General features: G+C 36.2%; 58 protein-coding genes, 3 pseudogenes, 1 riboswitch and 1 other annotated feature (2 of these 63 cut by a window edge). Of the genes and pseudogenes, 20 read left to right on the top strand and 41 right to left on the bottom strand.

Annotated elements, in window-relative coordinates; all coding sequences use genetic code 11:
* From ACTYBU_RS16300 to ACTYBU_RS16270, 7 genes are all read right to left on the bottom strand, one after another.
* Positions 1-423 carry the 5' end (the start) of an FAD-dependent monooxygenase gene (locus tag ACTYBU_RS16300; RefSeq protein ID WP_445491344.1) on the bottom strand. The gene continues 885 nt to the left of window position 1, outside the view, so 423 of the gene's 1308 nt are visible here — the first part of the coding sequence; its start codon is at positions 421-423; its stop codon lies beyond the left edge, outside the window.
* 129 nt (positions 424-552) lie between these two features.
* Positions 553-2883, bottom strand: a complete 2331-nt coding sequence (locus ACTYBU_RS16295; RefSeq protein WP_445491342.1) for a xanthine dehydrogenase family protein molybdopterin-binding subunit — start codon at positions 2881-2883, stop codon at positions 553-555.
* Between the two features lie 12 nt (positions 2884-2895).
* On the bottom strand, positions 2896-5190 hold the full coding sequence (locus ACTYBU_RS16290) for a xanthine dehydrogenase family protein molybdopterin-binding subunit (RefSeq protein ID WP_445491341.1): 2295 nt from the start codon (positions 5188-5190) through the stop codon (positions 2896-2898).
* Positions 5191-5195: 5 nt separating this feature from the next.
* Positions 5196-5732, bottom strand: coding sequence for a (2Fe-2S)-binding protein (locus ACTYBU_RS16285; RefSeq protein WP_445491340.1), 537 nt, complete (start codon positions 5730-5732; stop codon positions 5196-5198).
* Positions 5733-5765: 33 nt separating this feature from the next.
* Complete coding sequence (locus ACTYBU_RS16280) at positions 5766-6638, bottom strand: FAD binding domain-containing protein (RefSeq protein WP_445491339.1); 873 nt, start codon at positions 6636-6638, stop codon at positions 5766-5768.
* A 30-nt stretch (positions 6639-6668) separates the two neighbouring features.
* Complete coding sequence (locus ACTYBU_RS16275; RefSeq protein WP_445491337.1) at positions 6669-7118, bottom strand: CoxG family protein; 450 nt, start codon at positions 7116-7118, stop codon at positions 6669-6671.
* A gap of 265 nt (positions 7119-7383) precedes the next feature.
* The gene (locus ACTYBU_RS16270) at positions 7384-8472 is read right to left on the bottom strand and encodes an XdhC family protein (protein ID WP_445491336.1); all 1089 of its coding nucleotides are present in this window, start codon (positions 8470-8472) and stop codon (positions 7384-7386) included.
* A 105-nt stretch (positions 8473-8577) separates the two neighbouring features.
* Between ACTYBU_RS16270 and ACTYBU_RS16265 the strand changes: the two genes are divergently transcribed.
* From ACTYBU_RS16265 to ACTYBU_RS16255, 3 genes are all read left to right on the top strand, one after another.
* On the top strand, positions 8578-9495 hold the full coding sequence (locus ACTYBU_RS16265; protein WP_445491437.1) for a LysR family transcriptional regulator: 918 nt from the start codon (positions 8578-8580) through the stop codon (positions 9493-9495).
* Positions 9496-9598: 103 nt separating this feature from the next.
* Positions 9599-10621: a GTP 3',8-cyclase MoaA gene (gene moaA / locus ACTYBU_RS16260; RefSeq protein WP_445491335.1), complete on the top strand. Its 1023-nt coding sequence runs from the start codon at positions 9599-9601 to the stop codon at positions 10619-10621.
* A gap of 520 nt (positions 10622-11141) precedes the next feature.
* Positions 11142-11894, top strand: coding sequence for an IclR family transcriptional regulator (locus tag ACTYBU_RS16255; RefSeq protein WP_445491334.1), 753 nt, complete (start codon positions 11142-11144; stop codon positions 11892-11894).
* A 356-nt stretch (positions 11895-12250) separates the two neighbouring features.
* Here the strand turns inward: ACTYBU_RS16255 and ACTYBU_RS16250 are convergent, their stop codons facing one another.
* From ACTYBU_RS16250 to ACTYBU_RS16230, 5 genes and pseudogenes are all read right to left on the bottom strand, one after another.
* On the bottom strand, positions 12251-13486 hold the full coding sequence (locus ACTYBU_RS16250; RefSeq protein WP_445491333.1) for an MFS transporter: 1236 nt from the start codon (positions 13484-13486) through the stop codon (positions 12251-12253).
* A 214-nt stretch (positions 13487-13700) separates the two neighbouring features.
* The gene (locus ACTYBU_RS16245) at positions 13701-14102 is read right to left on the bottom strand and encodes a PRD domain-containing protein (RefSeq protein WP_445491332.1); all 402 of its coding nucleotides are present in this window, start codon (positions 14100-14102) and stop codon (positions 13701-13703) included.
* A 25-nt stretch (positions 14103-14127) separates the two neighbouring features.
* Positions 14128-14223 (bottom strand): CAT RNA binding domain-containing protein, encoded by a 96-nt coding sequence (locus tag ACTYBU_RS16240; RefSeq protein WP_445491330.1) that lies wholly within the window; start codon positions 14221-14223, stop codon positions 14128-14130.
* Between the two features lie 376 nt (positions 14224-14599).
* Positions 14600-16026: pseudogene (locus tag ACTYBU_RS16235) on the bottom strand (glycoside hydrolase family 1 protein).
* Positions 16027-16229: 203 nt separating this feature from the next.
* Entirely contained in the window at positions 16230-16397 is a 168-nt protein-coding gene (locus ACTYBU_RS16230; protein WP_445491328.1) for a PTS glucose transporter subunit IIA, read from the bottom strand.
* A gap of 71 nt (positions 16398-16468) precedes the next feature.
* Between ACTYBU_RS16230 and ACTYBU_RS16225 the strand changes: the two genes are divergently transcribed.
* Complete coding sequence (locus tag ACTYBU_RS16225) at positions 16469-16804, top strand: cupin domain-containing protein (RefSeq protein ID WP_445491327.1); 336 nt, start codon at positions 16469-16471, stop codon at positions 16802-16804.
* 100 nt (positions 16805-16904) lie between these two features.
* Here the strand turns inward: ACTYBU_RS16225 and ACTYBU_RS16220 are convergent, their stop codons facing one another.
* Positions 16905-17594, bottom strand: coding sequence for a glycosyltransferase (locus ACTYBU_RS16220; RefSeq protein WP_445491326.1), 690 nt, complete (start codon positions 17592-17594; stop codon positions 16905-16907).
* Between the two features lie 287 nt (positions 17595-17881).
* Between ACTYBU_RS16220 and ACTYBU_RS16215 the strand changes: the two genes are divergently transcribed.
* Together ACTYBU_RS16215 and ACTYBU_RS16210 are read left to right on the top strand one after the other, a co-directional pair.
* Positions 17882-18460, top strand: a complete 579-nt coding sequence (locus tag ACTYBU_RS16215) for a TetR/AcrR family transcriptional regulator (RefSeq protein ID WP_445491325.1) — start codon at positions 17882-17884, stop codon at positions 18458-18460.
* Between the two features lie 150 nt (positions 18461-18610).
* A complete protein-coding gene (locus ACTYBU_RS16210) occupies positions 18611-19258 on the top strand; it encodes a peroxiredoxin-like family protein (protein WP_445491323.1) in 648 nt (215 codons plus the stop codon).
* Between the two features lie 108 nt (positions 19259-19366).
* Here ACTYBU_RS16210 and ACTYBU_RS16205 read toward each other — a convergent pair whose 3' ends face one another.
* Positions 19367-20368, bottom strand: coding sequence for an aldose epimerase family protein (locus ACTYBU_RS16205; RefSeq protein WP_445491322.1), 1002 nt, complete (start codon positions 20366-20368; stop codon positions 19367-19369).
* Positions 20369-20633: 265 nt separating this feature from the next.
* Here ACTYBU_RS16205 and ACTYBU_RS16200 point away from each other — a divergent pair, with 265 nt between their 5' ends.
* Positions 20634-20780: a hypothetical protein gene (locus ACTYBU_RS16200; RefSeq protein ID WP_445491321.1), complete on the top strand. Its 147-nt coding sequence runs from the start codon at positions 20634-20636 to the stop codon at positions 20778-20780.
* A gap of 223 nt (positions 20781-21003) precedes the next feature.
* On the opposite strand, the gene ACTYBU_RS16195 is transcribed toward ACTYBU_RS16200, so the two are convergent.
* Positions 21004-21804 carry an SDR family NAD(P)-dependent oxidoreductase gene (locus ACTYBU_RS16195; protein WP_445491319.1) on the bottom strand — a complete coding sequence of 267 codons (801 nt, stop codon included), beginning with the start codon at positions 21802-21804 and terminating at the stop codon, positions 21004-21006.
* Between the two features lie 312 nt (positions 21805-22116).
* On the opposite strand from ACTYBU_RS16195, the gene ACTYBU_RS16190 reads away from it, so the two are divergent.
* Positions 22117-22641, top strand: a complete 525-nt coding sequence (locus ACTYBU_RS16190) for a type 1 glutamine amidotransferase domain-containing protein (protein WP_445491317.1) — start codon at positions 22117-22119, stop codon at positions 22639-22641.
* Positions 22642-22870: 229 nt separating this feature from the next.
* Here ACTYBU_RS16190 and ACTYBU_RS16185 read toward each other — a convergent pair whose 3' ends face one another.
* Complete coding sequence (locus ACTYBU_RS16185; protein WP_445491315.1) at positions 22871-24232, bottom strand: amino acid permease; 1362 nt, start codon at positions 24230-24232, stop codon at positions 22871-22873.
* Positions 24233-24520: 288 nt separating this feature from the next.
* Here ACTYBU_RS16185 and ACTYBU_RS16180 point away from each other — a divergent pair, with 288 nt between their 5' ends.
* Positions 24521-25477 carry a ribose-phosphate diphosphokinase gene (locus ACTYBU_RS16180; RefSeq protein ID WP_445491313.1) on the top strand — a complete coding sequence of 319 codons (957 nt, stop codon included), beginning with the start codon at positions 24521-24523 and terminating at the stop codon, positions 25475-25477.
* Between the two features lie 102 nt (positions 25478-25579).
* On the opposite strand, the pseudogene ACTYBU_RS16175 reads toward ACTYBU_RS16180, so the two are convergent.
* A pseudogene (locus ACTYBU_RS16175) lies at positions 25580-26166 on the bottom strand (oligosaccharide MFS transporter).
* 194 nt (positions 26167-26360) lie between these two features.
* Entirely contained in the window at positions 26361-26528 is a 168-nt protein-coding gene (locus tag ACTYBU_RS16170) for a GH36 C-terminal domain-containing protein (RefSeq protein ID WP_445491312.1), read from the bottom strand.
* 286 nt (positions 26529-26814) lie between these two features.
* Here ACTYBU_RS16170 and ACTYBU_RS16165 point away from each other — a divergent pair, with 286 nt between their 5' ends.
* Together ACTYBU_RS16165 and ACTYBU_RS16160 are read left to right on the top strand one after the other, a co-directional pair.
* Positions 26815-27747: an aldo/keto reductase gene (locus tag ACTYBU_RS16165; RefSeq protein WP_445491310.1), complete on the top strand. Its 933-nt coding sequence runs from the start codon at positions 26815-26817 to the stop codon at positions 27745-27747.
* 185 nt (positions 27748-27932) lie between these two features.
* Positions 27933-28349 (top strand): hypothetical protein, encoded by a 417-nt coding sequence (locus ACTYBU_RS16160; protein ID WP_445491308.1) that lies wholly within the window; start codon positions 27933-27935, stop codon positions 28347-28349.
* Between the two features lie 473 nt (positions 28350-28822).
* Here the strand turns inward: ACTYBU_RS16160 and ACTYBU_RS16155 are convergent, their stop codons facing one another.
* Positions 28823-30079 (bottom strand): DUF445 domain-containing protein, encoded by a 1257-nt coding sequence (locus ACTYBU_RS16155; protein ID WP_445491306.1) that lies wholly within the window; start codon positions 30077-30079, stop codon positions 28823-28825.
* A 540-nt stretch (positions 30080-30619) separates the two neighbouring features.
* Here ACTYBU_RS16155 and ACTYBU_RS16150 point away from each other — a divergent pair.
* The 3 genes from ACTYBU_RS16150 (at position 30620) to hcp (ending at position 33131) form a co-directional block, all read left to right on the top strand.
* Positions 30620-30970 carry a PadR family transcriptional regulator gene (locus tag ACTYBU_RS16150; RefSeq protein WP_445491305.1) on the top strand — a complete coding sequence of 117 codons (351 nt, stop codon included), beginning with the start codon at positions 30620-30622 and terminating at the stop codon, positions 30968-30970.
* Positions 30943-31716, top strand: a complete 774-nt coding sequence (locus ACTYBU_RS16145) for a VanZ family protein (RefSeq protein WP_445491304.1) — start codon at positions 30943-30945, stop codon at positions 31714-31716. The genes ACTYBU_RS16150 and ACTYBU_RS16145 overlap by 28 nt, the downstream gene beginning before the upstream one ends.
* Before the next feature lie 128 nt (positions 31717-31844).
* Positions 31845-33131, top strand: coding sequence for a hydroxylamine reductase (hcp, locus tag ACTYBU_RS16140; protein ID WP_445491303.1), 1287 nt, complete (start codon positions 31845-31847; stop codon positions 33129-33131).
* Positions 33132-33156: 25 nt separating this feature from the next.
* On the opposite strand, the gene ACTYBU_RS16135 is transcribed toward hcp, so the two are convergent.
* Together ACTYBU_RS16135 and ACTYBU_RS16130 are read right to left on the bottom strand one after the other, a co-directional pair.
* A complete protein-coding gene (locus ACTYBU_RS16135) occupies positions 33157-33849 on the bottom strand; it encodes a Crp/Fnr family transcriptional regulator (protein ID WP_445491302.1) in 693 nt (230 codons plus the stop codon).
* 189 nt (positions 33850-34038) lie between these two features.
* Positions 34039-35289 (bottom strand): APC family permease, encoded by a 1251-nt coding sequence (locus tag ACTYBU_RS16130; RefSeq protein ID WP_445491301.1) that lies wholly within the window; start codon positions 35287-35289, stop codon positions 34039-34041.
* Positions 35290-35438: 149 nt separating this feature from the next.
* Between ACTYBU_RS16130 and ACTYBU_RS16125 the strand changes: the two genes are divergently transcribed.
* Entirely contained in the window at positions 35439-36323 is an 885-nt protein-coding gene (locus ACTYBU_RS16125) for a LysR family transcriptional regulator (protein WP_445491300.1), read from the top strand.
* Between the two features lie 212 nt (positions 36324-36535).
* Here the strand turns inward: ACTYBU_RS16125 and ACTYBU_RS16120 are convergent, their stop codons facing one another.
* The 3 genes and pseudogenes from ACTYBU_RS16120 to ACTYBU_RS16110 all read right to left on the bottom strand — a co-directional run bounded on the left by ACTYBU_RS16120 (position 36536) and on the right by ACTYBU_RS16110 (position 37560).
* Positions 36536-36733 carry a hypothetical protein gene (locus ACTYBU_RS16120; RefSeq protein ID WP_445491298.1) on the bottom strand — a complete coding sequence of 66 codons (198 nt, stop codon included), beginning with the start codon at positions 36731-36733 and terminating at the stop codon, positions 36536-36538.
* A gap of 3 nt (positions 36734-36736) precedes the next feature.
* Positions 36737-37098 (bottom strand): annotated as a pseudogene (locus ACTYBU_RS16115) (alpha-amylase family glycosyl hydrolase).
* A gap of 48 nt (positions 37099-37146) precedes the next feature.
* The gene (locus ACTYBU_RS16110) at positions 37147-37560 is read right to left on the bottom strand and encodes a DinB family protein (protein ID WP_445491296.1); all 414 of its coding nucleotides are present in this window, start codon (positions 37558-37560) and stop codon (positions 37147-37149) included.
* A 192-nt stretch (positions 37561-37752) separates the two neighbouring features.
* Between ACTYBU_RS16110 and ACTYBU_RS16105 the strand changes: the two genes are divergently transcribed.
* Positions 37753-38139 (top strand): SET domain-containing protein, encoded by a 387-nt coding sequence (locus tag ACTYBU_RS16105; RefSeq protein ID WP_445491294.1) that lies wholly within the window; start codon positions 37753-37755, stop codon positions 38137-38139.
* 197 nt (positions 38140-38336) lie between these two features.
* On the opposite strand, the gene ACTYBU_RS16100 is transcribed toward ACTYBU_RS16105, so the two are convergent.
* The 3 genes from ACTYBU_RS16100 to truA form a co-directional block, all read right to left on the bottom strand.
* Complete coding sequence (locus tag ACTYBU_RS16100) at positions 38337-40820, bottom strand: helicase-related protein (RefSeq protein WP_445491293.1); 2484 nt, start codon at positions 40818-40820, stop codon at positions 38337-38339.
* Positions 40821-40929: 109 nt separating this feature from the next.
* A complete protein-coding gene (locus ACTYBU_RS16095) occupies positions 40930-41631 on the bottom strand; it encodes an SAM-dependent methyltransferase (RefSeq protein ID WP_445491292.1) in 702 nt (233 codons plus the stop codon).
* 59 nt (positions 41632-41690) lie between these two features.
* Positions 41691-41940: a binding site (T-box leader), on the bottom strand.
* 488 nt (positions 41941-42428) lie between these two features.
* The gene (gene truA, locus ACTYBU_RS16090) at positions 42429-43166 is read right to left on the bottom strand and encodes a tRNA pseudouridine(38-40) synthase TruA (RefSeq protein WP_445491291.1); all 738 of its coding nucleotides are present in this window, start codon (positions 43164-43166) and stop codon (positions 42429-42431) included.
* Positions 43167-43370: 204 nt separating this feature from the next.
* Between truA and ACTYBU_RS16085 the strand changes: the two genes are divergently transcribed.
* Positions 43371-44075 carry a DUF421 domain-containing protein gene (locus ACTYBU_RS16085; protein WP_445491436.1) on the top strand — a complete coding sequence of 235 codons (705 nt, stop codon included), beginning with the start codon at positions 43371-43373 and terminating at the stop codon, positions 44073-44075.
* A gap of 125 nt (positions 44076-44200) precedes the next feature.
* Here ACTYBU_RS16085 and pduL read toward each other — a convergent pair whose 3' ends face one another.
* The 11 genes from pduL to ACTYBU_RS16030 form a co-directional block, all read right to left on the bottom strand.
* Positions 44201-44770: a phosphate propanoyltransferase gene (gene pduL, locus ACTYBU_RS16080; protein ID WP_445491289.1), complete on the bottom strand. Its 570-nt coding sequence runs from the start codon at positions 44768-44770 to the stop codon at positions 44201-44203.
* Positions 44771-44987: 217 nt separating this feature from the next.
* Positions 44988-45191: a hypothetical protein gene (locus tag ACTYBU_RS16075; RefSeq protein ID WP_445491287.1), complete on the bottom strand. Its 204-nt coding sequence runs from the start codon at positions 45189-45191 to the stop codon at positions 44988-44990.
* 110 nt (positions 45192-45301) lie between these two features.
* Positions 45302-46525, bottom strand: a complete 1224-nt coding sequence (locus ACTYBU_RS16070) for a M20 metallopeptidase family protein (protein ID WP_445491285.1) — start codon at positions 46523-46525, stop codon at positions 45302-45304.
* A 422-nt stretch (positions 46526-46947) separates the two neighbouring features.
* Positions 46948-47088, bottom strand: coding sequence for a small acid-soluble spore protein O (gene sspO, locus ACTYBU_RS16065; protein WP_445491283.1), 141 nt, complete (start codon positions 47086-47088; stop codon positions 46948-46950).
* Between the two features lie 106 nt (positions 47089-47194).
* A complete protein-coding gene (locus ACTYBU_RS16060; RefSeq protein WP_445491281.1) occupies positions 47195-48175 on the bottom strand; it encodes an aldo/keto reductase in 981 nt (326 codons plus the stop codon).
* A 290-nt stretch (positions 48176-48465) separates the two neighbouring features.
* On the bottom strand, positions 48466-48912 hold the full coding sequence (locus tag ACTYBU_RS16055; RefSeq protein WP_445491279.1) for a cupredoxin domain-containing protein: 447 nt from the start codon (positions 48910-48912) through the stop codon (positions 48466-48468).
* Between the two features lie 598 nt (positions 48913-49510).
* Entirely contained in the window at positions 49511-50923 is a 1413-nt protein-coding gene (locus tag ACTYBU_RS16050; RefSeq protein WP_445491278.1) for a methyl-accepting chemotaxis protein, read from the bottom strand.
* 63 nt (positions 50924-50986) lie between these two features.
* Positions 50987-51196: a hypothetical protein gene (locus ACTYBU_RS16045; protein ID WP_445491276.1), complete on the bottom strand. Its 210-nt coding sequence runs from the start codon at positions 51194-51196 to the stop codon at positions 50987-50989.
* 158 nt (positions 51197-51354) lie between these two features.
* Entirely contained in the window at positions 51355-51534 is a 180-nt protein-coding gene (locus tag ACTYBU_RS16040) for a hypothetical protein (protein WP_445491275.1), read from the bottom strand.
* A 597-nt stretch (positions 51535-52131) separates the two neighbouring features.
* Positions 52132-52719 (bottom strand): hypothetical protein, encoded by a 588-nt coding sequence (locus ACTYBU_RS16035; RefSeq protein WP_445491274.1) that lies wholly within the window; start codon positions 52717-52719, stop codon positions 52132-52134.
* 171 nt (positions 52720-52890) lie between these two features.
* Positions 52891-53601: a DUF421 domain-containing protein gene (locus ACTYBU_RS16030; protein ID WP_445491272.1), complete on the bottom strand. Its 711-nt coding sequence runs from the start codon at positions 53599-53601 to the stop codon at positions 52891-52893.
* Positions 53602-53846: 245 nt separating this feature from the next.
* On the opposite strand from ACTYBU_RS16030, the gene ACTYBU_RS16025 reads away from it, so the two are divergent.
* The 3 genes from ACTYBU_RS16025 to ACTYBU_RS16015 all read left to right on the top strand — a co-directional run bounded on the left by ACTYBU_RS16025 (position 53847) and on the right by ACTYBU_RS16015 (position 55709).
* Positions 53847-54356 carry a ferritin gene (locus tag ACTYBU_RS16025; RefSeq protein WP_445491270.1) on the top strand — a complete coding sequence of 170 codons (510 nt, stop codon included), beginning with the start codon at positions 53847-53849 and terminating at the stop codon, positions 54354-54356.
* 324 nt (positions 54357-54680) lie between these two features.
* Complete coding sequence (locus ACTYBU_RS16020; protein WP_445491269.1) at positions 54681-54884, top strand: hypothetical protein; 204 nt, start codon at positions 54681-54683, stop codon at positions 54882-54884.
* A gap of 321 nt (positions 54885-55205) precedes the next feature.
* Positions 55206-55313: riboswitch (SAM riboswitch) on the top strand.
* A gap of 72 nt (positions 55314-55385) precedes the next feature.
* Positions 55386-55709, top strand: coding sequence for a hypothetical protein (locus tag ACTYBU_RS16015; protein WP_445491268.1), 324 nt, complete (start codon positions 55386-55388; stop codon positions 55707-55709).
* Positions 55710-55811: 102 nt separating this feature from the next.
* Here ACTYBU_RS16015 and ACTYBU_RS16010 read toward each other — a convergent pair whose 3' ends face one another.
* The 3 genes from ACTYBU_RS16010 to ACTYBU_RS16000 form a co-directional block, all read right to left on the bottom strand.
* Positions 55812-56018 carry a hypothetical protein gene (locus ACTYBU_RS16010; RefSeq protein WP_445491266.1) on the bottom strand — a complete coding sequence of 69 codons (207 nt, stop codon included), beginning with the start codon at positions 56016-56018 and terminating at the stop codon, positions 55812-55814.
* Positions 56019-56367: 349 nt separating this feature from the next.
* The gene (locus ACTYBU_RS16005; protein ID WP_445491265.1) at positions 56368-57117 is read right to left on the bottom strand and encodes a TerC family protein; all 750 of its coding nucleotides are present in this window, start codon (positions 57115-57117) and stop codon (positions 56368-56370) included.
* 445 nt (positions 57118-57562) lie between these two features.
* Positions 57563-57671 carry the final stretch of an MBL fold metallo-hydrolase gene (locus ACTYBU_RS16000; RefSeq protein WP_445491263.1) on the bottom strand. Its footprint extends 743 nt past the window's final position, so 109 of the gene's 852 nt are visible here — the last part of the coding sequence; its start codon lies beyond the right edge, outside the window — the gene reads right to left on this strand; it ends in the stop codon at positions 57563-57565.

Genomic DNA, 57671 nt, shown 5'->3' with positions numbered 1-57671 from the left:
TTCTCTTAGCAGATTCTTCACTTTTGTATTAAATAACAAGGTAAAGTTTGGATACTTCTTGGCTTTTTCCAGCAATGCCATTAATAAGGTAGGCTGCGTTAATCTAGCACAATAGCTTTCTTCCTCAATTAATGTATTAAATGCAAGATTCATTATTTCCACATTATTATGAAAGACAGTTACTTCAGGAATTTTCACATGGGAATTGGATTCAATATAATCCAGCAGATTCAGCTGTTTCATTAATTGAACAAAACGCGGCTGGGTAATCTCTCCTCGATATTCTCTATGAAAATCTGCATTTTGTTCTAATACAACTACTTCTAATCCTTGTTTTGCCAAAAGCAGTCCGAGTAGCATTCCTGCAGGGCCGGCGCCAACAATACATATATCTGATTTAACTTCTTGAACCATTTTATCCATAAATGAAATCACCTATTTCCTTACAAATTTTCACTTCCCTTAGAAAACATCTAAGTACTGCTGACCATGTACGTCTACTATCTTCGATCCAATTGCTCTATTTATCACTTTTTCTTTTTGAACATACTTTTATTTCATAACAAGATCTTTTGATCTTTCTAAAAGTTCTTTAATTTTTGCCGGTTTTACTGGAATCATTCCCAGCTTTATATTCCACTCTCGCAAAGCATCTTCTATTGCCGACTGCAAAACAGCTGGAACAGGGATTGTTCCGCTTTCTCCTGCCCCTTTCATGCCAAGGGGATTAAGGGGGGATGGGGTCTCTACATGGCCGATTTTCATATCAGGAATCTCGCAGGAAGAAGGAACAAGATAATCCATTAATGTACTTGTTAACAACTGACCTTGCTGATCATAAACTACTTCCTCATACAGAGCTGTTCCAATTCCGTTAGAAATGCCGCCTTGGACCTGCCCTTTCACAATCAAAGGATTAAGCAGTTTACCATTATCATGAATCGATGTATATTCTAAAATGCGGATGGCACAAGAATCTGGATCTACCTCCACTACTGCAATATCCGTCATTCCAGTTACAGCTGCAGCTGTTGGAGCAAAATAATCCGTCACTTCTAAACCTGGTGAAACAGAATAGGGAAATGTAGTGCCTGGAAACAAGCCTCTTGCCTCATGTGCAATATCTGCCAACGTCATATAGTTAGAAGGATTATCCAGCGAAATGACGCAGCCATCCTTTATAATCACATTTTCTACATCCGTTTTCAGTTTCTCCGATGCAATTTTATATGCTTTATCTCTTAAACCTTGAGATGCTTTATATACTGCTGTTCCAACGATCGTAGCTATCCTGCTGGCAAATGTTCCTGTGCCGTACGAAATAAGGCTTGTATCCCCTTCAAGAACTGTAACCTTATCCAATGGCACATCCAAAACTTCTGCTGCAATTTGAGCAAGAGATGTCTCATGACCTTGTCCTTGCGTTGCAGCACTTGTCAACACGGTAATATCTCCATTAATTTCTACTCGTACAGTCGCTCCTTCGAATGAACCAAACCCTGTATTCTCAATTGCTGATGCAACCCCAATGCCAATATAGCGCCCTTCTTGGCGGTACTCCACCTGACGTTTGCGCCATTCTGTATATTCTGAAAGCTCTACCGCTTCTTTTAAAACTTTTTCATAGTCGCCGCTGTCATATATTTGCGGACTTCCATCGCGGGATCTGAGGCCAGTTCTATAAGGAAATTCTTCCTTTCCAATTAAATTGCGTCTGCGAATCTCTACCGGGTCCATCTGCAGCTTTTTAGCTGCTTGATCTAATAATCGGTTTAATATCAATGCTGCCTGCGGACGGCCAGCACCTCGAAACGGAGCTAATGGAACGGTATTTGTATATAAAACTTTTGCATCGCAATGATAATTTGGGACTTTATACGGTCCTGGTATAAGTGTTGAAGTCATTATTGGCACAATAATTCCCCACGGAACATACGCACCAGTATTTGCCAGCATTGTATCTGTAACTGCAAGAATCTTTCCATCCTTTGTAATCCCAAGTGATGCTTCATGAAGCTGTTCCCTCTCATGAATTGAACTCATCATATGTTCCATACGGTCTTCAATCCAACGTACAGGTGCATTTACCATAAGTGCAGCCCACGTTATAAGAAAATCTTCTACGTAAAAGATTGCCTTTGCGCCAAAAGCTCCCCCCACATCAGGGGCTTTTACCCTTATATTATTTTCTGGTATTTTTAATAACTTAGATAAAATGGATCTCATTTCATGCTGGCTCTGTGTTGCCGCATAAACTTCCAACTTTGGTTCAGGTCCAAACAACTCCCATTTAGCAAGCAACCCTCTCGTTTCTATAGGCAGACAACTGACGCGTCCTATGTTAAATTGTTGGTGGACGACAATAGGCGCTTCTTTCATTGCTGAGTCCGCATCCCCAACTGACTGCTGGAAATGAGCAGCTACATTTGAGTTCAAGTGCTGATGTGCTAGAGGTGCATCTTTTTTTATCGCATCATTTAAGTGAGCAACACTTGGCATCGGCTCATAATTCACTTGAATAAGATCCAGTGCATCCTCTGCTATATAACGATTCGTTGCAATAACCATAGCCACTGGCTCGCCGACATGATGCACATCGCAGCTAAATGGGCGCTGCGTTACCGGTACAAGATTGGGATGGGGAAATAAAGCAGGAAGAGAAGGGAATGATTCCCCGTCCCCTGGTCCAAAAACCGCTATAACACCTGGCAGTTTTCGTGCTTGTTCTAGATCGTAATCACGAATATGTGCATGGGCGTGTGGGCTTCTTAAAAATGCTGCAGTTAATGTGCCTGGAATATTCAAGTCTGCAATATACCGCCCGTTTCCGCGGATTATTCGTGGATCAATTTTTCTCTTAATGGCTTTTCCTACATACTTCATGCTTCCACCTCCTTATTTTATTGCCGTACCTTTTTTTATTGCCTCTCGAATGATCTCTGGTCGAATAGGTAAAGAAGTGATATTAATAGGATATTTTTCTAGAGCATTCATGATAGCATTTGCCACTGCCGGAGCCACCGCTACCGTTCCTCCTTCACCTGCTCCTTTTACACCAAGCGGATTTAATGGAGACGGGGAATTCTCTAAAATTTCTATATCAATCTCAGGCATCTCCATTGAACTAGGTATTAAATAATCCATAAAGGTTCCTGTAATAAGCTGGCCCATATCATCATAGCGAAGTTCTTCATACATCGCTCCACCGAGTCCTTGTGCCATGCCACCGACAAGCTGTCCGTGCACCAATAATGGATTAATCGCCCGTCCCACATCATAAGCAATATAATATTTCTCCATTTTCACTTTCCCTGTATCGGCATCAATTTCTACTTCTGCGGCATGAATTCCATATGGATAGGACATATGATCAATGGAAAAAGTATATTTTTCACTAAGGTCTATTTCCTGCTTTCTACACGATTCCAAAAGACTTGCCAATGGACAGATAGGCTGTTCTTTCGCAACCCAAATAATAGCCTCATTCTGTATATCCAATTCTTCCTGCGGCAGCTGAAATTGCTCCGACGCTGCACTTAATACTTTCTTTTTAAGTGCTTCAGCGGCATACCATGCAGCAGATCCTCCAACCACCGTTCCACGTGTTGCAAAGGAGCCGTTTCCTTTCTCCACTTCATCGGTATCGCCATGAAGGACCTTTACTTTTGAATAAGGGATTCCCAGCTGTTGTGCACATATTTGTGCTAAGGTTGTCTTCACACCCTGCCCTACATCTGCCAGCCCTGTTTTGCATAAAACCTCGCCATTTTCCAAAAAACTAACTTCACAAAATTCCCATGGGCCTAGTCCAGATTTTTCAACAAACATAGCAAATCCCAAACCGATTAATTTTCCTTGTGCTTCTGCTTCAGCCTTCCGCTCAGCAAACTCTTTCCAATTCATTTTTAGACGGGCATTTTCCAATAGGAGAGGATAATTTCCGCTGTCGTATTCAACCACCTGTCCAAGTGCAGAAATTCCGTTGCTATATGGCATTTGCTCTGGTTGAATCAAGTTTACTTTTCTTACTTCCGTTGCATCCATTTTAAGCTTCCTCGCTACGATATCCATTACACGTTCACGAACAAAAGTCCCTTCAAACCTGCCTGGTCCACGATATGTACCGGTTGGGGTCTTATTCGTTGCCACTACATGAGTGGTAAATTCTAATGCATCAATATCGTATGGACCTGGAAGCATCCCTTGTGTTAATACTGGTACTGTTACTCCATGGGTACGAATATAAGCTCCGGTATCGACATAAATCTCATCACGCAATGCTAAGATTCTGCCATTTCCATTAAATCCAACAGTAATATAGTGTTTTTGTTCGCGAGAATGATTCGTCGCCTTCATATGTTCAAGCCTATCTTCTACCCATTTAATTGGTTTTCCAATTTTCAAAGCGGCATAGGGAATTAAGTAGTCTTCCGGATAAAATTCTCCCCTTGGTCCAAAACCGCCGCCAACGTCCGTTTCCACAAGCCGGATATCCTCTTTCTTTTTCTTTAAAAGAGTTGCCAGTATCTGATGATTGAAGTGTACTACTTTTGTGGGTCCATAAACAGTTAGCCTTTGATTCTCATCGGCTACTGCAAGGAGGCCTCTTGTTTCCAGGGGAATCCCAGAATGCCGCTGAACAGATAATTCTTCTTGTATAATGAAAGGGCACTTTGCCAACTCGTCATCAACTGAGCCTTTTACAGAATGAATGACAAAGACATCATTACTTCCTATATCAGGATGCAGCAAATCCGTTTCTGGTTGTATGGCTTTCTGAACATCTGTAATTGGAGGCAGCGGTTCATAAGCAACATCAATTAAATCTGCAGCATCTTCTGCAATATATCTAGTGGCAGCTATAATCAACGCTACTGGTTCTCCAACATAACGGACCTTATCTGTTGCTAATGGATATTGCAACGCTTTCGATAATGCTTCATTAGGAGCAAGCCTCATAGGAATAGGCTGCAAATCTTCTGGAAGATCCCTTCCTGTCATTATCATCAAAACATCAGGAAGTTGTTTCGCTTTTTCTGTATCAATGTCAAGGATTACAGCATGCGCATGGGGACTTCTCAAAATGAATGCTTCGCATTGGTCCGGTAAATTAATGTCCCCTACATATCGGCCGTTTCCAGTAATTAACCGAGGATCTTCTATTCGCTTCACACTGGTACCAATAGACATGGTAGTCACTTCCCTTCTGCAGGCACCAAAGCACTTGCTTCTGATTTACATTTTTTCTCTTTATTTATACGCTCTGCTGCCAGTTCTACTGCATCGACGATATTTTGGTAGCCAGTGCAGCGGCATAAATTTCCTGAGATGCCTTCTCGTATTTCTTCTCTGGTCGGATCCGGATTCTCTTCAAGGAAATGGCAGGCAGACATTAGCATCCCTGGTGTACAAAAACCACATTGCAAGCCATGCTTTTCCCAAAAAGCTTCCTGCAATGGATGAAGGGTTCCACCTGGATCGGCCAATCCTTCAACTGTTTGAATGTCGGCCTTATCTGCTTGAACTCCAAATACGAGACAAGAACGGACAGGTCTTCCATTCATGATTACTGTACAAGCGCCGCAAATACCATGCTCACATCCAACATGCGTTCCTGTTAAACCTAGCTCATCTCTCAACGCATCCGATAAAAGCATTCTTGGTTCAAGGGATACATTGTACTCTTTTCCATTAACGGTTACTTCAATATTTTTTAAATTACGCTCCTTCATCTTCCCACCTCCGTAAATTTAGTAAATGACAGCCTATTGTTTCGCAGCCCTTTCTGCTGCCCGTTCTAAGACGCGAATAGCATACGTAACACATAAATCCTTGCGATATTCAGCACTTGCATGGATATCCGGTTCTGGATCAATCAATTCTTTAATAACAGAGCAGCATTCACTGATTAATTCACGACTAGGAAAATTCCCAACCAAACCGTCTGTCACTTCATCTAAAAGAACAGGAACTCCATCCACACCCCCTAAACCGAGAGTGGCTGAACTTATTCTCCCCTCTCCATCCAACGTGATAGAAGCAGCGGCAAGCACAATGGCAAAATCCCCTTTTCTTAATGTAAATTCATCAATTGCATAGCCAGTATTGGCTGGTGGAATGGGGATTTGAATGGAAACGAGAATTTCATTCATTTCTATGGTTGTTGTTAAGTAAGTTAAAAAGAATTCATCTGTTTCAATCGTACGGTATCCTTCCGAAGAGGCTAGTGTAATTGTTGCTCCCAGTGTGCTCAACATAACTGGAAGTTCAGCAGTAGGGTCTGCATGTACAACACTTCCTCCTATCGTTCCCCGCGATCTGATTTGAGAATGTCCGATTAACTTCATCCCTTCTGTAATAAGAGGGCAGACTTTTTTGATTTCTTTTGACTCCTCCACTTGATAATGATGAGTCAGTCCTCCAATTTGTATTTCAGATTCGGTTACCCGGATATAATTTAATTCCTCAATACGATTAATATCGATGATTACTTGAGGACGTGCTAGCCGCATATTCATCATCGGGATTAAACTTTGTCCGCCTGACATGATTTTTGCATCATAGCCAAACTCATCCAATAAGCATAATGCTTCACTTAAGGTTGTTGGGGTTTCATACTCAAAAACCGCTGGCTTCATTTTCTTTAACCTCTCTTCCGATGCAAATTTTTATCTTAATTCTTTCGTTTTTGTTTCTGCCGCAATTTTCTTAAAGAAATCCTTCACAATCATCTTTGCGATTCCTGATAGAATTCTCTGTCCGACTCCTGCTATTAATCCTCCAACCTTTGCTTCTCCCTCATAACGAATGGTTGTTTTGGAATCAGCGTAATCTAGTTCCACTACTGCATTCCCTTCCACAAACCCCATTTTGCTGTCTGCCTTCATGATAATTCTATATTTGTCTGGCGCTGTTTTTTCAAGAATTTGTATTTCTGCCTCATAAGCACCTCGAACTGCTGCAATTCCTAAAACCACTTCTGCCTTATATGTGTCTGGTCCAATTTCATTTAAAGCTTTACAGCCAGGTGTTGCTTTACTTAAAACCTCTGGATCATTAAGAGCATTCCAAACCGCTTCTTTACTAGCATCTACCTTGATATCACCTTGTACTTTCAATGATAAAACCACCTTTGTTTGTCAAATTTTGTTGTAATTATATTGTTGAATAATCCTCGACCCACTTCTTTGTGAGAATCTTCTGTAACTTAAAGCGATTATAGAGTATTTAATGTTTCATTGTGAAATACGTCATTTTTATGAAATTATTAAATTTTTTTATAGCCTTTTATTTTTGTGGTCGTTTACAGTTAAAAGAAATAGCGTTATTTCAAGCAAAAAAAGCCAAAACTCCCCTGACTATTTCAGAAGAATTTTGGCTTTTTTATCTTTCACAATATACTGCTCTTGGCTCTTCCTCTTTTGTTTCAACAGCATTTCTTTTTTTTATTAGTTCCGCTACAATGCTTATGCTAATCTCATCTGGACCTTCTGCCCCAATTGCTAAACCTATTGGAGAATGAATGAAAGGCAATAGGTTTTTGTCCACTACTAACTTTTCCGTTCTTCTTTTTGGTCCTAATACGCCTATATATTTCAAAGATGATTGCGCAATGTGTTGCAAAATCTCTTGATCCCTTGAGAAACTATGGGTCATGATTAGCACATAAGCTTGATTTGGAATTTGTCTTTTTTGAAAAAATGTTTCAGCATGCTCCACGTACCGAAAATCTGCATCAGGAAAATATTCTTCACAACATCTGGCGCTTCTCGGATCAATTACTGCAACAGAAAAATCGGCTTGAGAAGCAAGTTTAACCAATGGCTCTGCATCTGGGCCAGCACCAAATATATATAATAATTCTTTTGGTTTATAAAGCTCTAATAAAAATTCCTTGTTCTCCTCTTCGTTGCACACTAAACGAACATTCGTTCCGCTCTTAATAAATTGTTTAATAGTCGGCATCAGCTTTAGTCCGATGCTTTCGTCTTTTGCTCCTTCTAAAACTTCTCCATTTCCAGAATATAAATATACATCCCCCCGCTGATCACCAATCGTCAAACATTTTGCAGAAACAAGAATTTCTCCTCGGTTCAGCAATTGATCAATAACCGGCCAAATGAAAGCATCCTTCTGTAATTGATTGAAACTCCATCCAATTGGCTCGACCAATACTTCTATATCTCCATCACATCCTGCTCCTTGTCCCCAAGAAAGATCATCTGTAGATCGTAAATCATAGTTGACCGTTTTTGCATTAAGGGACTCGATTACTTGTTTTCCATGATAGATTAAATCTTCTTCTAAGCATCCTGCACTTATCGTGCCAGCATAACTGCCATCTTCTTTTATGAGCATTTTTGCTCCTTCGCGTCTATAAGCAGAGCCATCAACTCGGGTAATAGTTGCCATCGCAAATATTTTATCCTTTTTGCTTTTTAAACTTTTTATTAAACGACAAATATCATTCAACCTTTTCAGCCTCCTTTAAATATTCCACAACAATATATTCACTATGAATAAATTGTTATTTACAATTGGTGAATAAATGATATACTAAATTTTATAAAATAACAAATTTTCAGAAATCTTTTTTATTATTTTTTAAGGGGTGAGTTTACTATTAATCTTCTATATTTAGAAACTTTCTTAATTGTCTGCAATTATGGAAATTTTACGGAGGCAGCTAAATGCCTATATGTTCCCCAGCCAACGATATCAAATCGTATTCGCTACTTAGAAGAAGAAATGGGTCAGGAGCTTTTTGTAAGAGGGAAAAAAGGAAAACGAAGTGTTGAACTTACTAGAGCAGGGAAATTATTTCATCCATACGCAGAACAAGTAATTGAAACCTTAAATACAGCAAAAAGTGAACTAAACCAAAATTCCAATGAACGTTTAATGACAATTGGCAGCTCTGTTGCCTTAACACATCCATTTATCTACGAAAAAATAAATTTACTTAATGATATCCACAACAAGAATATTGACCTTTTAATTATGGATCACACGCTAATCGCTAAATCTCTTGTCGATGGAGTATTGGATTTAGCTTTCGTGGCAGAACCCATCATTCATAAACAACTAGAATCCTACCTTGTTCATCGTGAAAAAATTGGTGTAGTCGTTTCAAATAAGCATCCTTTAGCAAGGAAAAAGCGTTTGGATAAAACGAAGGACCTTGAAAAGGAATATTTAATTTTCTATAAACCTTTATCTAGAGTATCAATGGATCTTTTCAATATGAAATGCAAAAAAAGAATCATGACGAATCAAATTGAATTAGTAAATGATCTAATTCATAATCATAATGGTGTATCCTTTCTTCCATCAAATGCCTTTCACGAGGATCTTAAAAATGGAGGGTTAGTTTACATTCCCATTCATGATGAGTTATTGAACAACGAGATTCATTATTATTTAGTTTCAAGGAAAAACGAAATATTCTATGAAGATATTTTCTTAAAGGAGTCAAATTTGCCTTTACTTATATAAATGTTGACTATCCAATTAATATGACGCCTCCCTAGACATTTAGGAAGAATGTTATAGTAAAGAGCAGCATGCAAGCTGATCAGAAGTTTGGAGAGATGCACATATGTTAAATAGCAATGATATAACGATTGACCAATATAAGCGCCCGTTGAGGGATATTCGAATTTCCGTTACGGATCAATGTAATTTCCGATGCACTTATTGCATGCCTGCAGAAATTTTTGGAGCTGATTATCCATTTCTCACCAAAGATAATCTATTAACATTCGCTGAGATATCGAAACTAATTCGTGCTTTTGCTGATTTAGGTGTTGAAAAAGTTCGATTAACTGGGGGAGAACCATTATTAAGGAAAAACCTGCATGAGTTAGTACATACGATTACAACAATTGAAGGTATTCAAGATATTGCCTTAACTACAAACGGTGTACTTCTTCCTAAATATGCGAAACAATTAAAAACAGCTGGACTTCACAGAGTAAACGTGAGTCTTGATGCAATAGAAGATGAGGTTTTCAAGAAAATAAACGGCCGTTCCGTTGGTGTAAAGCCTGTATTAAAAGGGATATATGCAGCAAGAGATGCTGGGCTGAATGTAAAAATAAACATGGTTGTCAAAAAAGGAATGAATGATGACCAAATTGTATCGATGGCTGACTTTTGGAAAAAGGAAGGAATAACGCTGCGTTTTATAGAGTTTATGGATGTTGGATGCTCTAATGGCTGGAATCTAAATGAAGTAATTACAAAAAACGAACTAATTAACAAACTCAAAAAACATTATGATTTAGAACCTATTGATGCAGAGTATTTTGGAGAGGTCGCAAAAAGATACCGTTATGATGGCAGCAATACAGAAGTTGGATTTGTTTCTTCGGTGTCCGAATCCTTTTGTTCAAGCTGTACAAGAGCAAGAGTTTCAGCAGAAGGGAAATTCTATACTTGCTTGTTTGCATCAAGTGGCTATGATCTGCGAAGCTTATTGCGTAGAAATGCTTCTAATGAACAAATACGTTTAGCTATTCAGAAAATTTGGATGGGACGCAAAGATCGCTACTCTGATGAAAGAACAGAAGAAAAAGCTAAAAGCCGTAAAAAGATTGAGATGTCTTATATTGGCGGATAAACCATTGTTCGACATATGTCCGGATTTTTTAGCATAAAGGAATAATCCTAAAATGTTTCTCATCAAGTATGAAAGAAACTTCTCTTCTGTTTAATTGGGAAGAGAAGTTTTCATTTTATTGGATAAATAATAAAGTGAACCTTTCCATCAGTGGGGGTTTTCTTCATCCCCCACTGATGGTTAGTTGAACTTATCGGACCTTTACGGGCGAGTTTCAACACCTAGCTTCCTCGATTTCTCAGCATCCCCGAGGTGGGGGGCTTACTGCCCGTTAAAAGTGGGATAAAAAAATGCATCATGTAAACGAACGATCATCTTGCAGAACATTTTTTTCCTTATAAAATGAGATACGCATTCTTAAACAAATTGAACATCCCAAAGAGAATTACTTCATTTATAGCATCTGATTTCCTCTATTTAGTCTGGTAAATTACAATAACATTAAAACAACCATAATAGAAGAAACTTCACATTATATTTTCGTAAGGACTAACAACTACAGAAAGGAGCAAAATAGAATATGAAAGAGGATAAGGGAATGAACGGGCAAGGGATCCAATCACTAGAGCTGGGGATTGATATTTTAAAAAAAATAGGAGAAGCAGATAAACCCTTGTCCATAACAGATATTTCCGAACTATGCGGGATATCAAAAAGTAAATTACATAGATATTTGACTAGTTTCTGTCGAAAAGGCTTCTTACAAAGGGATTCTTCTCTTTCTTATACAATTGGAATGGATCTTATGGCCTTTGGACAAAATACTTCCCAAAAAAAGAATATAAAAGACCTTGCTAAACCGATATTGGCAAGGCTTAGAGATTCATTGAACGAAACCGTTTTTTTATCTGTTTGGCGCGGTAATGGTCCATTTCCGATTGATATAGAAGAAAGCCAGCGTGCTATAAATATTGGAATAAAAGTTGGTTATCCTGTCAGCAGTGTTCTTACTACTTCAGGAAGACTGTTTGCAGCATTTTCACCTGCATCTAGTACAAAAGAGATTATGGAGAAAGAAATAAAGGAATATAAGCTCGACTCCAATGCTTTTTTCCAAGAAATTGCTGATATCAGAAAAAAAGGATATTCAGTAACAATGGAATCCCTTATTCCAGGTATAGTAGCAGTAGGGTGCCCAGTGTTAGATAAAGAAAACCATATTGTAGCAACAATCTCTGTTGTTGGCATATTGGGAATATTAGACCTCTCCCCAACATCAGAAGTCATTCGGATATTAAAAAAAGAATGCAAAGAATTATCAAAATTCCTATGAGTACCATTATTTAGGAAAACATGATTATCTATTTTTAAGTAAGTATAGAAATGAGGTCCATACACACACTCATTTCTATAACCTTCAAACCTATCATTCCAAACATCCTTTCCCCTTTTTTATCCGATTTTCTTCTATTATATGTGTGCTTTATTCTACTTCCTATTCATTCGAATTAATCATTATCGATGGCAATTGATTTTATGTATGTTGCAGCCATTAAAAAAGGATAGCTTTAAGCGCTATCCTTCAGACTATAGACAAAAGTGGTGTCACCTCTGTCCATTTATCTATCTTTATTTTTAAGGAGAATATTTTTTCTATTTCCACATTCTATATAGTGTTAATACTGTTTGCTAAATGGCTTCTTTTACAGCTTTTCCTCCCTGTATTCCTTTCACACGCGTTTCTTTTCCTAAAACAAGGACGTTTAAAGCTGCAATTAAACTAGCTGCGAAGAACATAATAAATATCAGATTAAAGGATACTCCCTTGGCAATTAAAGAACCTACTATTAATGGTCCCAGGATAGCTCCTACTCGTCCTGCAGCATTCGCCATGCCGCTTCCTGTTGCACGAATACTTGCGTTATAATGATCCGTTGTGTAGGCATATGTTGTTCCAGTTACTCCTAAGAAGAAAAAGGATAGTGCCATTCCTCCGCCAATAAGCATTGGAAGTGAATCAGCATTGCCAAAAATTAATGCGCTTATAGATGCCATTATTAAATAGGTAATTAAAACAAATTTTCTCCCCACTTTTTCAACCAGCCATGCCGCACTAAAAAATCCAGGCAACTGTGTAAGTGTCATTAATAATATATATCCAAAACTTTTAATAAGTCCGAATCCTTTCAATACCATAACAGATGGCAGCCATAAAAACATACCATGATAGGAGAACATTACAAAAAACCAAAGGACCCAAAGCATAGTCGTTTGACGAGAAAATTCAGGCGACCATAAAGTTTTTATATTTTGTACAATGGACGTCTTTTCCTTTACAACCGATTGAAATTGTGGCGAATCTGGAAGACCTTTTCTCATATAAATAGCTAGTAATGCTGGCAATGCACCAATGATCAATGCGGATCTCCATCCCCATTCTGGCATTATAAAATAAGCAATTACAGCAGATAAAATCCATCCAACAGCCCAGAAGCTTTCAAGAAGTACTACCATGCGCCCTCTTTTATGATCAGGTACATTTTCAGCAACTAAAGTAGATGCAACCGGAAGCTCTCCTCCTAATCCAAGTCCAATAAAAAAGCGAAGAACTAGAAAAATAGTGAATGTAGTTGCAAAAGCAGATAAACCACTTGCGATAGAAAATAATAAGACCGTAAACATGAGGATTTTATTTCTCCCGATTCGATCCGCTAATGAACCTGCCACGATTGCCCCAATTAGCATTCCTATTGCATTAACACTTCCTAGTAATCCAGCTTCCTGAGGAGTGAGTCCCCATTCTAGAATTAATGCAGCTGCAATAAATGATATAAGCCCTACATCCATTGCATCAAATACCCAGCTAAAACCAGAGATAATAAAAATTCTTCGGAATGATACCTTTTGATTCGTTTTGGACTTCATTATTTAATCTCTCCTTTTCTTTTTGAGAATACTATGGAAAATATCAACCCTCCAATCGCTAAACAGAAAAATTATTCTAAATTTTCTTTTTATTTAATAAAATAATAGTTTATATTCTCAACATTGTTAAATATGGAAATCTTATTACCATATAAAAATTTTGAATAATGTTTTAGCTGCAAGGAGAATAGAAGGAATATAGCATTCTGAGGATCTATTTAATGGAAGAATTTTGACCTTTTATCGCGTGAATCCTATCGGCTTCCTTTGATCTAAGAGAAATAAGAAAAGCGCAAGCTCCCTTGCTCATCGACAGAAAAAGCTGGACTGAATCGAGACCAATAGAAAATTCCTTTGGATAAAAGCTTTTCACTTCCCATACTAATCGATTTTGAATAATAATATTTTTGTTATATCGAAACAGTGCATATGAAATATGGTCCATCAGCGTAACAAAAATTTGATCGCTTAGTTTTCCATTCAATCTCTCACTTGCATAGCTTATAATATAATTCGTTATCTCAATATATTGAATTGGTATTTCTTCAATCAGTCTTATGTAATTTTTCGTTATTGTCTCATCTTTTAAAACAAAAACCTTTTGAACTTTATCCATGTTTAAATGATCACCGGGACGATGGCTAAAATGCTATACCTTTTCCCATGACAACAACTTCTTTTCCGTCTTTATCCTCTGCTAATAGAAGGCTATTATTCATCACTTTAATAACATTCATAACTACCCTCCTCCTACTTTTATTTACAGTACAATTGTCGGAAATTTTTTTTAGTATATAACAGCATAAATATACTGACAATGAAAAAAATTCCCAAAAAAGTTTGAAAAAGAGATAATCCATCTATTAATTGTTATCCTTCTAAACCATTTATAAGGCAATGTTCCTTTATTCACCCTATACCCAAATTTCCTTATAAAGTGAACCATTCCATCAGTGGTGGTTTTCTTCATCCCCCACTGATGGTTAGTTGAACTTATCGGACCTTTACGGGCAGTTATCCCCCACCTAACTTCTTCGATTACTCAGAATCCTGAGTGGGGGGCTTACTGTCCGTTAAGAGTGGGATAAAAACATTGAGTACAGGGCGATTTTATTATTGCTTCACATTTCCTATTTGTTTTCCATTAGCTGCTATTACATCGCTATACCAATAGAAACTATCTTTTTTGATTCTTCGTAAATCTTTTACATCAAATTCTTCTCTGTCAATATATATAAACCCATACCGTTTGCCATACCCTTGGTGGGTGCTCACTACATCCAGCGCCGACCATGGGCAATAGCCTATTACCTCTCCCCCATCCATAATGGCTAATTTTAACTGTTCTAAATGCTTTTCAATATAATCAATTCTATAATCATCGTGGATTCTATCCTCTTCCTCTAATATATCAGGCGCTCCAATTCCATTTTCTGTAATAAGCATTGGCAGATGATATCTTTCATAAACTTTTCTTAATGTCATTCGAAGCCCGATTGGATCAATTACCCAACCATATTTCGTTTTATCTACATATGGATTTTCAGCTGCACGATATACCCCTTGTTCTCCTAACATAATTTGCTGATCCCCTGCTCTTGCTGAAATATCGGATGCATCATTTTTACTTGCAGCAATCGTTGCTGTTGAATAGTAATTCATCGCGATAAAATCCGGGTTAGCTTTTTCCAAATCACCCTCTAAAATAAGGGGGTGAAGCTCTCTGTCCATTAAATAGCTCTATGCCAAGCTATTATACCTTCCCCAAACCGCTAAATCTAAAAAGCTCCAACAACGAATAGATTCCCAATTATGTGCTGCAATAGCATCCAATGGATTACAGGATTACAGGTTTCTTGATACATAGAAGTTATATTAAACGCGGGACCAATCTTGCCTTCAGGACATAGCTGGTGAAATAAATCCATTGCTTTTGCCTGTGCAAGAATCATATGGTGGTTCTGCTGATATAATTCTTTTTTAGACGGCAATCCCCTATTCTTTGAAACTCCAATTGCACCAGGATGCAGAATAACAGTATTTTGTTCATTTATAGTTATCCAATACTTCACCTTTGCTCCAAAGTGTTTAAATAAAATCCTTGCATACTCCACAAATGCCTCTATCGTTTCTCGATTGCTCCAGCCGCCTTTTTCTTCTAATGCATACGGCAAATCGAAATGATACATGGTGACAATAGGCTCTATATTGTAGCTTAACAATTCATCAATTAAATCACGATAAAATGCAATTCCTTTCTCATTTAATTCCCCATTACCTTGTGGAATGACTCTTGTCCAAGCAATAGAAAAACGGTAAGCCTTCAATCCCATTTCTGAAAATAATTTCACATCTTCCTTGTATCTATTGTAATGGTCACTTGCTATATCAAAATCACTGATTTCAGCCGGATGCTGACACATATCTATAACGGATAAACCTTTTCCATCGTTATCTCCTCTGCCTTCTACTTGATAAGCTGACGTAGAAGCCCCCCACAAAAAACCATCTGGAAACTCTTTTATTTTTTTATAGTTCATTTTCATTCACCTCTGCTATTACCTAGTAAGTTTAATTTCCTATGTCTTTTTTCTTTTTAATCAGCAAATAAAGTATGCACACTTGCCCTCTTTATGATTATTACTTGTTCACCGAATGCAACCTCCTTATTTCCTCCTCCTATTACACTTTTATACTGATCTGTATTCACGATTAATACAGGTGTAACTACATCGTAGCCTAATTATTTTATGCTTTCTAAATCAAAATCTATTAATCTTTCTCCTGCATGGACTCGTTGTCCCTCTTGAACAAAGGAAGTGAAATGCTTGCCATTTAAATTTACCGTTTTAAAAATAATAGAATCAAGAGCATATGCTTTTGATCCTGTTATGGCAATATATACTCCCATTGCAAGATAAGCTAATTCTAGTTCAAATCCATTTAAGAAGCCTGCTGATAATTTTGCAGTAAAAACAGCATATGAGAGTTGTTAAGAAAGAAAACCGCACAAACACTTTTTACAACGGATTAAAAATTGAGCATTTAACATCTAGGGGAGGGCTTCAAACGATGATTGTAGAATTTCCTCCAGGTGCTTCTAAGGGCCAACCGAATGCTCATGAAGGCGAAGAATGCCACTTAGTGTTAGAAGGAAAAATTATCGCTGAACAAGGCGAAGATATAGTGGTTGCTGATGAAGGAGATTCTTTCAGCTGGAATGCCAGTGTGCCTCATTTTGTTAAAATCATCGGCGAAGAAAAGGCAGTTGTATTAATCTCTACTTACTCTGATACGGAGTTAAACGATATTTTTTAAAGGTTTTACCATCTGGACCTCGTCCATTCTTTGTTCTTTGATGAGTTCCAGGTGGTATATATAGCTTTATATTTTATTAATTGTCTTAAAAAAACATCACTTAATGCTTATGATTTTTTTCCATTTTTCCATGTCTATTATTAACAAATTTATCTGGAAATTGTTTTATTATCCCATCAGCAAGTGCATCCGCCATCATAATGATATGATCCTCGCCTTTATCAAAAGCAAGAATATCTGCATCCCAATCTTTTTGAAGTCTCCCTGTTACTTCATCTGTCACTAATTTTAAATGTGTATACATTAGATCCTTTATCACTGGCAGCTTCCAATTAGGGTTGGCATCACTTAGAAATTTGGCAATATCATCAGCATTTCGATGCCATTCTTTATTGTATTTGTTTATTTCTGCTTGATTATTTTGTTTTGCCGCATCAACCAATTTTCCCGCAAGGACAATATGCTCCTTTAACAGTACCGTTAGTTTAGTTCCCGCTTTTTCCCCATAATATGGCTTGATAGCATTTCCAAGATCTTCTTGATTTTTAAGCAGCCTAGACAACACTTTCTCTTGATCGTCTAAACCTGCCAAAGCACTGATAATGTATTTTCTTGTCCATACTGTGTGATCAATCCAAAGTCTTCGTAAATCTCCTTTTAATCCTGCTTCTGATGAGCTAATACAATGCTTTTGTTCATTTGGATTTCCTTGAGCTTCCATTCTTAAGGGGAATAAGGTGATTGCAAGAAAACAAATAAATAGTAGAACCTTTAGTGATCTTTTCGACATAAAATTCTCCTTTATTCTATTAATTTAATACATCCTACGTTATTTTGGTTTATGTAATGGGATTTTATTCTATCTGATTGCAAAAATGAAAAACAAAGAAATTTTCTCTAGTCATATCTCTACTTTTATTCGAATGAGTTGTAATTTCAACTCCCAAAATAGAAAGAAGACAAGTGTAATATTCAAATTTCCCTCTATTTATTTATCATTCAGGATTGCCAATTGTCCATACCTCCTAATTTCCACTATAATAGAGAACATAAATAGCAACGTGAGGGTGTTCTGAAATGTCAAAAAAACAAGAAATTATCTTAGCAGCACAAGAAATTATCCATTCAAAAGGCTATCAAGCCACATCCATCAGTGATATTCTTACAGCTGCCAATATTGGAAAGGGACAATTTTATCATTATTTTTCATCCAAGCATGATCTTGGTCTGGCCGTTATTGACCATCTTATACTAGAACGGGACCTACAATTAATAGAAATGATTTTAAAATCAACAGAGGCTCCTCCTAAACAAAAACTGAATAAAATGCTTGATTGGATATTAATCTGCCACACGGAAAAAGAAAACAAGCCTGGATGCCCGATCGGCAATTTAGCAATTGAAATGAGTGAACATGATGAAACCTATCGTATAAAGCTTCAAGAATACTTTGATCGTTGGGCTGAGGCCATTGCAGATAATTTAGAGGATATGAACCATAATAAGGTTGTTAATTCCCGGTTACATTCAAAAAAAAATGCGGAAGCAATGATTGCCTTGATTGAAGGGGGAATTATGCTCATGAAGAATCAATTAAATTCAGATGTATTAAAAAATATTTTAGACACCGTTCGGAGACAATACAACCTTTGTTAAAATGAGTTAAATGCATGTTTGACGATGGATGCACTTTAAGTTTACTTTATTCTTATTTTAAGAAAATTAGTAATTAAGTTCTTGTGAAAAGCAAGAACCTTTGTTAAAATTGTACCGACCGGTAGGTAAATAATAAATGGGGGTATAAACTTGTCAACTCTATTAGAAGAAATAAATGATTATAAAGCAAGCTTTAGAAAAAAGGCTTCTCCTGAAAAACAACGTTTGATGGAACAAGCTACGAAAGAATTAGCATCTTTAGATATTGCAAAAGGATTAAAAATCGATGCACTTGCACCAAACTTCACACTTAAGGACGCAACTGGCAATGAAGTAGCGTTATACGAAGAATTAACAAAAGGACCAGTCATTCTAACCTTTTATCGTGGAGCATGGTGCCCATACTGCAACCTTGAATTAAAAGCATATCAACGTGTCCTTTCAGATATAAAAGAAACAGGAGCACAATTAATAGCCATTAGTCCACAGACTCCAGACGCTTCTCTTACGATGAAAGAAAAAAACGAGTTATCATTTTTTGTCTTGAGTGATCCTAATGGAAGCACAGCTGATGATTACAAATTATTATTTAAAATGCCTGATTATCTTATTGAAATTTATCAGCAGTCTGGTCTTGATGTACCAGCTCATAATGGTAATGATGCTTGGGAGCTTCCAGTGCCAGCTACATACATAATCAATCAAAGTGGAATCATTCAATTTGCAAATGTTGATCCGGATTATCGAAATAGAGTGGAACCTGCTGAAATTGTCGCGTTGTTAAAAAAGTTAGCTTAATAAAAAACTTATTTTTTTATTATTAAGGGGCTTTTTATGAGCCCCTTTTCCTTTCACTTGATTATACTCTTTATCTTCCTGAAATAGGGGCAATCGTAATTCTTTGCTTTAAAATGTGTCAAAACGATAAATAGTGGTTGAAACATACGGCTTTTCCGGGGATACGATGCACGAAGGAAACTCATTATGATTGACCGCATCTGGAAATCCTTGTGTCTCTAGACAAATTCCATGATATCGCTGTCCGTCTGCAAGATGGCTGCCGGAATAAACGATAACAGCAGGCTCCGTTGTTTCTATCGTTAACATTCTGCCGCTTTTCTCCTCTTCAAGCTGAATCACCCCTTTTTCCAATTCAAATGGATGATCATAACCCTGCTCTGCAAGTTGAATTTGTTTATCCTTTGAATTCAGTGCTTCTTTTAAATATCTTCCTTTTTGAAGATCAAATATCGTTCCCTCCACATTTAATTTTTTTCCTGTGGGCAGAGACGCTTCATTTAATTCTAGTACATATTTGCTTGGAACGGTCAGTTTATGGTTATGAACTGTTTCATTTGCGATGCCGGATAAATTAAAGTAGCTATGATTAGTCATAGTCATTGGGGTTCTTTCATCAACTGTTGCTTTATATTCAATAATAAGCTTATTTTTCAATAATCGATAGCATACCGAAACGTTTGCATTTCCGGGATATCCCATTTCACCTGCTTTGCTGAAATAAGAAAAAATAAGACTATCCTCCATTACGTCTCCATCCCACACCACTTTACTAAAGCCTTTAGGTCCGCCATGCATCTGACTTTTCCCATCATTAGCAGGCAAATCATATTTTTTCCCATCCAATTCAAAGGAAGCGTTGCTAATTCTTCCAGCACAGCGTCCAACAATTGCGCCAAAATAAGGAGAATCTGTTTCATATTTGTTAAGATTTCCCCCATATCCAAGTACAACATTTTCATAGACACCATCACGGTTTGGCGCACTGATTTCTGTGATGACCCCTCCATAATTGATAGCCGATACTTTTATTTGCCCATTATCCAACGTAAATTGAAAAACCTCTTTTCCATCTATTACACCAATTTTCTGCTTCTGAATTGTTTTCATCCCTTGATCACATCCTGTCTAGTAAATTAGAATACTCTTTTTTATACATTTCACTAAAAATGGAACTTGCAAACTAGTTAAGACACTATTTTTATGTATATGTTTTCTTGCTTGTATTATCAGTTCTTAACTAGTTACAGTTTTCTAATAGTTTCGTTGACTCGAATTAATAGAGATTTAGCAATAAATAAATGCTTATTTCAACTTCCTAAAACTATAGATGGTTAAAAATACTAACTAATTTAAATTCATTGTACTAGGCGATATGCAGCAAGCCGTAGGAGCGTTTTGGCAAAAGCTTTGGAAAATGGATTTGAATCGAAAATATAGTAATGATTTTGAAGAATATCAAAGTTGCAGTGACGGAGAAAATGCGGAAATACATATTTATCCCACTCTTAACGGGCAGTAAGACCCCCACCTCAAGATGCTGAGGAATCGAGGAAGCTAGGTGGGGGTCTTACTGCCCGTTAAGGTCCGATAAGTTCAACTAACCATCAGTGGGGGATGAAGAAAACCCCACTGATGGAAAGGTTCACTTTATATTTCATTAAATGAGGGATAACAGATAGATATATTAGATAAGCAGACGGTTATCGACAGAATGAAAGGACTGACCATGTCAGTCCCCCTTTTCACCGCATAACCGCACCACCTGAAATTTTTACCGATTCGCCTACAATATTATTTGCAGCATCTGTTAATAAGAAAGCAATCGTATTCGCCACTTCTATTGGGGCAGTAAATCTTCCTGATGGAATACTTTTTGCACTAAGCTTTTTTTGTTCTTCAAAAGCAACATTATTCGCTTTCGCGTTTATTTCTATGTATTCATTCGCCATTTTAGTATCAACAAAACCAGGACATACAGCATTTACACGTATATTTTCTTGAATCGCTTCAAGAGCTAATGATTGTGTAAAACCAATTATAGCAAATTTGCTTGCCGAATAAGCAGCATTGGCATATGTTCCTCTTAGCCCTGAAAGGGAAGAAACATTTACAATAGCTCCAGCCTTTTGCTCCCTCATTTTTTTATACACAAGCTTCGTCAGTGCAAATGTGGAAACATAATTAATATCCATCATGCTTCTTACGTCCTGTTCCTCAAGCTGATCAACCACTGTTCCTCCCATAATTGCCGCATTGTTGACTAAACCATAAATAAAGCCAAGCTGCTTCTCACTGCTTTTAACAAGCTCCTGCCTGTCCGACTCATCACTTAAATCTGCTGCCTTTGCAAAAATTTTCTCTTCCTCGGTAATTGTTAATAATTCCTGCTTCAGCTTTTCTAAGGCATGTACTTTTCGACCTGTAACAGTAACCGATGCCCCCATCGATGCAATTACTTTCGCCGTTTCTTGTCCAATTCCCCCAGTAGCTCCAGTTATTAAGATATGTTTTTCTGCTAAAGCTTCTTTAGAAAAAATCGCCATTTAATCCAGCCCCTTACTATTTAAAAATTCCGATTGTTTAACACTTTAATTATATCGATTCCTTATTTTTTCAGCAAGAAATGTGGAAAATCGATAGTGGATGGGGTTGTTTTATTCATGTGAAATAATTTTTTATCTCATAAACTTCTTTTGATTCCGCCTTACCCACTTTTAAAGCGGACACTTTGTTTTTCTTGCCGCTCTTCCTGCTTTTTCCGCTGCTTCACTCCTTTTTCTCGCCGTCACTCTTTCAACTCTATCTTTTTTAACTCATCTTGGAACATGCTATACTAAACTCTGGAGGTGCTTTTTATGCGTTTAAAAAATAAAAAGGTTATTGCGCTTGTCAGTCCGGATTTTGAAGATTTAGAACTGTGGTATCCGGTATTGCGTCTTCAAGAAGAAGGTGCAGCGGTTCATTTAGTTGGGGAAAAGGCGAATGAAACGTATATTGGAAAATATGGAGTGCCGGCAGTGTCCGATTTTGCTTTTACTGACATATTAGCGTCAGAATATGATGCGATTCTTGTCCCTGGCGGCTGGGCGCCAGATAAATTGCGCCGCTATCCTGAAGTATTGGATATGGTTCGCTACATGCATGAACATAAGAAACCGATTGGACAAATTTGTCATGCTGGATGGGTGCTGATTTCAGCAAAAATCTTAGATGGTGTTAACGTAACAAGTACACCTGGAATTCGTGATGATATGGAAAATGCGGGGGCTATTTGGCATAATGAACCTGTAGTAGTGGACGGACACATTATTTCAAGCCGCCGTCCACCAGATCTTCCGCCATATGCAAAAGCTTTTGTTGATGTTTTAGCAGAACAATAAAGTAAACTTCTATCAGTGGGGGTTTTTCCTCATCCCCTACTGATGGTTAGTTGCACTTATCGGACCTTTACGGGCGAGTTTCAACACCTAGCTTCCTCGATTTCTAGGCATCCCCGAGGTGGGGATCTTACTGCCCGTTAAGCGTGGGATAAAAGAAAACTTAACACCATTTAAAAGGGGGGCTGAATCAATTCAGCCCCCTTCATTCTTTATTAACAACTTTCTTCTATTAAGTTGCTTGTTCTTCTTGTTTTTTATTCCGCAGCTTATAAATGACAATCAAAAGGATAAACCATACTGGAGTTACAAATAAAGCTACACGAGTATCTTCTGCAAGAGCCAGCACTACAAGCACAAAAGCAAGAAATGCTAAAATCAAGTAATTCGAAAATGGATAAAACGGCAATTTGAATTTATTCACTTTTGCAAGATCTGGTCTTGTTTTACGATATTTTAAATGGCTGATAACCGTCACTGCCCAAATAAAAATAAAGCAGACGGTAGAGATGCTCGTAATCAGTGTAAATACCCCTTCTGGCATGACATAATTCAAAATAACCGCAATCAAAATAACGACGATGGAAAAGAATAATGCATTAGAAGGCACTTTGCTTACAGTAAGCTTCGCAAATGGCGCCGGCGCATTTTTTTCTTTTGCCAGGGAAAATACCATTCTGCTTGTACTAAAAATAGCACTGTTGCAAGCAGAAGCAGCTGATGTTAAGACAACAAAATTAACGATGCCTGCAGCCGCAGCTATGCCGACCGCCAAGAAAACTTGAACAAACGGACTTTTCGCTGGATTAATCGCATTCCATGGATAAATACTCATAATAATGATAAGGGCTCCAACATAGAAAATTAAAACCCTGATTGGAATATTATTAATGGCTTTCGGGATAACTCTTTCCGGATCTTCTGTTTCCCCAGCTGTAAGCCCGACAAGCTCAATGCCGACAAACGCAAAAACGACCATTTGGAAAGAAAGAATAAACCCATGCATTCCATTTGGAAACATTCCTTCATGGCTCCACAGATTCGTAAAGCTAGATGGTCCTGCATCTGTAGAGAAGCCTTTTATAATCATAAATATTCCAATAACAATTAAGGCTAGTATGGCAATAACCTTTACTAAAGCAAACCAGAATTCCATTTCGCCGAAAAGCTTAACCGTAGCAAGGTTCATTGCCAGCAAAATGACAAGCGCAATTAAACCTGGCATCCACTGCGGGACATCAGGGAACCAAAACTGGGTATACAGCCCAACAGCTGTTAAATCAGCCATTGCGATGGAAATCCAGCAAAACCAGTACGTCCATCCTGTTAAAAATGCGGCCATATCACCTAAATAATCTCTTACAAAGTCAACAAAGGAATGATACTTTAAGTTCGATAAAAGCAGTTCACCAAGTGCACGCATAATTAAAAAGCAAATGATGCCTGTAATAATATAAGCAAATAAAATAGATGGTCCTGCTAAATGAATAGATTTGCCCGCCCCAAGAAATAACCCTGTTCCAATGGCTCCTCCAATCGCAATAAGCTGTACATGTCTGTTTTTTAATCCTCTAGACAATGTTTGTTCCTGCATGATATTTCTTCACACTCTCTTTCTAAGTTGGTTGCATTCCTATATTCTAAAAAATGGAGACTATGAATGGTAGTTTACCATATTATCAGGATAATCAATATACTGAAATAAATTTTACTAATGAGAATATTAAAAATTAGCGCTTAACACTTATTTTTATAATGGATACGCCGATATCTACAAATATTTTCTTAAGTTGTTGCAAACGCAAATATAGTAACCTAAAATACATTATAGGTATATGTAATAATCAAGGAGAAATTCGTTCACTTATAGGAGGATTCATTCGTGCCAAATACATATAAAGGATCAAAATTAAAAGTTTTCACATTAAATGCAAACCCAGAATTAGCGCAGGAAATTGTGGATGAACTAGGAATAGAACTTGGGAAATGTACAGTAAAGCAGTTTAGTGATGGAGAAATCCAAATTAATATTGAAGAAACGGTTCGAGGATGTGAGGTTTTTATTATCCAATCAACTAGTGAGCCCGTTAACCAAAGCATTATGGAGCTGTTAATTATGATTGATGCGCTAAAACGTGCATCCGTAAAATCCATTAATGTTGTCATTCCTTATTACGGCTATGCCCGCCAAGACCGTAAAGCGCAGCCAAGGGAGCCAATTACAGCGAAACTAGTAGCTAATCTCATTCAAAAATCAGGTGCACATCGTGTGATTACATTAGATCTTCATGCACCACAGACACAAGGTTTCTTTAATATACCGGTAGATCAATTAGTCGGCATGCCTATTCTATCGCAATATTTAAGTACAAAAGAGTTTGCCAACGACGTTGTTGTGGTTGCTCCTGATCATGGAAGTGTAACACGTGCTCGCGAAATGGCTGATCGTCTTAAAGCACCAATTGCTATTATCGATAAGCGCGGACCTCGTGACTTTGGTTCAAGAGAAATAAACATCGTCGGGAATATTGAAGGGAAAACAGCAATCCTTGTAGATGATATTATAGATACTGCATATAGAATTACTGACGGAGCAAAAGCCTTATTGGACAATGGCGCAGAAGAAGTGTATGCATGCTGTACACATCCAGTTCTATCCGAGCCTGCCATTGAAAAAATCCAGGAATCTCCATTAAAAGAATTAATCGTTACAAACAGCATTACCCTGCCGCCAGAAAAAAGAATTGATAAAATCACACAGCTTTCCATCGCCAAATTAATTAGTGATGCAATTATCAGAGTGTATGAGCACAAATCGGTAAGTGTATTATTTAAGTAAAAACCGATTAAATTTCCTGCTTTTTTCGAAAAAATTCGGACGCATCCATTAAAGCAGAATGAAGACCGCATGTAATATCACTTGCGGTCTTCATTCTACTCTTTAATTATGTCCATTCACTGTTTTAACGCTTACATTTTTCACTAATGATAACTTATTCCCTGATAATGTAAAGATGGAGATAACGGTGAATATAAAAGCAATCGAACCTAATAATACATATGCGCTTTGGAATCCAACCGTATCGTACATCTTTCCTGCAATCGTTGATAGAAAGATAGATCCTATTTGTTTAGAAAACTGAAACCCTATTAAATAAAGGTTGCAGATAGTCTCATATCAAAGTTTGCAGAAATATATTTAAATACAGCAACTAATAGAACCGGAACTTCTAAAGCATGCATTAGTTTAAGTAAACTAATAGCAATTGGCCCTTCAGCAAAACCGGATCCTAAAATTCGAAATGACATGATAAATCCAGCATATAATAAAGCATTCTTTGCCCCTGTCTTATTAATGATAAATGGTGCTAGTATCATGATGATGCCTTCAAGGAAAATTTGGAAAGTAACTAGATTTCCAAAAACCTCTGTCCCTTTTTCTGGAGAAGAAAAGAAATGGGTAAAATAAACAGCAAATTGTTGATCATAAACATCATAGACACAGCCTACTCCAAGTACATATACGATTTTCTGACTTTACCGGTTTTTTTTAAATAAAAGGTGAATTTAAATGTTTTTAACTATTTTTTTACCTGGATTTCCACTAAATTATTAGTAAAAATCATACTAATAAAATTTTGAAATCAACAAAAAAACGCCCCAATTAGTTTGAGGCATTCTTTATTCTTCTCTATCATTATTATCCTGTCTATGAATCTATATTAAACCCCAGCAAACTTCCAAACATAGCTTGTGAAATCTCCTAAAATATCTGCAGGAATGCTAATACCTACATAAGTAAGCTCATCTCCGCCATAAATTTGATCGGTTCCAACAAGCTGATATTTTTTTGTCACATCCAAACCTTGCAGTTTTGTTAAATTTAGCATGCAAAGTACTAATAGATTCGAGGAGATCCTCATTTCGATAAAGGTCTTCACGCGTAACAGTAAACCAGTCTAAACTACTTGGGTGATCATATCTTTCAAGGACGTCCTCCATCTCTTCAATTAAAAAAATACGAACTTGCTGAATGAGGTTAGCGAACAATGGTGTGACAATTTATAACAGGCTTAATAATAGATAGGAAAAGTTCTGCTTTCAAGCATATCTTTTCTATTTTTTCCCTTATTTTGCTAATATGTTGGGGAATCTATCAAAAGGAGATGCTGTTTTGTGAGTAAATTTACGAGATTAGGAAAATCAGATTTATATGTAAATCCAATTGGTCTTGGTACAAATGCAGTTGGAGGACATAATTTATATCCTAATTTAAATGAGGAAGAAGGCAAAAATCTTGTTCGCACAGCTTTAATCAATGGAATTAACTTTTTGGATACCGCATTTATCTACGGTCCAAAGCGTTCAGAAGAGTTGATTGGCGATGTAATCAAAGAATTAGGCAAGCGGGAAGATGTGGTAATCGCTACAAAAGGAGCACATAAATTTGTCGATGATCAAGTAGTGTTGGATAATTCTCCTTCCTTCTTAAAGCAATCCGTTGAAGATAGCTTAAAACGTCTGCAAACTGATTACATTGATTTGTACTATATTCATTTCCCTGATGAAGCAACACCAAAGGATGAAGCCGTCGGTGCATTAAAAGAATTAAAAGATCAAGGAAAAATCCGTTCCATCGGTGTATCCAATTTTTCTGTGGATCAATTAAAAGAAGCCAACAAGGATGGATATGTCGATGTTATACAAGCAGAATATAATTTACTTCAGCGTGATGCAGAAAAGGAAATGCTTCCCTTTACTGCCCTAAACCAAATTTCCTTCATTCCTTATTTTCCATTAGCTTCCGGTTTACTAGCAGGAAAATACAGCAAAGAAGACACCTTCCATGACTTACGATCAAACATGCCGCATTTCCAAAGAGAAAATTTCATTAAAAACCTAGAAAGAGTGGATCAGCTTCGTCCTATTGCAGAAACAAAAAATGCAGAGGTAGCACATATTGTTTTAGCATGGTACTTAACAAAAGATTCCATTGATGCCATCATACCAGGTGCAAAGCGGGCAGAGCAGGTTTTAAATAATCTTAAAACGCTGGACGTTTCACTTTCAGCAGAAGAAATCAGTAAAATTGATCAGATTTTCAAGTAAAAAGCTGCTTTAGAAGTAAACTGCATCCCTACTAAATAAGAGATACAGTTTACTTTTTTAATTGGCCATTTTCCAACATTCTAACTGGAATTTTTCGAAACTATTTTAAAAAATTACTGCTATCATGGTAAATAATTTACATGGCGTAATATTATTAGTAGACAATTTCAGATGTCTAATCTTTTATGAAAAGAAGTGATTTGAATAGGAAATTCAAACAAGCTTCTTTTAATAAAGAACTAGAAGAAAAAATTCTCTATATAGAATCTATACTAAAAGAACATATTCAACTCTTGCTGAAAGATTATAAATCTGCTCTTCTTAAGAATAATTTAGATTTAACTGGAGATGTCAATATAGAGGGGAAAGTTCCTTTTAAACCTAGTTACAACTCCTCCGTTGTAATAGGAATTTTGGAAAATAACGGTGAATTACTTGATTTGCTGAGCATAACAATTTGGGAATGTGACCGTAATTTTTTGGGAATATCTACTTCAAAAAAAATTCCAGGCAGCAAAATTATTGGTGAACTACTTGATGAGACAATAGAGGAAGTAAAAGAGGAAATAAAGGAATACCTAGACGACTTTTTAAACGAATAATTTCATTAATTTTCTGACAGCCTTCAGCATAGACCAATAAGAAAAGCACAAGCGCCCTTGCTCATCGACGGAAAAAGGTGAGGTCCACAGGATGTGGATCACACAAACGAAGACATAAGGATGTGGCGTTCTTAATTTGTGTACCTTTAGTGAGATAAAGGAAACACGAAGAGCGCAAGCGTCGATGTTAACTACGCAAGCGAGGTGAGGGAAGCGTTGAAGTCGATAGGGCGCTTGCGCTAGACACTTGTCAGACTTCAGAAAACTTATACTTTCTTATCTTTAAATAAAAAGCAACAAGGTATATTTTAAAGCCTTGTTGCTTTTAAAATAATTCTTTATATTTTTTTCCAAAGAATTGGATAATATTACATTTGTAATAAAACATTTTAATATAAGTGAACCTTCCATCAGTGGGAGTTTTACTGCCCGATAAGAGTGGGATAAAAAGAAAATAATTAGGATGCTTAAAGCTAAACAAGGAGCTTAAAAGTGGTTAAGATGATGCCAATTAAAAACCCGCAAATAGCGCCGTTTACTCGAATCCACTGCAAATCTTTCCCTACATTATTTTCCATTAGATTAATAAGGGTTTCATTGTCCAATTTATCCAGATTTTCTTTCACTAGAATGCCAATTTTACTATGATTTTTTTCAATAAAATAGTAGATTTGTGTTTGAATCCAATTTTCGATTCTTTCTATTTTTTCAGGATCTGCTTTTATTTTCTCGATAAATTCTCGAATAAATGCAAGGACATGTTTCTCGATAAATTCTTTTTCTTCTGTCAACTGAAGCAATTTATTCTGAAATTGTTCTAAGCTTTTGGTAATTTGATCGGTTGGACTCCAGCTGCTTACAAACTCATTTTTCCAATTACTTATGTCCGCCATTAACTCTTCTCGCTCTTTCAGGCCTTCTAATTCTTTTCGAATCCGAGCAAGAATCAACTGCCGATATGGATTATCCTGCTCTTGCAAAAGAACGATTCTTTTAAGAAAAAACGGCTGAAGCATATTTCCAAGCTTCTCCTCATTAATTAAGTTGCTAAATGAATGAAGAGCCATCTTTAAAAAGCCGTCTGCTTCCGTATTGTCGAGCATTTGTTTTGCCATTACACCGATTTTCCGTTTTGTATCTTCCTTTGCCATCCATTTTTCCGTCTCCATTAAGACGTAGTCCAGCGCTTTTCCATCTAAATCTTTGTTGACTGCTTGATTGACTAGGGATTGAAGAAAACCCCTTACATCAAAAGAAAGCATGTATTTCTTCAGCTCTTTCTCAATAATTGGAGCAACCTTTTCTGGATTTACATGGCTGATCACTTGATGAAGAATTGATCCAATCCTTTTTGAAAAAGCGTCGGAGTTCAATTCCTTCTCTGCTATCTGCATTAATTTGTCTGTAAACTTTATTTGCTTTAATTTCTCTTGAATGCTTGATTTTGTCAGCCAATTGTTTTCCAACATAGAAATAAGCCCGTTGACCATTGTTGTCCGTTTTTTTGGCAGCAACGCTGTATGAGGAATCGGAATGCCAAAAGGATGGCGAAAAAGCGCAGTAACAGCAAACCAATCGGCAAGTCCTCCTACCAATCCCGCCTCAAAGCCTCCTTGCAATAGTCGAACGATAATAGAATCTTGAAATGGAATCGTTAAGAGAAAGCCAGCTCCCATAATTCCTAATGAAATTTTTGCAAAGTATCTTGATTTATTCTTTTGTTTTGCCATCATAACTAACTTCCCTCAGATATTAATTTTGTTTCACTATCTTATAGAATAACAGAACTTTCTTTTTTATGGTAAATAGAACAATTATTTTTCTTAAAAAATTGGTCCTTTACATAGCTGCTCAGTCGATCATATCATTTTCTTTTAATTCCCTTCCCTTTAATTATTCAACCAACAGTATAGCCATTATTTCAGCTCTTTACTCAAACGGGCTAATATGCAGCCTTTTGGGGTATTTACTCTTTTGTGTTTGCTACTTAAATTTGGCTGTATTGAAACTTTTTCTGGCGGACAATAGCTTATTCTCACCGTGTACCCGCTTTTTCTCGCCAGTCCACTAAATAGTTTGGAATACAACAATTGAGTTACAAGGCTGCATCACATTTTATAGTAATGCAACTAATGTTTCTCTGGCTTTAAAATGTAACAATCAAAGTAATTACTGTCATCAATTGAACTATATGAAAGATACCCTTGCAATACGATGTACCATGTATTACAATGTCCTATATAGAAAAAGTTACCAGAAGGAGTTTTAGCATGGATAAAGAGATTATGAAAGGCAGTATTGATATTTTGCTTCTATCCCTCTTGTCAAAAAAAGATATGTATGGCTATGAAATGGTTAAAACGTTAAAAGAAAATAGCAACGACATTTACACAATGAGCGAAGGAACACTCTATCCAGCTTTAAAACGCTTAGAAAAACACGAATGGATCCAATCCTACTGGGAAAATTCCGAATTAGGTGGAAGAAGAAAGTATTATCGAATTGCGGACAGCGGCAAAAAAGAACTGAGCAGAAAACTTGGCGAATGGAGAAAAGTGAATGATTTAATAAAAGTAACTTCGGAGGGATTAGCATGGATAAAAACATGGAAGCCTATATAAACCAGATTGTAACAAAATTAGATTGTAATGACGAAGAAAAGAAAGAAATAAGAGATGAAATAGCGGATCACTTATTTATGTTAAAAAAAGAATATCTTGAACAAGGCTATACAGAAGATGAAGCGATCCAACACGCATTAAAAAGCTTTGGTGATATAAAGAAAATCCAAACTGGATATAATAGTTCCTTATCTCCTTATGCAAAATTACTAAAACTAAGCAGTTGGTTTTTATTTTCTATATTCTCTTTAATCGTACTTTGGAGATTAATCATAGAACGGGTATTATTTATCCTTGTAAATTATAAAAACGGCATTAGTTTCCATTATAATTGGTATTTCAGCTCTCCTACGCCAAACTACTTTGATTTACAAACATGGAAAGCAAATGCCAATATCATGCCCTTCCGAAATATTCTTCAATATATCGTTGATAGAGATCATTATAATCTAAATATAATAATAGATAACCTTTTGGGAAACATTCTAATTTTTGTGCCATTAGGATTCTTCCTTCCCCTTTTGTTTAAAAAATACAAAAAATTCTCGAAAGTATGTCTCAGCAGCATCCTGATAAGCTTCTTCCTTGAGTTTCTGCAAATTGCCCTGCATATTGGCCAATTTGATATTGATGATATTATTTTAAATACAATAGGGGCTGTAATAGGGTATTTTGCAATAAGCATACTTATCAAAATTGCTATTTTAGCAAAAAAGTTGGCATCAAAAAGAATATTAAACGAATAATTCTACCTCTCTCTTATTTTGTGAACAATTTATGACAGCTGCTGAATGGTGATTTATATCACATTGTTCGATAAAGATGCACTGTATGCTGATTGTATCACTGTAAGAATTAAGAGGGGGAAAGAAGAATGTTTTGTTATCAATGTGAACAGACGCCAAAGGGCGGATGTAAGATAATCGGCGTTTGTGGAAAAGATGAAACGATCGCTAGTTTGCAAGATACGATTATTTTTGCACTAAAAGGGATCGCTGCGTATCGTACCCATGCTGCTCAACTAGGGGCGACAGATGCTTTCGTGGATGCGACTACACATGAGGCATTATATATGACACTGACTAATTCCAATTTCAATGTCCAGGAACATATTAATATGGCCATGAAAGTTGGCCAATCAGCGGTTCGTGTAATGGAAATGCTTGATGAAGCCCATACCAACCGATTAGGTATTCCACAGCCTATTCGCGTTTCGCAAAATAAAATAGAAGGCAAATGCATTATCGTAACAGGTCATAATTTATTTGCATTGGAAGAATTATTAAAGCAAACAGAGGGCAAAGGAATCAATATTTATACTCATTCTGAAATGCTTCCAGCTCACGGTTATCCAGCACTAAAGAAATATGCTCATTTGAAAGGCAACATCGGAAAAGCATGGTATGACCAACGCCGTTTATTTGAAAAATTCCCTGGGGCAATTTTAGCCACAACCAATTGTGTTATGCCAATCAAAGGATCATATGCGGACAGAATGTTCTCGTATGAAGTAGCCGGGTTGGAAAATGTGCAAAAGATCGAAGATAATGATTTTTCCATACTTATCGACAGAGCATTAGAATTGCCAGAAGCAAATATTGAATCCGAGGAAACTTTATTAACCGGCTTCCATCATGAAACGGTGCTTGGCCTTGCTCCAGAAGTGATTGCTGCAGTAAAGACAGGGAAAATTAAACGCTTCTTTGTGATTGCAGGCTGCGATGCTCCTGGAAAAGGCGGAGAATATTATCGGGAGCTAGCAACTTCTCTTCCTCCAGAAACTGTAATTTTAACGACTTCATGCGGCAAGTTCCGCTTTAATGATGTAGATTATGGAATCGTTCCTGGTACCAATATTCCGAGATACATCGATTTAGGACAGTGCAACAACTCTGGCTCCACTATAAAAATTGCCAAGGCGTTGGCTGACGCATTTGAATGTTCTATTCATGAGCTGCCTATCAGTATTGTTCTTTCCTGGTTCGAACAAAAAGCGGTTGCTATTTTACTAGGATTATTTAGTTTAGGTATTCAAGATATTCGTATTGGGCCAAAACCGCCAGAATTTATCTCCGATGGAGTCATGCAAGTTCTGCAAGAAACTTTCAACTTAAAATTAATTGGTACGGCACAAGAAGATTTGCAAGAAATGCTTCAGTAAAAAATGGTGAGATGCTCACTGTTTTTTATTGAAATAATCGATCAAGCAATTTGTCCGGATGTATGATGATATCACCTTCATGAGTACGGATTAATTGCTCTTTTTTTAGCTTTGTAAATGTTCTGCTGACCGTTTCTCTTGTTGTTCCAATCATATTGGCTAGATCCTTATTCGTGAACTCTCCGGTTAAAAGAACAAACCCGTCATCTAATTTTTTCCCATGTATTTTACTTAACCGTATCAGCAGTTTGATGACTTGCTCATACGTATTATTTAATATTTGTTCTCCTAATCGTTCTTGTAGATCCACTATTTTTTCTCCAAGCACATTAAATACTTTGATACAGAGTTCAGGATGTTCCATTACTATTTTTTCAAATGCTTTGATTGGAATAACAATCAATAAGGCATCTTCCTGCACTTTTGCAAAAGCAGGGTAGCCTCCTTTTCGGAAAAAACCTACATGGGGAAACATTTCTCCTTTTGTTAAAATCCCAACAAGCTGTTCTTTGCCACTTAAATCAGCTCTATAAATCTTCACTTTTCCATCAAAAATAAAATACACATTCTCAAGCGGTTCATCCTGCTGAAATACGTGGCTGCCTTTTTTAAATGTTCGACAAATCCCTATTTCAACAACCCTTGACAATTCATGATGGGTAAGCTGTTGAAAAAGAGAAAACTCTGATAATAGATTCCTAATATCCTGGCTATTCATTTCGCACCTCTATGATACTTTTCTTTATTTCTATCTATTTTACCAAAAGAAAAAAAGAGGGCAATTATAACTTAAAAATTCAAATATTTCTCCCAACAAATAACCATTTCCGTACCTATAACGGGTATAATAAGCAAGCGGCTATATAGTGCTAATTCCTTTCCTTTTTCCATTGGACCTTTTATTGATTCACCCAGCTTTCCACAATCTCATCCATCTGTATCCACGCTTATAGAAAACAAACAAGATAGTAAGAACTATAATAATGATCAGTGCCACGATAGAGGAGCGAAGCAGCAAAAGTCCAAATAAAATGCTTAAGAAAATAGCGATTCCTTTCATTAATCCGCTTGTAAATAATTTAACTGCTGCAAGTATGCCAATGAGAGCGTTAGAGATAAAAAATGCATTTGCCAGAGCCACAAGGTTTTCCACTGTAACAAGATGAAGCAGCACGAGGATGCTAACGGTTAAATGAATCATAATGAGCAGCAGTATAGCAGCAATTGGTACACCAGTTTTTGATTTTTTTGTTAAAATATGAAGTGACGGCACCGACTGGGAAAGTGACGATATTAGCCGTGAGACACTCCCTGCAATCATCAAATACGTTGTTAAGCAAAGCCCTACAGCTACAATTGTCAATAAACTAATGGACAATCCTCCAAACAGTGGATACAAAACGCCTGTTAATTGAATCGAAAATTGGCTACTTGAAAAATCCGTCCACTGTACAGCTGCAGCAATGAGCATATTGACGATCGTAATGACAGAAGCACTTAAGAAAATAGCTTTGCGGATCGTTCTTTTTGGATTTTTCACTTCTGCTGAATAGTTCCCAATGATTTCCCATCCGACAATAATCCAAAAAAGCAGCAATAGGCTATGTTCAAACGAGGGTGCATGAAAATTCTCGAACACGAATTCACTTCGATGATGGAACAGCAGCGAAAACACACTCCCACTTGTTAAAATCACAACTGCTATAGATGAAATAATTAGTGAGAGATTCCCAAGAAAAGTTAATCGAAACAGCAGCGTCAGTCCACTTACTACTAAAAGAACAATTGCAATCCACTCTGCCTTAATGGCTGAATCAAATAACCATATACGCAAATACTCAGCAGCTGTCATCATAACGGCAATCGGTCCCATAAATGCCGCGGTCATTAAAAAAATCGACGAAAGGATTTTCATTCGCTGTCCAAAAGCTTTTTCAATCGCATTGCCGATGCCAGATTCCCCTGGAAACATCAATGTCAATTCCCCACAAAGAAAGGCGAAAAATATGCCAATTATCGACATGAGCAGCCAGGCAAAAATCGCATAATTCCCAGAAGTATGATAAATAATAGGCGGCAGTAATATAATTCCCGATCCTAAAAGAGGTCCGATGATTAATCCACTTAATGTAAGGGAGCCAATTTTTCTTTGGTTCATATGCTTTCCTCATTTCTTTAGTCGTTTGCAGTATTAGAAAAACACGCGTATTTATTTCTTACTCCCTATTGTATTCACTGTTCATCCTTCAGTAAAATAGATATATATGATAGATGATATCGGTTTTTCCGATAATCGGAGGGATTAGGATGGAAATACGTCATTTACAAACGTTCAAATCAATCGTAGAAGCAGGAGGATTTGCAAAGGCAGCACTTCATCTTGGATATGCACAATCTACAATCACAGCTCATATGCAAGCATTGGAATATGAGTTAGAAGGTCCACTATTTGATCGGCTTGGCAAAAGCATTGCCTTAACGGAGCTCGGTAAGTCCTTTCTTCCTTATGCTAATGAAATGCTGCGCTTGCATAAAGGAGCAAAGGAGCTTCATCAGTCTTCTGTTACAAAAAAAGGAAAAATCACAATTGGTGCATCAGAATCTCTAACCGTTTATCGTTTGCCTGCCATTATTCAATCTTATAAAGAAAAGTTTCCAAATGTGCATTTATCTGTTCGAGTGGGAACATGTGAGGAAATTCAGCATTTAGTCGAAATTGGCGATCTAGATATTGCCCTGCTGCTTAATTTAGATTTTAACAAGCCCCCAGTCCTCGAAATGGAAAAAATGACAGATGAGCATATGAGTATTATTTTTTCCCCAAATCATCTTCAGCCTGATTCCATTCTCTATTCGGAAGAAAACTGTCCTTATCGTTCCTTGTTGGATAGATTTATTGCAGAGGAAAAGATGTCTCCAACCAAATTTCATGAATTTTGGAGCATTGAAGCGATAAAGCAGTGTGTTCAATGTGGATTAGGCATGGCGCTTGTTCCAGAAATTACGATCCAAAATGAAGTAAAGGAAGGCAAGCTGGCAGCTAAACGCCTTGATGAAAAGCATGGCAAGGTTGCAACCTTTCTTTTTTACCATAAAAGCAGATGGGTCTCTCCTATTGTCCATTATTTTATCGAAGAGGCAAAACAGTATTTCGTAGCCGAAAAACAAAAAGCACTAACAGGTGATTTATAGATTATAATTATCAAAATATTTATTATAACTCCCTAAAACAATAAAGTGAACCTTCCATCAGTGGGGGTTTTACTGCCCGTTAAGTGTGGGATAAACTCCTTATTCAATAAGTGCTTCGTTAATACATCCGTAAGTGCATTATTTATATTTGTAAAATACGAAAGCCTCTGGAAAATTTTCCAGAGGTTTTTTTGGTGAGTATTTAATACATGTCATGATTTGCTATCTAAAATGACAGTACTATATGGCTGAAGATATACTTTATATTTCACATTATTCCAAACATTGGTTGTAAAATATATATGGTTATATGATTGATCATTATCGGAAAGAGTTAATTGTTTTTCATCACTCGTTAAATTATGGATAACCAGTATCGTTTTGTTTTCTAATATCCTTTTAAAAACCATTAATCAAGCATCACGATAATCGGTGTTTTGAATTTCCCCTTTCACAAGGATATCACTTGAACGTCTTGCATGAATCAATTTTTTATAATGGTTATAAAGAGAATTTTCATCCTTTTTTTGTGCTTCTAGCGCAGTTTTTTTTCGGTTGGTATTATATTTATTTGGTATCCATTTACTTTGTCCCCATTTATTCTCATCTATATTCCATACAAATGGTTCACGAACATTTTCGTCTGTTTTTTTCCTTCCATCCCTAATTCTTCCCCATAATAAATAAATGGATTTCCAGGCAGTGTGAGCAAGATGCTTGCTGCCATTTTTGCGTGATTTTGATTTCCATCCAATTGACTTATTACTCGATCCATATCATGGTTGGTTGTAAAAGTTGAGTCCCTGTATTTTCCGTGGGATAGCTAGTAATAACTGTCTCTCACCTTTTCTAAATCACGGGGAATTCCTGCATCTTGTTCGTTTTTTACTGTCGAGATGATGCTATTAGATAAATCAAAATTAAATCCAGAGGTTAAAGCATTATTTAAAAACGGTCCTATTACGTTAGAGTTGTCCTCTACTTCTCCCACAATATATTGACGCATCAAGACGGTCATTTGGCCGCGATGGTGATTGATATGTTTGATTAGAAGGGACAGGGTTGCTGCTTTCGGCATGTTTCTTCCAAATACATTTGTCATCTCGCTAAAGGATTGATCTGTCCATTGCTGTTTTACTGCTTCATTTGTGTCAGCAGCTACCTTGCAAAAAGCATCCGCCATTTCTTTCGCCGAGGAAGGAACAGTATCAGCATTTTTCACTGTATCCACCGTCATGCCAAATTCAGTAAGCCATTTTCAACAAAAATGACAAAATAATCTTGCTTGTATTAAGTGAAATTATACCATTTGCAGTGCTAGGAAACCAAAATACTAGTATAGAATCATGTTTTTGAAACAATCATTTCCTTTCTTTCCACAACAATGTTACAGTTAGATAGAAACTTAAAAGATAAGTAGGTGACAAATATGATAGAAGTAAAAACTTCTCCACTAAGTGATGGAGAATTTAATAGAGGCGTTTTCGCTACTCAAGATATAAAAAAAGGGGAGCTTATACATGCAGCACCTGTTATTCCCTACCCTAACGACCAACATAAATATATTGAAAAAACGTTACTAGAAGATTACGTTTTTGAATATGGGATAAATCATACTGCGATCCTTCTTGGCTACGGAATGCTATTTAACCATTCCTATAAACCGAATGCAACATATGATATCAATTTTGACAATCACACCTTTGACTTTTATGCATTTACTGATATAAAAGCGGGAGATGAGATTCTCATCAACTATAATGGCGATGTCGATGACAATGAACCGCTTTGGTTTAATAAAGACAAAGAAGAATAAAGAAAAGCTGGCTTAAAAACTCTTAAATGACTTTTTAAGCCAGCTTTTTATCCCATTCTTAACGGGCAGTAAGCCCCCACCTCAAGAAGCAGAGAAATCGAGGAATCTAGGTGTTGAAACTCGCCCGTAAAGGTCCGATAAGTTCAACTAACCATCAGTGGGGAATGAAGAAAACCCCCACTGATGGAAGGTTCACTTTATCTCTTCCCTGCATAATAACAATCATTGCACACTTGATAGTTAAACCGTGCCGGAAGAGACAATCCACAAACTCTGCAAACCTTTTGTCGACTCGGTATGCCTGCTTTTAAGTGTTCATGGATTTTGCTGCTTATCTCTTCTCTTACTCTTTCCCAATAAAGAGCTTCGGTTCTTTTCCCTAATTTATATAGAAATAATAGATGAACGCCTACTGATTTATAGGTCAATTCCATCTCTTCCAGACTTGATTCCTTTATGAAGGGCTCGGGCAGTTCTAGATTTTCTACAATTGCTTCCATATTTGCTTTCCATTGTGCCCGTAATGCAGGTTCACTTGTGGCAAAAGGAAGGCGTAAAAAACCAAATAAATCGTTTACCGATAATCGTGCCTCTACAATTGTATCTTCAATCATTTCATACAAAATTCTTTCTTCTGATAGGGTAGCTTTTTTTGTACCCTCAGGACTTTTAAAGCGATCCCATAGGTAAAAAAACAGCCTTAAGTTATTCGCATATTTTTGAAATCTTTCTAAAACAGCAGAGGTAGGAGCTATCGCAAAGCCTGTTAGTTCTTCATCCTTTCGTTCGAGCAGCTGTTCCATTTTTTTCGGATCACTTGTGAAAGCAACTCTGCCGACATCATACAAACCGCGACGCCCCGCACGACCAGCAATTTGTTTTACTTCTTGAGAAGTCAGCAATCTTCTCCTCGTCCCGTCAAATTTATCATTTTCCAAAAATACAATTCGCCTAATCGGCAAATTCAACCCCATTCCAATCGCATCTGTGGACACAATGACGGATGTCTCCCCATCTAAAAATCGCTGCATCTGCTTTTTCCTTGTTTCTGGCGGCATGCTTCCATAAATTAAGCTTACTTGGCGACCCGTTCTTTGCAACTCCGATGCCGTTTCGAGCACTCTTCTTCTCGAAAAACAAACAAGAGCATCTCCTTTTCTTGTTTGATTTATCCGAAATAACGGGGATTCCACTTCTAAAGGAGTCTCCCTTCTATATTCATGGACCTCGACATAAGACTCTCCTAGCAGCTGCAGAATCATCGATTTTGCATGGAAACTGCAGATAATATGCACTTCTTTTGCATTTGCTTTTGTAATGGCTCGAAACCAGGCGAAGCCTCTATCCTTATCTGCGATCATTTGCGATTCATCGATGACAATTACTTCATAAAAATCCTTTTCATGAAACATTTCCACCGTACATGACAGATGGTTTGCACCCATTGTCAGCTTTTCTTCTTCCCCCGTTTTTAAGGAACAGCGTACATTCTCTTCATTTAATTTTTCATAAATTTCAAGTGCCAACAATCGCAAAGGAGCTAAATACAGACCACTTTCTGCCTCCTTCATCCGTTGTATAGCTTGATACGTTTTTCCTGTATTAGTTTCGCCTACATGAAGGACATAACGGATATTCCGGCCAGATGAAGGGTTATATTCTCTTCCGAAAATATCCTCAAGCATTCGTGCTTCTTCCTCTTTGCGCCGCCTTCTTTCTTCCTTGTCTTCTATTTCTTTTTGTATTCTTGTTGTCCGATCATTTTCATACATTTCTTTATGTATTTTTTGATCAAAAGGAATATCAAGCAGCTTGATAAGATCCGCTACATTTTCTTCCAGAAGCTCCTCAAAAAATTCCAGGCTGATATCTTCAAAAAGATCCATTCCAACTTCCAGCAGATAAGAATCTGGCAGTGATTGTTGAAAAACCTCATAATAGTCATCCTTTAGATGGGAAGGCAATGTTTGTTTTAGCCAATTCGGTCCAAAATCATATAAACTTTGCAGAAGGAAATGTTCATATGCTTCCACTGCATCCTCCAAAAAATGAAATTTATTATATGGCAGCTCCGTTTCATTGTATAAATAATCATCAAATGTTAGCTCATTTGATGATAGAATCATTCCTTTTCTTTCTATTTCTATAGCCAAATGGCTTCCTACTAAATAACGAACATAAAGGTATAATTCCTCATAATGCTTCCCTAAATTTTTTTCGATATAGTATTGAAACTTTCTATCTAATTTCGTGCGAACCTCTTTTTTCTTCTCCTGTACTTCCCTTTCTAAATACGCTTCTCTAGCATTTGTATACCTTGTTTCCCATACAGACAATTGATTCGCAAAAAGACTGTTTAACCATTCATGATAATCATATGGATTCATTTCTCTTATTTCATTTCGAAACAGTTTGTTTATTAATTTTTTTCTTTCGCCTTCTATACTCAATCCCTTCTCTGTTAGATAGCTTTTCTTCTCATCAAAAGTGGCGTGGCTTGCTGCTATATTCAGCCATGTATTTAACCAAATTTGGTTAATATACTCTTCTCTTTCTCGTAAATATTGTTCATAGGAAACGATTTGCTTCTTCCCTTGTAAATACCTGTCTATATCCTGCAAAATCATTTCTTTTGTACGTTCTACTGCTTGATGATAATAAACGGCTAATATATCGCTCATGAAAAAACCCCTACTTTTTAAAGTTCAACTTATTTATATAGTGTCTTTTATTTCTTCTAATTCATGTATAAGTTATTCTAACTTGATTTATAACCTGCGAAAAATAATTCTATGCACTATCGTTCTTTCGAATCTTCATCATAGTATTCGCATTTTGTTGAAACTCATAGGGAACACGTATTTCTTCCACTTGAAGCCCTTTGATTTGCAGTTTTTTCACCATCTCGTCCAAATGCTCATACCGATTTCCAATGAGATCAACAAGCGGAAAAATCCTAATTTCTTCTTTTGCCACCCTTATTAATTCCTCCATCACCTCCATATGAAACGCTATGTCTAGACGATCTCCATATGTAAATAAAAAGTGTGCAGATAAAATGATATCAAATTGTTCATTTTCAAACGGCAAAGATGGCAGTGTTACTGGAATATACCGTTCCGAATTCTGTTTCATATCTACTGTACAATCGATGAGCGCGCGTTCCCGATGCTGGGCTAAATCCTCTACATTTTGAAAATAATCAAATACATACTGTTTTTTTGCTTTTTCAACACTTTCCATCGCATGCTTAAGATCTTTTTCTCCTTTGTTAGCAAGTTCTTCGTTCGAGTGATAATAAGCGATGTCACAAGCTGTTACGTCCAATCCCTTTTGCCGGCTAATAGCAGTAAAAGAGCATGCACCTGCTGGACAATCCAAAATCTTTTTCCCTTCCAATTCCTCTATCGACAGCGAAAACATGGCCATGTATTCTTCAAATGTCCGTCCAATAAACACGATCCGTTCCAAATCCAAGCCTGCTTTATTCATATATACGCATCTCCCTACACAATTTATTATATGAAAAATAAAAAAGGGCTCCTCATCCTAAAAAGGACGAGAAACCCGTGGTGCCACCTTTGTTCGTTTATTACAAATAAACGCACTTACTGTACAGGAACAACCTATAATTGTCCGATACATTGTCTCTTATATCGATGAGACTTTTCGCCATTACCTACTAATCGTTCAGTTTGGCTACTCCGAAGCCCATTCAACAAAATTCCCACTCTGATTCCCACCAACCATCAGCTCTCTAAAGTGTTCCTAATGTCTACTCCTCTTCATCATTGCAGATTTTATGGAAACATCAAGCAGTGATATTTCATTTTTTGATTTTTCTCATTTTAATACTGATTTGGATGCCTGTCAAATATTTCACATTCTTCCTTGTTCTACAATAAGTTATTCCAGTAATTTCTTTTCATTTCTTTATAAAGTAAACTTCCATCAGTGGAGGTTTTTCCTCATCTCCCACTGATCGAAAGCTTGAGTTCCACAGGATGTGGATCACACAAACGTTGCCACAAGAAGGGGCGATCTTAGTTTGTGTACCTCTCACTCGGATCTTTACGGGCGAGTTTCAATACCTAGCTTCCTCGATTTCTCGGCATCTTAAGGTGGGGGTCTTACTGCCCGTTAAGAGCGGGATAAAAGTTTACCTTTTTTCAAAGTGTTGCTCCACAAAAAAACTACTAAATAGGAAGAACTGCATTGTTTTTGTACAACACAGTTCTCAGAGTAAAAACAAAGTTTACAATAGATACTTTTTTAGGTGCATTCAGCTGCTAAAAATCTACCTTTTCCAAATACAATCCACATGCATCAGCCATACCGCCTGTTTGGTTTCGTTCTTTTGCTTCTAAAATCCCAGGGATTTGGTTGGCATCTATTCGTCCTAATCCGACTTCTATCAATGTGCCTACTATTTTTCTTACCATATTATAAAGAAATCCATCTCCCCGGACTCTAATTTGCAGAAAACCTGCTTCTTGTTCGATATGAAGAGCATATATCTCACGTTCCATTGACTTTTTCTTCGATTTCGCATTAGAAAAAGCAGTAAAATCATGCTTTCCAATAAAATGTTTACATGCTTGTTTCATTTTTTCGATATCCAGCTTTTTTTCTATATGCATACTATACTTGCGCATAAAAGGATTCGTATATTCCTCATTCCAAATCTTATACAAATATGTTTTATCCTTTGCATTGTATCTTGCATGAAAACGATCAGCTGCTAATACAACATCTAAAATGCTAATATCCTGAGGCAAATATCGATTCAAATAATTTTTGACATCCGTTTCTGTAAAGGTCTTGCTGATTTTAAAATTGGCAATTTGGCTGATCGCATGAACACCTGCATCCGTTCTGCTGCATCCAATAATTTCGACCTTTTCGCCTGCCATTTCCGTTAACACATTTTCTATTTTTCCTTGTATAGAGCTGTCGCCACTCCCTAGTCGCTGCCAGCCTTTATAGCGCCCGCCGTCGTACTGAATGATTAGTTTGTAATTGTTCATATATTCTCCTTGGTTAGCATTCTTTTCCTAAAAAAGAGTGTACCTTTCTTTCGTGAATTGTACAACTTTTTTGAAGAGAAACATAAAGAATATACAACCTTCTAATAGATGATTGTTTTTATTAAACATAGCAATAATTGCCGATTTCATGTAATAAATGAAGAAAATAGATGGATAATAAGAAAAAAAGGGATTGGTAGTGTCATGGATTTTTTTCATAGTCAAGAATCACTTTCTTCTATTCAATGGATTTTAAGGGGAATTGTATCATTCTTTTTTTTAGTCTTTGTTACGAAAATAATGGGTCAGCGATCCATTTCACAGTTAAGATTACTCGATTTTATTGTTTCATTAGTCATTGGAAATGTCATTGCCCATCCATTGTCTGATGAACAACTAGGATTAAAAGGATCGATGATAACCATTACAGTAATCATCATTCTTTATTTGATTGGTGTATTTTCCACTTTAAAGTGGCATTGGCTGCGCAGCTTTTTTGATAAACCGCCATTTTCCATCATTGAAAATGGACAAATTCATTATAAAAATCTTGTTAGAGCAAGGATTTCGATTGATATTTTATTATCTGAATTACGCAAAAATAAAATTAAAGATGTTCAAAATGTTGCCCTTGCGTTATGGGAGCCGGATGGAACGATTTCATTTTTCTTATCCCCTCCCTATCAAACAGCAACACCAGATGACATGCAATTAAATACAAAACCATTTACATTTCCAAGAACCATTATCCAAGATGGAAAAGTGGATAAAAAGCAGATAGAACAGATAGGCAGAAATGAAGACTGGCTAAAAAACAAGTTAAAAACTAGCAGCTATTCGAATATAAATGAAATTCTATTAGCAACTATTGATGAGGAGGATAATTTGAAAATCTTTTTGTATAAATAAGTTTGCACTAAGTTAATTATCGTAAGATTGCTTAAATTTAGAAACGAAAAAAGATAGCAATAAAAACTTCACATTTTATTGCTATCCCATATTTTCCACATAGTATTCTCAAAAGAGAAGCCCATTTATTTTACTATTTCTCCCTTATCTCCGGTTTTTAATCCAGCTGCGTTAGCCTCGTCTGTATCAATGTGCATATCTAAAGCATAACTGTCTTTCACTCGAATTAATACCTGATGGAAAATTAGTTCTCTTTCCCCACTTACTTTCACACGAACATATTGTCCATCCTCCACATTAAAAGTTTCAGCATCTTTTGTCGTCATATGGATGTGACGCTCTGCAATGATGACACCTTTTTCAATCGTCAACTCACCCTTGGGGCCAATAATGGTTATTCCGGGCGTGCCATCAATATTTCCAGAAGAACGTATTGGGGCATTGATCTTTAAGTGAAAAGCATCTGTTTTTGAAATTTCAATTTGAGTCGCTTTTCTTATCGGTCCAAGAATTCGCACGTTAGCTATCTCCGATTTTTCTGTTTTTATCGTCACCGTTTCTTCTGCCGCAAATTCACCAGGTTGCGATAACTCCTTTTTGCTAGTTAATTCATAGCCTTCACCGAACAACTTTTCTAAATCCTCTTTTGTTAAATGAATATGTCTGTTCGATACTCCAATAGGGATTTGCATCATTTTTAGAACTCCTTTTTTATGTTTTGTATGTTACTTTTCCCCCAATGGATGATGCTTAATCATTCAATTTTTTTACTCGTAAGATGATTCAGTTGAACTGCTGCTGTTTCATTAAAATTAAGTCAGATTCCAGTTTACAAAGTTTATTTGAATATGTACAAAATAATATGTGTTTATACCAAGGCAGCATCCAATCGATGTACCTTGGCAGAAATTCTTAACCTCCAAAGAACTTTCTGAATTTTTCTAATTCCTCCTTACTATACTTTTTCGTTTTGTCAAAATACGGATTATCATCCAATGAATTTTTTGGATCTAGATTTGTATTCACTGAAAAGACTGGCTGTTCATTGCCTTCTGCAATAACTCGATCATTTAAACGGTCGAAGTCTGGCATATTGGAATCTTTGTTATTTTCCATTGTTTACACCTCCTATTAAATAGGGTAAACTTTTGGTTTTATTTTATGTACACTAAAAAAGTCTCATTCATAGAATGAAGGTTTTTAATTAGTAAAGAACGATTAGGTTTTTATCTATCTTCACTTCCTGCTGTTTCATATTCAGCAGCTGTCTCCATGGCATTTTTCACTAAATAATAATCTACAATTGCCAGCATTGCCTTGCCTCCATAAATCATTGCCCGCTCGTCGAAATCAAATTTAGGGTGATGGTGGGGAAAAACAGCATTTATTGATTCATTACCAGCTCCTGTAAAAAACAGCATGCCTGGTTTCTTTTCCAGATAATTTGCAAAATCTTCACTAACTAATAGGGCAGGCGCCTCTTCTAGTTGCAATTCTGGCAAAGATGCTTTAATGGTACTGGAAAATACATCTGTTTCTTCCGGATGATTATAAACACCAGATACTCCATGGTAATAATCAAATTCGTAATCAGCTTGGGAACTTAAGCATATTCCTTTAATCGCATCATGCATAGCAGCTTCTACTAATTGCTGCACTTCTTTTTCATACGTTCTTACCGTTCCTTTTAACACTGCTGAATCTGCGATTACATTCGCAGCGCCGCCAGCATGAATGGATCCAATGGAAAGGACAGCAGTTTTTTGAGGGTGAACTCTTCGACTAACAATATATTGAAGCTGATTGATCAACTGACCGGCAACAGCAATAGAATCAATCGTATCGTGTGGAGATGAACCATGTCCACCTTTCCCTTTGATTTTAATTTGAAACCCATCCCCTGCAGCAGTGGTATATCCTTTTGTATAAGATATTGTTCCTGTAGGAATTAAACTCCATAAATGGTTGCCAAAGACAACATCTACTCCTTCCAAACAATTATCTGCAATCATTTTCTTTGCTCCACCGCCGCCTTCTTCCGCATGTTGAAAGAGCAGAACTACATTCCCAGCTAATTGTTCCCTATTTTCTTGCAATACTTTACTCACTGCTAAAAGAATGGCAGTATGTCCATCATGGCCACAGGCATGCATTACACCATCGATTTTGGATTTATATGGAACCTCTTTTTCGTCCTGAATAGGCAATGCATCAAAGTCAGCCCTTAATGCAATGGTTTTCCCAGGTTTTGCTCCTCTAATAATGCCGACTACTCCCATGCCGCCAACATTTGTCCTCCTTTCAATTCCATATCCAGATAAAATAGAAGCAATCATCTCAGAAGTCTTATATTCTTGGTTTGTTAGTTCAGGATATTGATGCATATGCCTGCGCCACTCAACCATTTTGTCAAACATTTCTTCTAACTGTTGATTCCAACTGTTTAGCATATACGCTTCCTCCTATGACAAATTTTAAGAAGTATGAATTATCTTCTTATTTCTCAGCAGCAATTTTCTGGTATTATTCAAGTCCAAACGGATCATTTCTGTATTTTCAGAATATTATATCTATAAAATAGTATACAAAAGATAGGCATTGAAAACAATTAAGCTCTTCCGAATCCCGAAATATTTTCTTTTTAATAGTTGCTGAAGAGACGAAATAAAGTAAACTTCCAACAGTGGGGGTGTTACTGCCCGTTAAGAGTCGGTTAAACTTGAAAACTTCAGGCTGATCCAAACGGTTGATATCGTTTTAAAAAAATCTTAACATTGGAAAATCTAACAAGAGTGAAGGCGATTTTTTTTAGATAGCATAAAAGGTGCGTCATCATAGACACACCTTTTTCCTAGCTTATCATCATTAAATTCTACTGTCGTTTTTTTGTTTTTTTATTATTTAACTTTTCAGCTGCAGTCAGCGGTTCATTTGCAAATTCATGATCATATTGATTGGACAAGTTCCCTTTTACCGCTTGTTTATCGCTAACGTTCTTTTTCGTTTTGCTCATTTCCAAGCACCTCCATCACGTATTTTACCTAATATGGATACTAAATATGTATGGATTTAGTATGGAGGCAAAACCTTGTGATGGGCAAAATAAAGCTGCCAGGAATTTAGCTAAACCCTAGAACAGGATGCGGCACATAAGGTTCTTCTAACAAGGTTATTTCTTCTTGAGTCAGCGTAATAGAAAGTGCTGAAACTGCATCTTCAAGATGAGACATTTTAGTAGAGCCAATGATTGGCGAGGTGACAGGCTCTTTTTGCAGCACCCAAGCAAGGGCAATCTGCGCACGAGAAACACCTCGTTTTTTCGCTATTTCAGCAACTCGTTTCACAACAAGCCGGTCAGCATCAACGGTTGATGCATACAATGTTTTCCCAAATTCATCGGTTTCCGAACGGGCAGTTGCTTCTGCCCACTCCCTCGTCAATTTTCCTCTTGCCAGTGGACTCCAAGGAATAACGCCAATACCTTCTTCTTGGCAAAGCGGCATCATCTCCCGTTCTTCTTCTCGGTACAAAAGATTTAAATGATTCTGCATAGAGACAAATCGTGTCCATCCTTTTTTCTCGGCAATATGCAGCGCCTTCAGAAACTGCCATGCGTACATAGATGAAGCACCGATATATCTCGCTTTTCCTGCCTTCACGACATCATGAAGTGCTTCCATTGTCTCTTCAATTGGTGTATGGTAATCCCAGCGATGGATTTGGTACAGGTCTACATAATCGGTTCCAAGTCGTCTAAGACTATTATCTATTTCACTCATTATTGCCTTGCGAGAAAGCCCAGCACCATTTGGACCTTGATGCATGCGGCCATGAACCTTTGTTGCTAAGACTATCTCCTCCCGATTCGCATAGTCCTTTAAAGCCCTCCCTACAATTTCTTCACTTGTACCATCTGAATAGACATTCGCTGTATCAAAAAAATTAATGCCAAATTCCAGCGCTTTTTTGATAATCGGGCGACTTTTTTCTTCATCCAAAACCCATTGGTGGCTTCCCCGCTCTGGTACACCAAAGCTCATACAGCCAAGACAAAGCCGCGATACATCCATACCAGTATTGCCAAGTTTCACATAGTCCATTTACTTTGCACCTGCTTTCTTGAGATTATATATAAAGTATATATAATTTTCCGAAAGATCACAAAATTCGGACTACTTTTTCCAAAACTCACTGCAAACAAAAATCCCCTTTTTGGAAAGGAGAACAAGGCATCAAACACATCATTGATGATCATAAATTTTTTCATTTTTATAAAATATTTAATAAAATAATCTTTATTACATATGAAATTTGTCACATTACGAATTAATGGAAGAATATCCTCCTTGAATGACAGACATCGAATAGTAAGCAACCGATATCTTATAATCTAGTCCACTATGATATAAGCGATCATTGGCCCATTATGATTAATGTCATGATGGGTGGTACAAATAAGTCTATAGACTCCTTCTTTCTTAAAGCGCAAATTTAAAACGGTTTCTTTGCCTTTTTTGACTGTACCTTTAATGTTAGTACCTTCAATATAAAATGGATGTTCTTTGCCGTTTACACCATATATGCTTAGTAAAACAGCTTCCCCCTTCGGTACATAAATCGTCCCAGGATCCCAGCGATATGCTTCTATTTCTTTTCCATCAACCATTGTAGATTTAAATTCGCCGGTGACCATATTGATGGTGATTTTTTTTGCTGTAGTTAAAGATCCTGTTGTCTCGATGGCTTCCGGCCTTCCCAGAAACCAGCCTCCTACAAAAAGGAGAATGCAAATGGCTAAAAATATAAACCATTTCTTTTCAATAAACACAATCCTCACGAAACTCCCCCCATATCTGCTTGTGTTCTTTAATATGTATGTAAAAAGAAGGGAGAAGTTGTCTATTATTTAATTTATTTATATAAATCATATAAAGCGAACTTTCATCAGTAGGGGTTTTCTTCCTTCCCCCACTGATGGAAGCCTGCGGTTCACAGGGAGTGGATTACACAAACGAAGACATAACGGACGTTACGATCTTAGAGCAGCTTTTCCCTTTTAATGACTGCTATCATTTGAATTCTTAGCTATTTCTGCTTCCTCGTTTTTTTTAGGGGAGACGTATATTGCGTTTATAGTTGCTCTGTGATAAGAAAAGCGCAAGCGCCCTTGCTCATCGACGGAAAAAGCTGGACTGAATCGAGTGATAAAGGAAACACGAAGAGCGCAAGCGTCGATGTTGACTACGCAAGCGAGGTGAGGGAAGCGTTGAAGTCGATAGGGCGCTTGCGCTAGACACCCGTCAGACTTCAGAAAACTTATACTTTCTTATCTTTTAAAAAAAATAAGCTGCGTGAGTTCAACTCATGCTGCTTAATCTCTCTAATTCGTTATTATCAACTTGAAATAGCTTCCTTACATAACTTTTGCTTATCCTTTACACTTTAAATCCAGATATCAGCGACTGTAATTCGTCTGCTAATTTTGATAAAGAAGCAGCAGAAATAGAAACTTCTTCAAAAGATGCTGTTTGTTCTTCTGTAGCAGCAGCTACACTTTCTGTATTTTCTAATGTTTCCTTGGAGCCAACGGTGATGATTTCCATTGACTGCTGTACTTCTTCTACTCCTGTAGTGATATGGTGAGTCGTAGCCGCAACCTCTTGAACCTGAGCAGCTACTAATTCAATGCTTTGTAAAATAGCTTTAATATGCTGGTTTGTTTCTCCCGTTAATTGAATGCCGGAGTCAACATTTCCTTTGACTATTTGCATATTATTTACAGTTTCGTTAGATTGACTTTGTATGGTAGTTATCAGTGTGTGAATATGCTGTGCAGATGTATTGGTTTCATCTGCTAATTTCCTCACTTCATCCGCAACCACAGCAAATCCTTTGCCATTTTCTCCAGCTCTAGCTGCTTCAATTGCAGCATTTAATGCTAACAAATTCGTTTGATTTGCTATTTCTGTAATAAAGGAAGATATTTTTTTAATTTCATCCGTACTTTGAACAAGGGACTGTAATACTTGTTCTGCGCGTCCTACTGAATCATGTATCGTTCCCATTTGTGATTGCATTTTCTCCACAGCAGCAGCACCATTTTCTGCTTTCCACTTAATATCTGTCGATGCATCTGCTACATTATTGGCATTTATCGAAACGGACTTTACATTTTGAAGAGAAATATTCACCGCATTCAAACTCTTTTGTGTCATTTCAGTTTGCAAACTATTATTTTCTGCTATCGATTGAATAGAATCAGCCACTTGCCCAGATGAAGTTTGTGCTTGCTCCATACTAGCAGATAACTCTTCTGATGATTGGGCTACTTTTATAGAAGTTTGCCCAATTTGTGTCATCATTTCTTGAAGTGTTTCTACAAAGGTATTAAAAGAATAAACTAATTCTCCAAACTCATTTTTCCCTTTTACCTTTACTCTTTTTGTTAAATCCCCTTCACCATTCGAAATAGCATTCATTTGTTTGTTCAATTGATTTAATGGTGTAAGGATAGATTTTAAAAGCAATATTCCTAATGTAATACCTATTACGACAGAAAGGATGACAGCAGTATATAAAATAGTTCGTGTCCTATCTGCATGTTGTTGATATTCCCTGTCTATTTCCTCTACACGTTTATCTATATTGGTTACTAACTGATTAACAGAAGGATCAAGCACCTCTTTACGCAATGATCGAAGCTCTTGAAAATGCAGATTCTCTGCTGCTGCTTGATCTTGATTATATAAAGTGGAAACTTGATCGCTCATTTCTATAAAGCTATTAAAGCTTGCAGCTAAATTGTTGCTATCCTTTTGATAGTTGTGATAAATAGGTAATCTTTCCATCTTTTTTATCGTATTATTGATATCTTCCGTTTTTTCTTTCATTTCATTTGTATACTGATTATCTCACGTTAGCAGGAAGGCTCGTTCATCATTGGAAATGCCTGTAATTCGATATTGAATATAGGTTGCCAGCCGCTGCATTTCCTTTGTATTTTTTAATGTCTCGCTTTGTTTAAGAGATGAATGTATAAGATTATTAGCGTAGCCGCCTATTCCTATCATTGATATAGTAAAAATAGAACAAATTATAACCAATTGTAATTTTACTTTCATCCTTTGCCCCCGCTGTAAAATGATTTAAGCAGTCTCATTCTATTGTTGAATGAACATGCTCACCTCCTATATTATCGGATGCAATTATCTATCTTACAGCGGGAATTTTTGTTTATAAAAAAATTCCATTGCTTTTTATGTTAAAAACCATCATTATTTTAACGAATCCATATTTCATTGCCCTCTTTAACAGGAATACTAACATAAAGGGTCTTTGTTTTTCTGTTGTAAAAGATTGTGTTGGTTTTCCCTTTTGTTTCTGCCACAGAACGAACTTCTTGATATTTTCGAGATTCAGCTTGAATACTTGATGGTTTTTCTGCATTATTTATTTTCAATGTATATTGTTTTAATGAAGAATCTTTGTAGTATTGAACTATTTAGTTTTTTTGTAAAACCGCAAGATATCGCTCCCAACCATTGCAAATCCCGTCAAACTGACATTCATATCTTGAAAAAAAAGAAGCTCTCAAGAACTCTCAACTACTCCTGTTATCTCCCGTTCAAGTGGCAGTTGCATAACGCGGGGTTCCTGTAAATGAAGCACTTGTCAAAATAAATGGACGAATAGTAAGTTTAAGCATTTTAAAAGCCTCATTTTTTTTCTTTAAACCCCTTTATAATCCTCCTATATATATTTATATAATTTTTTCAAACTATTAAAGTATGGAAGTATCGTAGCGTAGCTTTCTCTGTTACAACCCATTTTTCATAATTTTTCAGACAAGAATTGACTGTTCCAAAGAATAATTAACAGGAAGCTGCTCCAAAATTCTCCAAAAACTTTATACTTCATTTTTCGTCTCGTCCCTTTACATTCCATATATTCCCACTTGAAATCTCGTTCTATTCGGATTAAGCCGCTAAAAAATGACTCCTTCAGGGATTCTTAAAGAATCATTTGAGTATTTTTTCTGTTTCCATTTTATTCATTTCTAAAAAAGATAGATATGAATAAGTGCCAAAACTCCAAATACTAAAGCAAATATCATATGCATCTTTTTGGACTTGATATTCTTTTTAGTTTTTTGTTTACAGTGATGGTACCACCCCAGCAATGCTAATATGACTAATGAAATAAAAGCAGCAATTCCACTATAAAAATTAAGCGTAGTATCTTCCACCGTAAAACCTTTGTTTGTATTTACATTAGTAATCAGAAAGAAATAAAAACCATGTGTAAAAGTAATAAATAATGTAAGTAACCCTAAGGAGATATGATGCTTACGTATGACCATATATAATTGTCGAATCCATTCTTTTAACAAGCTTCCCCTATTTTTTATATAAACTATTGCTTTCCTAAGCAGCCATAGAACACCTGTAGCTATTCCGATTATTTCTGCCAAAGTACCTGCTTGTTTGTTTATGCTTTCTCCATCTCGTCCTAAAAGTAAAGGACTACTTCCTATTTTTAATGTGGTATATAATGCTAGTCCACCAAATATAAGTGATGATATCCAGGCTACCCATATCAACACATTAATCCCTTTCATTACTAGCACGATTTGCTTTTTGTCCATCTTTGCACCTCCATTTTATGCAATTACTCACTTTATTTGCATATTATAAAAAATTCAATTTTTTTCTGGAGCTAACATTTACAAATTCTCGTATCATAAGTAATTATAAATCCCAATATTTAAAATTTCATTAATGACCCCATAGAAAATAATTTTTGTAGTTTTTATCTTCTATTCTTTATCAATTGGTGAAGTAATATTATCTTTATATTTATCAATATAAAGATTTCCATTAGCAGCCATTACAGCATACATAACCTCGCTTACGTTTACTTTTCTTTTGTTTAACTGCATTTCCAACCAATCTTGCGAGATGTTGTTTTGTTCTAAGTTTTGACTCACCATTTCTCCATCCATAATAAGCTCTATTGGAAGTTTTTCTTGGGAAGTTTCATGAAGCATTAAATCTTGTCTTGTAGCATATCTATAAGGAGATTTTTTTAACACTGTTAATGTTCCATTCGTTTCAATAATTGCATAAAGTACTTCTTCCATATTAAATACATCTTTTTCTCTTAATTGTTGATTCAAATAATCTAGCGTATAACGCATTTTCCTCATATTACTTTCTAATATCATCCCATTCTGTATTACTATTGTTGGGTCACCTGCAAAAAACTTCCGTGCTTTTCTACTTTTCATTGAAATAAAAGCAGTAAATAAACTAATAATAACAAAAATACTATATGCCAAAATAATATGATGAATTTTTACGGATGTATTAAAAGCTAAGTTTGCTGCAATTGCTCCCATTGAAATAGAGGCTATAAAATCAAATATGGTCATTTGGGAAATAGTTTGCTTACCTAAGATTCGAGATCCAATTAGTAGAAGACTAAAAGCAATAATTGATCTAATAATAACCTCATAATGTTCAGGCATACTCTCTTCCTTTCTATTTTGAAATGTACAGTATATACTTTGCTTATTGTCTTCCTCTGATTCAAAACTAAAGGAATTTTTTAAATTCTCTACAAAATAACATTACTCCTTTTTCCCAGAAAAAAACCCTTCACCGCAGCTAGGGGAAAAATGCCATATTAGTGTTTAATTCTGAAAAAAATAATGAATAAAGACATACTATTTATTATATAATTTCATATCAACAGGTTTTGGAGGGGATTAAAATGTTAAATGAACAAGTCCAAAAACTATTAAATAATTTAATTGGTGTTGAAAATTTATCATCTACCTTATATTTATCAATGTCTGCTTCCATGTCTACAAAAAATTATGTTTGTATGGCGAATTGGTTAAGAGTCCAAGCTGAAGAAGAAAGGACTCATCTGCTAAAGTTAATTGATTACGTTACAGATAGAGGAGGAACTGTTGAAATTCAGGCTTTGCCTAATCAGCTAACTGATTATGGTTCACCTTTAGAAACGTTTGAAAAAGTTCTTAATCACGAAAAATATGTCACGGATGCTTATAGGAAGGCCTATGACTATACATCAAAGCTAGACCAACAAACAGCCATTCTTATGCAAGAATTTTTAAAAGAACAAGTAGATGAAGAAGCTCAATCCCAAACAGTAGTAGATCGATTAACTATTGCTGACAATAATCCATCCGCTATTTTATTATTAGATCAAGAACTTGGAAAAAGAGCACTGCCAACAGCTCCTCCAGCAGGATAATACTTTCTTTCAGAACAATATGCCTTCAAAGATTTTTAAATGCAATAAAAACAGGTCTTAAATAATCAGACACTAGAAATTCATATATATGCTTGAAATTCCAATAATATATTACAATTCATACTATGATTTATGTTGTTCCCTGAAAATTAACTATCCCCTCACGAATCCCCTTCCTCAATCATTTAAACTCCATACTTAAGTGAACTATAAATGTCTGATTCATAATTAAAAAATTAAAAGACAATTTTTTATGTAGACATACTCCTTCCTTGTTTATGCAGCATAAAATATGAAAATTCTTAAATGAAGGGAGTTGGTTTAATGTACACAATTACCACTGGAATGAATAGTGGCGTTATTTATTATGGATTTCCACATCCAATGTACGGCGCGTGGAGCATGACTTATCACGGTCCACACCCACACCATTATCATATAGGAGGAACCCAATACAATATTCAACCAAGTCCACAGGATATACCTCAATCCTACCCATATTTGGGTCCATTTATCCCTTTACGTTGAACGATAACCTGTCTAAAAGTGTAATGACAGCTTCTTCAACTAACTCTTAAAATGGCTTTTTATTTCCTTTTTTTGCGTTGATTATATTTTTATCTAATGCCAATGTACTCACCACCTCTTTTTTCTAACCTTTAGGCATTACCTATCACGAAAACGTTTCAAAAAACAAAATAATTATTTTAAAATAATTAAATAGTAAAGTAAACCTTTCCACCTCCTTATTTTTTACTGGTTATTTTAATCAGCTAATTCAAAAAATAACATTGACAATTCCGAGTATTTCAATTAGAATAAAAAAATAATATAAATACTATTAAAAATCTCTTATCCAGAGAGGTGGAGGGACTGGCCCGATGAAACCTCAGCAACCACAAATTTTTATTTTGTATGGTGCTAATTCCAACAAAGCTTAGCTTTGAACGATAAGAAGAGGCACCTTTTTTATACAAAAAAATCCTCTTCTTAGGAAGAGGATTTTTGTATACGAAAGGGGAACTTTTTATGAAATTTAGAAAGACAAACTTGAAGGTAAATGATTATTTAGATTTATATCTTTATGCGGGAAGCATTGGTGATACCTCTTGGCAGCTTGACATTATCGAAAAACTTAAAAATACCGATAACGAAATGGAACTGCAAAACGAATCTTTATCCATTAATAACCTTTGGGAAAAATATAATAACATTAATAAAGAGATTCTTACTACGTATCACCAATTACGAGATCAATCTTCAAATAAAGATTTACATGAAAAAATTTGGGATCTAAAGCAGCAGCGTATTTCTTTAAGCCGCCAGATTCGTTTAGCAAAAAAATTAGCCTAATCAGATGCATAGTTTTCAAAAGCTAATGGTATAAATAAATTACATGAACTGAACATAGATGAAGAAGCAGCTAATATCAGAAAAGCTGCTTCTTCCTATGTATTAGATTTTTTCCTTCATGGTTGCCATCATGCTCATCATAGATGTCATCATTTCATCGCACTCTTGCATTTTTGACATCATCATGTCCATGTCCATTTCCATGTTCATATCAGACATCTTGTCCATCATCATTTTCATACAATTCATTTCACACATCATTTTTTCCATACTCATCATCATCATCATATCCATACACATTTTTTCCATTTTCCATTCCTCCAAAAAATAAATTTTTTGCATAAAAAAGAAAAACGCTCAAAAAATCATCAAACGTATAGGATAATTGAATTACTGTAAAACGGAATACCGAATTCTACACTTCAAATTATCGTCATACTTAGAAGTTTTTTAGCGTTTATTGGCTTAAGCATTTTTCCTTTTTTATACAATATCAATTATATAACGACAATATATTACAGTCAAGATTGATTGCCAGAATTTACAAACAATTCACACTCTTCACATTTCTTTATATTGCCTAAAAGGAGATAATCCTTTTTCCAGTTATTCTCCTACTTAACTTTTTATAAAATCATTTTTTTAATGACATATATATTCATTTCGCTTCCCTGTTTTTTTCTGTTTTTCCTTTAGATAAAAACCATCCACCCAAAGCAATAAGAAGCATAATGGACCAAAAGATGGTATTCCAAATAGGTCCTTCAACAAACTCGTGAGAAATAATGTGCAAGGACGGATGTGCAAGAGTATGCATTAATAATTTAACCCCAACCCAACCAACGAGCAGCATCGCAGCTGTTTCAAGACTAGGTCGTTCTGTTAATATCTTAACAAAAAATCCTGCTGCAAAGCGAATAACAATTAAACCTGCAATGGCTCCTAATAAAATAACAATAAATTGAGCGCCATCCATGCCTCCAATTTCACCCATTGGGGTATCTGGCAAGGCAATAACAAGTGCTACTGCTGCCAAAATAGAATCAACAGCGAACGCGATATCTGCTAATGCAATTTGTGCAACAGTCATATGATAGCTTTTCCCTTGTTTCTCTTTTTCTCCGTGATCCTTTTTTAGTAAATGTTTTAATGCGATGAAAATTAAATAAGCAGCACCAATCGCTTGAACTTGCCAAACATGAAAAAGGTACGAAATAATAAAGATTGCGCCAATTCTAAAGATAAAAGCAAATAGTAATCCGATATTAATCGCCTTTTTTTGCTGTTCTTCTGGTAGATGCTTTGCCATAATTGCTAAAACCAAAGCATTATCAGCAGATAATAAACCTTCTAAAATAATCAAAATAATTAAAACCCAGCCATACTCTAATAATAAAGATAGTTCCATTTTATCCTCCCTAAATAAATAACTTCATAAACCTCAGTATAAAGTATGCTTACATACAATTACTAACGATTTGCACCATACCGCAATTTCTGTAATTATAAAGGTTCCTTTTTCTTAATTATTATTGTCTCTTTGTCCCTTCTTCCTTATTCAGCTATTCTTTTATGTTAGTTAATAATAAGACAACTGCCTTGCTATTATTAAAGCAAAGCAATATCTTTAATTTTCTGACTTACATTTATTATGAATAAATAATAAATAATAAATAAGAAAAGATATATCCTATATTGTTTTTCCCTTTTTTCTTTTTCATATTTAAATTCATTTCGGATGCTATTATAACCATTCTTCATAATAATAAGCAGTTTAGAAATAAGATGAACATAAAAAGGTGCTAATACATTTCAAGTGCCCATTACGTTTTAAAGCACTGGAGTGATCCTCCTTATTGGTAAGCATTGATAAAATATTCAATCACTTCCCGTTCATCTTCTACTAAATCTCTTTGTACTTGTTTCTCATAGGCTTCTTTAATTTTGTCTCTGTCTCCTTGA

The sequence above is a fragment of the Niallia sp. 03133 genome (genome assembly GCF_052663225.1).
This window is presented reverse-complemented; position numbering and strand designations above follow the sequence as displayed.

Bases quoted from the DNA above. Each gene is read 5' to 3' on its own strand.
- ACTYBU_RS16120 (WP_445491298.1), bottom strand. From the start codon at position 36,733: ATGGTTTTTAAAAGGATATTAGAAAACAAAACGATACTGGTTATCCAT.
- ACTYBU_RS16030 (WP_445491272.1), bottom strand. From the start codon at position 53,601: ATGCCTGAACATTATGAGGTTATTATTAGATCAATTATTGCTTTTAGT.
- ACTYBU_RS16295 (WP_445491342.1), bottom strand. From the start codon at position 2,883: ATGAAGTATGTAGGAAAAGCCATTAAGAGAAAAATTGATCCACGAATA.
- ACTYBU_RS16130 (WP_445491301.1), bottom strand. From the start codon at position 35,289: ATGAACCAAAGAAAAATTGGCTCCCTTACATTAAGTGGATTAATCATC.
- ACTYBU_RS16145 (WP_445491304.1), top strand. From the start codon at position 30,943: ATGGATAAAAACATGGAAGCCTATATAAACCAGATTGTAACAAAATTA.
- ACTYBU_RS16020 (WP_445491269.1), top strand. From the start codon at position 54,681: ATGTACACAATTACCACTGGAATGAATAGTGGCGTTATTTATTATGGA.
- pduL (WP_445491289.1), bottom strand. From the start codon at position 44,770: ATGATGCAAATCCCTATTGGAGTATCGAACAGACATATTCATTTAACA.
- ACTYBU_RS16045 (WP_445491276.1), bottom strand. From the start codon at position 51,196: ATGAAAGTAAAATTACAATTGGTTATAATTTGTTCTATTTTTACTATA.
- hcp (WP_445491303.1), top strand. From the start codon at position 31,845: ATGTTTTGTTATCAATGTGAACAGACGCCAAAGGGCGGATGTAAGATA.
- ACTYBU_RS16185 (WP_445491315.1), bottom strand. From the start codon at position 24,232: ATGCAGGAACAAACATTGTCTAGAGGATTAAAAAACAGACATGTACAG.
- ACTYBU_RS16035 (WP_445491274.1), bottom strand. From the start codon at position 52,719: ATGGACAAAAAGCAAATCGTGCTAGTAATGAAAGGGATTAATGTGTTG.
- sspO (WP_445491283.1), bottom strand. From the start codon at position 47,088: ATGAGCAAAACGAAAAAGAACGTTAGCGATAAACAAGCGGTAAAAGGG.
- ACTYBU_RS16240 (WP_445491330.1), bottom strand. From the start codon at position 14,223: ATGAATGTTATTAAAGTGATGAATAATAGCCTTCTATTAGCAGAGGAT.
- ACTYBU_RS16255 (WP_445491334.1), top strand. From the start codon at position 11,142: ATGAAAGAGGATAAGGGAATGAACGGGCAAGGGATCCAATCACTAGAG.
- ACTYBU_RS16190 (WP_445491317.1), top strand. From the start codon at position 22,117: ATGCGTTTAAAAAATAAAAAGGTTATTGCGCTTGTCAGTCCGGATTTT.
- ACTYBU_RS16200 (WP_445491321.1), top strand. From the start codon at position 20,634: ATGCAGCAAGCCGTAGGAGCGTTTTGGCAAAAGCTTTGGAAAATGGAT.
- ACTYBU_RS16215 (WP_445491325.1), top strand. From the start codon at position 17,882: ATGTCAAAAAAACAAGAAATTATCTTAGCAGCACAAGAAATTATCCAT.
- ACTYBU_RS16160 (WP_445491308.1), top strand. From the start codon at position 27,933: ATGAAAAGAAGTGATTTGAATAGGAAATTCAAACAAGCTTCTTTTAAT.
- ACTYBU_RS16015 (WP_445491268.1), top strand. From the start codon at position 55,386: ATGAAATTTAGAAAGACAAACTTGAAGGTAAATGATTATTTAGATTTA.
- ACTYBU_RS16075 (WP_445491287.1), bottom strand. From the start codon at position 45,191: ATGGAAAATAACAAAGATTCCAATATGCCAGACTTCGACCGTTTAAAT.
- ACTYBU_RS16085 (WP_445491436.1), top strand. From the start codon at position 43,371: ATGGATTTTTTTCATAGTCAAGAATCACTTTCTTCTATTCAATGGATT.
- ACTYBU_RS16195 (WP_445491319.1), bottom strand. From the start codon at position 21,804: ATGGCGATTTTTTCTAAAGAAGCTTTAGCAGAAAAACATATCTTAATA.
- ACTYBU_RS16050 (WP_445491278.1), bottom strand. From the start codon at position 50,923: ATGGAAAGATTACCTATTTATCACAACTATCAAAAGGATAGCAACAAT.
- ACTYBU_RS16230 (WP_445491328.1), bottom strand. From the start codon at position 16,397: ATGGGAGTATATATTGCCATAACAGGATCAAAAGCATATGCTCTTGAT.
- ACTYBU_RS16070 (WP_445491285.1), bottom strand. From the start codon at position 46,525: ATGCTAAACAGTTGGAATCAACAGTTAGAAGAAATGTTTGACAAAATG.
- ACTYBU_RS16110 (WP_445491296.1), bottom strand. From the start codon at position 37,560: ATGACGGTGGATACAGTGAAAAATGCTGATACTGTTCCTTCCTCGGCG.
- ACTYBU_RS16245 (WP_445491332.1), bottom strand. From the start codon at position 14,102: ATGGATAAAGTTCAAAAGGTTTTTGTTTTAAAAGATGAGACAATAACG.
- ACTYBU_RS16100 (WP_445491293.1), bottom strand. From the start codon at position 40,820: ATGAGCGATATATTAGCCGTTTATTATCATCAAGCAGTAGAACGTACA.
- ACTYBU_RS16150 (WP_445491305.1), top strand. From the start codon at position 30,620: ATGGATAAAGAGATTATGAAAGGCAGTATTGATATTTTGCTTCTATCC.
- ACTYBU_RS16125 (WP_445491300.1), top strand. From the start codon at position 35,439: ATGGAAATACGTCATTTACAAACGTTCAAATCAATCGTAGAAGCAGGA.
- truA (WP_445491291.1), bottom strand. From the start codon at position 43,166: ATGAACAATTACAAACTAATCATTCAGTACGACGGCGGGCGCTATAAA.
- ACTYBU_RS16005 (WP_445491265.1), bottom strand. From the start codon at position 57,117: ATGGAACTATCTTTATTATTAGAGTATGGCTGGGTTTTAATTATTTTG.
- ACTYBU_RS16280 (WP_445491339.1), bottom strand. From the start codon at position 6,638: ATGAAGCCAGCGGTTTTTGAGTATGAAACCCCAACAACCTTAAGTGAA.
- ACTYBU_RS16025 (WP_445491270.1), top strand. From the start codon at position 53,847: ATGTTAAATGAACAAGTCCAAAAACTATTAAATAATTTAATTGGTGTT.
- ACTYBU_RS16220 (WP_445491326.1), bottom strand. From the start codon at position 17,594: ATGTCGAAAAGATCACTAAAGGTTCTACTATTTATTTGTTTTCTTGCA.
- ACTYBU_RS16095 (WP_445491292.1), bottom strand. From the start codon at position 41,631: ATGAATAAAGCAGGCTTGGATTTGGAACGGATCGTGTTTATTGGACGG.
- ACTYBU_RS16225 (WP_445491327.1), top strand. From the start codon at position 16,469: ATGAGAGTTGTTAAGAAAGAAAACCGCACAAACACTTTTTACAACGGA.
- ACTYBU_RS16155 (WP_445491306.1), bottom strand. From the start codon at position 30,079: ATGGCAAAACAAAAGAATAAATCAAGATACTTTGCAAAAATTTCATTA.
- ACTYBU_RS16135 (WP_445491302.1), bottom strand. From the start codon at position 33,849: ATGAATAGCCAGGATATTAGGAATCTATTATCAGAGTTTTCTCTTTTT.
- ACTYBU_RS16205 (WP_445491322.1), bottom strand. From the start codon at position 20,368: ATGAAAACAATTCAGAAGCAGAAAATTGGTGTAATAGATGGAAAAGAG.
- ACTYBU_RS16170 (WP_445491312.1), bottom strand. From the start codon at position 26,528: ATGCTAAATTTAACAAAACTGCAAGGTTTGGATGTGACAAAAAAATAT.
- ACTYBU_RS16285 (WP_445491340.1), bottom strand. From the start codon at position 5,732: ATGAAGGAGCGTAATTTAAAAAATATTGAAGTAACCGTTAATGGAAAA.
- ACTYBU_RS16105 (WP_445491294.1), top strand. From the start codon at position 37,753: ATGATAGAAGTAAAAACTTCTCCACTAAGTGATGGAGAATTTAATAGA.
- ACTYBU_RS16010 (WP_445491266.1), bottom strand. From the start codon at position 56,018: ATGGAAAAAATGTGTATGGATATGATGATGATGATGAGTATGGAAAAA.
- moaA (WP_445491335.1), top strand. From the start codon at position 9,599: ATGTTAAATAGCAATGATATAACGATTGACCAATATAAGCGCCCGTTG.
- ACTYBU_RS16060 (WP_445491281.1), bottom strand. From the start codon at position 48,175: ATGGACTATGTGAAACTTGGCAATACTGGTATGGATGTATCGCGGCTT.
- ACTYBU_RS16250 (WP_445491333.1), bottom strand. From the start codon at position 13,486: ATGAAGTCCAAAACGAATCAAAAGGTATCATTCCGAAGAATTTTTATT.
- ACTYBU_RS16290 (WP_445491341.1), bottom strand. From the start codon at position 5,190: ATGTCTATTGGTACCAGTGTGAAGCGAATAGAAGATCCTCGGTTAATT.